The following is a 57,671-nucleotide window of genomic DNA, read 5'->3' as shown; positions in this document are numbered from 1 at the left end:
GACGATCGTCTCCGACCTCGGCGGCGCCGAGCACATGTCGTGGGTGGTGACGTCGTACCTGCTCGCCGAGACGGTGGCGACCGCGCTGGTCGGCAAGTTCGGTGACCTCTTCGGCCGCAAGGTCGTCTTCCAGGTCTCGGCGATCGTCTTCATCACCGGCTCGTTCCTGTGCGGTCTCGCCACCAACATGTCGCTGCTGATCACCTGGCGCGCCATGCAGGGCGTCGGCGCGGGCGGTCTGATGGTGACCTCGATGGCGCTGATCGCCGACGTCATCCCGCTGCGCGAGCGCGGCAAGTACCAGGGCGCGATCGGCGCGGTCTTCGGGGTCGCGACGGTCATCGGCCCGCTGCTCGGCGGGCTGTTCACCGACCATCTGACGTGGCGGTGGGCGTTCTACGTCAACGTGCCGATCGCGATCGTCGTGGTGATCGCCGCCGCCCGCACCATCCCGTCCATCCGGGCGGCCGGCCGTCCGGTGATCGACTACCTCGGCATCGCCCTCGTCGCGGTCGGCGCGAGCTCCGTCATCCTCGCGACCAGCTGGGGCGGCGTCGAGTACGCCTGGACCTCACCCACGATCATCGGCCTGTTCGTCCTCGGCGTCCTCGCCCTCGGCCTGTTCTGCTGGGTGGAGACCAGGGCCGCCGAACCGATGCTGCCGATGCGGCTCTTCCGCAACCCGGTCTTCAGCGTCTGCTCGGTGCTCAGCTTCATCGTCGGCTTCGCCATGCTCGGCGCGATGACCTTCCTGCCGACGTTCCTGCAGTACGTCGACGGCGACTCGGCGACGGTCTCCGGCGTGCGCACCCTGCCGATGGTGTTCGGCCTGCTGGTCGCCTCGATCTTCAGCGGCACCGTCGTCAGCCGCACCGGCCGCTACCGGATCTTCCCCATCGTCGGCTCCGCGGTGATGGCCGTCGGCCTGTTCCTGCTCTCCCTGATGGACGCCGACACCAACCGCTGGCTGCAGTCGCTGTACATGCTCGTGCTGGGCGCCGGCATCGGCCTGTGCATGCAGGTGCTGACCATCGCCGTGCAGAACACCGTCGACTACGCCGACCTGGGCACCGCCACCTCCGGCGTCACGTTCTTCCGGACCCTCGGCAGCTCCTTCGGCACCGCCGTCTTCGGCACCATCTACACGAACTCGATCGGCGACAGGCTCGGCGAGGGCATCGCCACCGCCGTCCGCACCACCGGCGCCGACCCCGCGGTGCTCGCCGCCGCCGCCCGCAACCCGAAGGCCCTCCACGAGCTGCCCGCCGACCAGGCCGCGCCGATCATCGACGCCTACGCGGAGGCCCTGCACACGGTCTTCCTGTGGACGGTGCCGGTGGCCGCGGTCGGCTTCGTCGTCGCGCTCTTCCTCAAGCAGGTCAAGCTCCGCGACTCCGCCCGCGCCACCTCCACCGACATGGGCGAGGGCTTCGCGTCGCCCAACTCCGGGAACTCCGCCCGCGTGCTGGAACTCGCCGTCGCCACGATCATCCGCGGCACCGACCAGGAGGCCGCCCGCGGGATCGTCGCGGCGTCCGGCACCCGGCTCGACATCGCGGGGGCCTGGGCCGTCATGCAGGTCGAGCTGTTCACCCGGACGGTCGGGCACGCCAAGCTGGGTCTCATCGCGGCCCGCCGCCGGCTTCCCCCCGAGGTGCTCGCCCCGGTCTTCGACCGGGCGGCGAACGACGGCTACCTCAGCCGGATCGACGGCTACTACACGCTCACCGGGGCCGGTCGGCAGGAGGCCGACGTGATCGGCCGGGCCTGGGCCGGCTGGCTCAACGACCGCCTGGAGGCCGAGGTCGGCCGCCCGCGCAGCGCCGAGCTGCGGGCCGCGGTCGACGCCATCGCCAAGCGCCTCATCCTGGAGGACCTGGAGGAGGGGCTGCCCTCCCGGGAACTCACCGGCGCCCGCGCCGACTGAGCTGCTACCGTCCCCCGCATGCCTCACCTCGACGGATCGTCGCCTCCGGACCCGGTCACCGCCGACGACGTGGCCGAGGCCGTCCGTCTCGGCACCGCCGCCCTGCGGGGCGCCCTGGACGCCGACTGGTCCGTCCCGGCCGGTCCGCTCACCTGGGACTGCTGGGAGACGGCCGAGCACCTCGCCGACGACCTCTTCGCGTACGCCGCGCAGCTCGGCCCCGGGCAGCCGCCGCGCGACCGCGAGGTGCCGTTCGTGTGGCGCCGCGACCGGCCCGGCGGCCCGGCCAACGTGATCTTCGCCGAGCGCGCCGCCGGCCCGGCCGGGCTCGTGCAGGTGCTGGAGGCCTGCGGGGCGATGCTCGCCGCGGTGGTGCGCACCACCGGGCCGGAGGTCCGCGCGCACCACGGTTTCGGCGCCGCCGACCCGGAGGGCTTCGCCGCGATGGGCGTCGTCGAGACGCTCGTGCACCTCGACGACCTCGCCCGCGGCCTCGGCGTCGCCTGGGAGCCGCCCGCGGAGCTCTGCGCACGGGCGCTGCACCGGCTCTTCCCCGACGCCCCGGCCGACACCGACCGCTGGCCCACGCTCCTCTGGGCGACCGGCCGCGCCGACCTCCCCGGCCGCCCCCGCCCCACCACCTGGCGCTGGTACGGCGAACCGCGCGGGTAGCCCCTGATCAGCCCGCCCGCGGCGAGGCGGCCAGCATCGCCACGTCGTCGTCCGCGGCCGGTGCCAGGCCCGCCAGCACGGCGTCCAGGAGCTGTTCGGCGTTCGCGCCCGGCGGCAGCCGCAGCCGGGTCAGCCGGGCCAGCGAGGCGTCGATGGACTCGTCGCGCCGCTCCACCAGCCCGTCGGTGTACAGCAGCAGGTGGTGCCCGGGCGGGCACAGCGCCGTGGCCTCCGGGAAGCCGCCGAAGCCCGTCGCGAGCGGCGGCCCGGGGTCGACGGGCAGCAGCGTCACCGTGCCGTCCGGCGCCACCAGGGCCGGCGGCAGGTGGCCCGCGCTGGCGTACACGCACGCGCCCGTCGCCGGGTCCACCACCACCGCCAGGCAGGTCGCCGGGCGGCCCGGGTCGAGCGGGGACATCAGCCGGTCCATCCGGTCGAGGATCGGGCCGGGCGACAGGCCCTCCGTCGCGACCATCCGCAGCATCGCCTGGTAGCGGCTCATGTCCACGGCGGCCTCCAGACTGTGGCCCATCACGTCGCCGATCGCCAGCAGGGCGGTGCCGTCGGGCAGCGCCACCGTCTCGTACCAGTCGCCGCCCACGAGTGCGCTCGTACCGGCCGGGCGGTAGCGGAACGCCACGTCCAGGCCCGGTGGAGGCGCACCCGGCTCGGACAGCAGCGCCCGCTGGAGGTCGAGGGCGATGCTGTGCTCGCGGGTGAACCGGCGGGCGTTGTCGAGGGTCACCGCGGCGCGCAGCGCGAGGTCGGCGGCCACCACGGCGTCGTCCTCGGTGAACGGCGGGGACGCGCCCGCCCGCAGCAGCGTCGCCGTGCCCAGCCGACGGCCGCGCGCCACCAGCGGCGCCACCAGCTCCGAGTGCACGCCCGCCGAGCGGTACGCGGCGGCCCTGCCCGGATGCGACACGGCACGCCGGACCCGGTCCGCCCCGGGCAGGTTCTCGATCACCGGGCGGCCGGACTCCAGTGCCCGCCGGGTCGGCGACCCGGGCCGGTAGTCGACGTACTCCCCGGCCGGGCCGATGTCGCGGACCAGCGCCGCCAGGTGCGGGGCGACGACCACGGACGCCCGGCGCAGCCGCAGCAGGCCCGGAGCGGCACCGCGGGCGGCGGACGTGTCGTCCGGCGGCAGGATCTCCACCGTCGCGGCGTCCCCGAGCACCGGGACGAGGAACGCCGCGAGTTCCGCGCAGGTGGTGTCCATGTCCAGGGTGGTGCCGATCCGTGCGGAGGCCCTGTCGAGCATCGCGAGCCGCTCGCGGGCCTGCTCCAGCTCGTGCTGCTGCTGCCGCGAGGCCGTGACCTCCAGCAGGATCCCGGCCAGGCCGACCACCTTCCCGTCGACCTCCAGCCGGTGGTACGCGCCGTGGAAGTACCGCCGGGCGAGCGGTGAGCGCGCGCGGGTGTGCCCGCTGGACGTCGTCTCGCGGGGGACGCCGTCGTCGAGGACGGCCCGGAGCACGTCCACCCGGGCGTCGATGCCCGGCACCATCTCGGTGATCGTCCGGCCGATGTGCGCGTCGGCGGGCGCGCCGTTGATCCGGGCGAGCGCCGGGTTGACGTACAGGTAGCGCAGCTCCGGGTCGAGCACGCCCACCGCGCCCGGAGTGCCCTCCAGCAGCTCGCGGAGCGGTGACGGAAGCCGTTGCCACGCGCCGTCGTCCGGCACGGCGTCACCACCTTCCCGCCCGGGGCCCCGCCCCCATCCTCGCGGCCTCCGCAGGACGCTGCACCCCCACGCCCACCCGCACGCCCACCCCCGTGCCCGCGCCCGGCCGAGTTGCCCCGCCGGGCCGCACTGGGAAGGTGGAGACCTGGCCCGAGCACGAAAGCCCGAGCACGAAAGGAGGGCGCCGTGCAGCGGACCGACCGGGAGAGCACCGACGATGCACTGCTGGAGGCGCTGTTCACCCGCGCCCCGGCCGGCCTGTTCGTCCTGGACACCGAACTGCGGGTGCTGCGCTTCAACACCGCCGCGCGCGGCATGCGCGGCCGGACGGAGGACTCCGTGCTCGGCCGCACGGTGGAGGAGTTCGCCCCCGGGTTCCCCACCGAGCAGGTCACCGCGGTGGCCCGTACCGTGCTGGCCACCGGCAACGCCGTCCGCGGCCAGGTCTTCGACGGCTACGTCCAGGGCGAGCCCGACTTCCGGATGGTCGTCGCCGTGTCGATGTTCCGCCTCCAGGCGCCGGGCGGACGGGTGCTCGGCATCGCCGCCATCGTCGAGGACATCACCGCGCAGCAGGCCGCCGTCGGGCGGCTCGGCCTCGTCCACGACGCCCAGCGGATCATCGGCAGCACCCTCGACGCCACGGTGACCGCCGAGGAGCTCGCCGAGGTCGCGACGGGCCGCTTCGCCGACACCGTCGTCGTCGAACTGCTCGACGACGTCGTCCGCGGGCGACGGCTCCGGCCCGGCCCGCTGCCGCCGCACACGCCGCTGCGCCGCGCCGCCTTCCGGTCCGCCGACGGCCGCACCGGCCCCGGGGGCGCGCTGAGCTCGCTCCCCTTCCCGACGCCGTTCACCCAGAGCCTGCAGGACCGGCGCCCGCGGCTGATCGGCCGCCTCACCCCGGACGAGCCCTGGCTGGCGACCGACCCGGAGAGAGCCCGCCGCCTCACCGACGCGAGGGTGCACTCGCTGATCGTCGCGCCGCTCACCCTGCACGGCATCGCCCTGGGCCTCGCGGTGTTCCTGCGCACCGGCGACTCGCAGCCCTTCGACGCCCAGGACCTCGAACTCGCCTCCGAGCTCGCCGACCGCACGGCCCTGAGCATCGACCGGGCCCGCCAGTACGTCGGCGAGCGGACCGTCGCGACCGCGCTGCAGCGGCGGCTGCTGCCCGTCCGGCCACCCGAACTGCCCGCCGTCGAGACCGCGTTCCTGCACCTGTCGGGCGACGCCGGCGCCGACTGGTTCGACGTGGTGCCGCTCTCCGGGGCGCGGGTCGCACTCGTCTGCGGCACCGTCGCCGGGCGCGGCGTCGAGTCCGCCGCCACCATGGGGCAGCTGCGGACCGTCGTCCAGACGCTGGCCCGCCAGGACCTCGCCCCGGACGAACTGCTCGCCTCCCTCGACGAGACCGTGGAGCGCCTCGCCGCCGAGGCCGTCCTCGAACCGGGCGAGCCGCCCGTCGTCGCGACCTGCCTGTACCTGGTGTACGACCCCGTCGGCGGGCGGCTCACCGCAGCCGCGGCCGGCCACCCGCCGCCCGTCGTCACCGCCGCGGACGGCGAACCGGTGCCCTTCGCCGTCCCCGCCGGCGCCCCGCTCGGCCGCGGCGGCGGCGGCGGGTACGAGGTGGTCGGCGGCGAGCTCGCGCCCGGCACCCTGCTCGCCCTGCACACCCGCGGCCTGGCCGCCGGCAGCGACGCCGACCTGCTCGGCGGCGGCGAACGGCTGCGCCGGGTGCTCGCCCACCCGGACCGCACCCTGCAGGAGCTCTGCGACGACGTGGCGTACGCCGCCGTGCCGCAGCGGCTCGACGAGGACGCCCTGCTGCTGCTCGCCCGGACGCGGGTCTTCGGCGCCGACCGGGTCGCGCTCTGGACACTCCCCGCGGACGCCGCCGTGGTCGCCACCGCCCGCACCCTGGCCGCCCAGCAGCTCACCGCCTGGGGCCTGCCCGACCTCGTCGACGACACCGAGCTGATCGTCAGCGAGCTCGTCACCAACGCCATCCGGTACGGCGAAGGGCCCGTGCGGCTGCGGCTGATCCGCGACCGCGGCCTGGTCTGCGAGGTCACCGACGGCAACTCCGCCTCGCCGCAGATGCGCCTCGCCCGCAGCGGCGACGAGGGCGGCCGCGGACTCTTCCTCGTGATGCACCTCAGCCGCCGCTGGGGCACCCGCTACGGCGGGCGGGGCAAGACGGTCTGGTCCGAGCAGCCCATCCCGGCGACCGGGGGCCCCGAAACCATCGCATGATCCACTCGTTGGATGATCTGCAGTCCGTCCCCGGCTGTTGTCGTCCCGCGAGCCACCGGAGCGTGCGCCCATGGACCGCCCCACCCTGCGCCGGGCCGCGCCCGCTCCCGCCGGCCGCGCCGTGCAGAGCGACGCGGAGGAGGTGCTGGTCGTCAACTACCGCCGCCTCGCCCGGATCGCCTACCTCGTGCTCCCCGCCGGCAGCGACCGGGGCCGGCGCCTGCTGCTCGCCCATGCCGTCACCCAGCGCGCCCTGGCCGGCCGGCCCTGGCACTCCGCCCGGCGCGGCCCCGCCGAGGAGCTGTACGGGCTGCTGCGCGAACGCGTCGTCCGCGGCGCCCTCACGGCCGCCCGCCGCCCGCCCCGCCCGCAGACCCTCCCGCAGGTCTGGGGCCTGCGCCTGACCACCGCCGACGGCGGCGGCGAGGCCCTCGCGCTCGACCGCGCCCTCGACCGGCTCAGCCCCTCCGGCCGGGCCGCGTACGCGCTGCGCGTCGTCGAGGGGCTGCCTGCCGCGGAGGTCTCCTCGCTGCTCGTCCGCGCCGGGGAGAGCCGGCCCGCCCGGGCCCGCCGCGAGGCCGCCGCCGTACCCGCGGACCTCGCCGACGGGTGGGAGGAGGAACGTTTCGACCCCTGCACGGTGCGGGTCCAGCCGGGCGACCTCATCCGCCGCCGCCGCGCCGCCCGCCTCACCGGCGCCGCCGCGCTGCTCGTCTCCCTCCTCGCCGTCGCCGGGGCCGTCACCGGCGAGGTCCAGGCCCCCGCCACCCGGCTGCCCTCCTCCGACAGCGCCGCCCACCGCACCGCCGCCCGCACCGCCGACCCCTCCGTGCTCGTCCGCGTCGACGCAGACGCCTGGACCCGCAGCGCCCGCCTCGACCACGGCGTCTGGCCCGCCCGCGGCGACCGCACCGCGGACACCGCCCTGCTCGGCCGGGCCCTCGGCGCCTGGCGGTCCGGCACCGCCGCCCGCCCGGAGCCGGGCACCCCCGACGGACCCCCCGCCGCACCGCCGCACCTCCTCTACGCCGGCACGGTCGACGGCACACCCGTCGTCCTGCTGTACGACGGCACCCGGATCGCCCACTGGGCCGACGGCGCCGGACTCACCCTCGCCCGCGCCGACGACGCCGACGTGACCACCGCCGCCGCCCTCGCCCTCCACCGCGGCGACGGCACCGTGCGCTACCTCCTCGCCCCCTGGGTCGACACCGCCGAACTGCGCGAGCTGCGGGAGCCGGACCGCCCGGCCCGCGAGGTCGACCGCCGCGACGGCGTCACCGGCCCCGTGCCGCTGCCCTCCGGCGACTGCGGCCGGCAGCCCGTGCTGCAACTCCGCTCCGCGCCCACCGTCGCCGAGAAGCACGCCTTCCTGCTCGCCGACACCGGCGGCCTCGCCCCGGCCCATCTCACCTACCTGCCGCCGCCCTCCGCCGGGATCGCCCGTGTCCCGCGCGAGGCGACCGGCACCGACGCCCTCACCACGTGGGCCCGCAGCGCCTGCACCCTGCCCGCCCCCGCCCCCGGCGTGAAATCCCTCAACGCGTGGGCCTTCGCCGAGCAGCCGCTGCCCGCCCGGGCCGGCACCGCCTCCTGGGTCTGCCTGCGCACCGACCGCTGGAACGGCACCGGCGCCGCCACCACCGCACTCCTGCTGCCCGGCGCCCCCGGGGCCGTCCGCACCGGCGCCGCCGAGGGACGCGCCTGCAGCCGCTTCGACCAGGACGCCGTGGCCTGGAGCCGCTGGCACGCCCCCGACGGACGCGACCTGCTGCTCGTCGCGAGCAGCCGCCGCATCACCCGCCTCACCGTGCACGGCGACGGCGGCCGGGCCGACCGCACCGCCGCCGACCACACCCTCGCGCTCGACCGGCCGCCGACCGGCCGGCCGGACGTCGAGGGCGCGCGCGAGGACGGCACCGTCGTCCGCCCGCTGCCCTGACCCCGCCCCGCCCCGCCCGACCCGGCCCGCCCTGCCTCGCCCGGCCGCCCGCTCACCCGCGCTGCCTCACCCGCTCACCCGGCCGGCCGCTCACCCGCCCGGCCGACCCGGCAGGCCCGGCCGCCCGTGCGCGCATACGGTCGTCGCGACCGGTGGCGTGCGACGGCGGGAGGCACAGGGTGGCGACGACGACCCGGACGGACCCGGCGCCGGAGGCGCCCCCGCCGGTGCCCGAACCGGCCCCGCCACCCCGGACGGCCCTCCGGGCCTCGCTCGCCGGGGCCGCCGTCGCTGCCCTGCTGATCGTGGCGATCGTGCTCGGCAGCCGCGGGCTCCGGGACTTCGACTCCGCCCTCGTGCCCTACGCCGTCGCGACGGTCTTCCTCGCCTTCGGCATCGCCTACCGGTACACCGTCTGGATCTCCGCCCCGGCGGCCCGCCGCCTCTTCCGCCGGGGCTGGGCCTCCGCGCTGTCCTGGCAGAACCTCCGTCGCGCCCCCACCGCACTGCCCCGGCTCGCGCTCACCTACCTCGGCTTCCAGAAGTTCCTCGGCGCCCGCTCGCACGCCCGCTGGGCCGCGCACCAACTCGTCTTCTGGGGCTGCCTGCTGGCCGCGGCCATCACCTTCCCGCTGACCTGGGGCTGGTTCACCTTCACCGCCGTCGGACCCGACGGCCCCGGCTACCGCATGCGCCTGTGGGGCGTCGCCGTCCTCGGCTTCACCTACGACAGCCTCCTCGGCTGGGTGCTCTACCACGGCCTCGACCTCGCCGCCGTGATGGTCGTCGCCGGGAGCGGCTACTTCCTGTGGCGCCGCCTGCACGACCGGCAGGCCACCACCGGCCAGCGCTTCGGCTACGACCTCGTCCCGCTGCTCGCCCTGATCACCGTCTCCGTAACCGGCCTGCTGCTCACCTTCTCCGAGATCCTCCTGCACGGCGGCGGCTACCAGTTCCTCTCGGTGCTGCACATGGCGTCCGTCGTCCTCACCCTGGTCCACCTGCCGTTCGGCAAGTTCTTCCACATCGCCCAACGGCCCGCCGCCGTCGGCATGCAGCTCTTCAAGCTGGTCTCCCGCACCGACGGCGAGCCCTTCCCCTGCCGCAACTGCGGCCGCCCGGTCGACACCGCCGCGTACGTCGCCAACCTCCGCGGCACCATGCGCGACCTGCACCTCGACTTCGACGCCTGGGCCGAGACCTGCCCGCGCTGCAAACGCGTGCTGCGCGGCAGCGCCTACCTCGCCCAGGTGAAGCGGGGGTTCCGGTGAACCGGCCGCCCGCCGCCGACGGCCGCCTCGACCCCGTCCTCGCCCCGCCCGGCGCCCGGCTGTTCCACGACGCCGGAAGCCCGTCCACCGCCGGATGGCGCGCCGGCCTCGGCGAGCAGACGCTCGTCCCCACCCACTGCTGCTTCTGCGGCGTGCAGTGCGGCATGTACCTGCGCGTCGACGCCGGCGGCAAGGTCTTCGGCGTCGAGCCCCGCAACCACGACATCAACCGGATGCGCCTGTGCCCCAAGGGCATCAACGCCTACCAACAGGTCAACCACCCCGACCGGCTCACCGCCCCGCTGCTGCGCCGCACCCGCGACGAGCCGTTCCGCGAGGTCGGCTGGGAGGAGGCGCTCGACCACACCGCCGACCGCATCCGGCAGATCCAGACCGAGTACGGCCGGGACGCCTTCGGCATGCTCGGCGGCGCCAGCCTCTTCACCGAGAAGACCTACCTGGTCGGCAAGTTCGCCCGGGTCGCACTGCGGACCCGGCACGTCGACTACAACGGACGGCTGTGCATGGTCAGCGCCGCCGGCGCCAACAAGCTCGCCTTCGGCATCGACCGGGCCGCCAACCCGTTCGCCGACATCCTGCAGACCGACTGCCTGCTGATCGCCGGTTCCAACGTCGGCGAGTGCTTCCCCGTCATGACCCAGTACGTCTGGGGCGCCCGCGACCGCGGAGCCGTGCTCATCGTCGTCGACCCCCGCGAGACGGCCGTCGCCCGCACCGCCGACGTGCACGTGGCCCTGCGCTCCGGCACCGACGCGGCCTTCTTCAACGCGGTCCTCCACGTCGTCGTCCAGGAAGGCCTCACCGACGAGCCGTTCCTCGCCGGGCACACCACCGGCTGGGAGGAGGTCAAGGCGGAGGTCGCCGCCTGGACCCCCGGACGGGCCGCCGAGATCTGCGGCATCCCGGCCGAACAGATCGTGCAGGTGGCCCGGCTGTTCGCCGGCGCGCCGCGGGCGATGGCCTGGCACGCGCGCGGCATCGAGCACCACACCCAGGGCGTGGAGAACTGCCTCTCCGTGATCAACCTGTGCACCGCCACCGGCAACCTCGGCCGGCCGGGCCGCGGTTACGGCACCATCACCGGCCAGGGCAACGGGCAGGGCGGCCGTGAACACGGCCAGAAGGCCGACCTCCTGCCCGGCGGCCGTTCCATCCTCGACCCCGGCCACCGCCGCCGCATCAGCGAGATCTGGGGCATCGACGAAGCCGAACTCCCCACCGCCGGAACGTCCATGATGGAGATGGTGCACCAGATGAGCGGCCGCGAGATCCGCGGCCTGCTCGGCGTCTGCAACAACCCCTTCGTCTCCCTGCCCAACTACGCGGTGGTCAAGGAGGGTTACGACACCCTCGACTTCCACGCACAGTGCGACTTCTTCCTCTCCGAGACCGCGGCCAACGCGCACGTGGTCTTCCCCGTCACCACCTGGGCCGAGGACGAGGGCGTGATGGCCAACGCCGAGGCCCGCGTCGTCAAGCACAACAAGGCGCAGGAACCGCCGCCCGGCGTCCGCACCGACACCTGGGTGCTCTGCGAACTCGCCCGGCGGCTCGGCGCCGGCGACAAGTTCGACTTCGCCGGCTCCCGCGAGGTCTTCGAGGAACTGCGCCGCGCCTCCGCCGGCACCGTCATCGACTACGCCGGCATCACCTACGAGCGGCTGGAGGAGACCGGCGGCATCGCCTGGCCCTGCCCCACCACGGAACACCCGGGCACACCAAGGCTGTTCGAGGACGGCCGGACGTACCACCCCGACGGCAAGGTGCACCTGCAGGTCGTCGGGTGGCACCCGCCCGCCGACCCGTTCGACGACGACTACCCGATGCGGCTCACCACCGGCCGCACGGTCGCGCACTTCCTCTCCGGCAACCAGACCCGCCGCCTCGACGGCCTCGTCGAGCAGACCCCGCGGCCCTGGGTCGAGGTGCACCCCTCGCACGGCTTCCGCAGCGGCGACCCGGTGCGGGTGGTCACCCGGCGGGGCAGCACCGTGCTGCCCGCCCTGGTCACCGAGGCGATCCGCGCCGACCACGTCTTCGTGCCCTACCACTGGCCCCACCCCGTCGCGGCCAACCAGCTCACCATCGACGCCCTCGACCCGCGCTCCAAGATCCCCGAGTACAAGGTCTGCGCCGTCCGCATCGAGCGTGCGGACGACCCGGACGGCGCGCCCGCCCCGCCCGAACCGCCCGTCCCGCCCGGCCACGACACCCGGCCAGGGGCCCGGACCCCGTCCGCCGACCTGCTGCCGCCGACCGCCCCGCAGGGCCGCGGCACCGCCGAGAGGGGCTGACCGGATGCTCGGCAGGACCATCTTCATCGACCCCGGCCGCTGCATCGGCTGCCAGGCCTGCGTCTCCGCCTGCCGCGAATGCGACTCGCACCGCGGCACCTCGATGATCCACCTCGACTACCCCGACGAGGGGCACTCCGTGGCCTCGTTGCCCACCGTCTGCATGCACTGCGAGGACCCCGTCGCCCCGTGCGCCCAGGTGTGCCCCGCCGACGCCATCCTCGTCACCGCCGACGGCGTCGTGCAGGAGGCCGACCCCACCCGCTGCATCGGCTGCGGCAACTGCGTCAGCGCCTGCCCCTTCGGCGTTCCGAAGATCGACCTGGAGGCGAAGCTCCAGATGAAGTGCAACCTCTGCTACGACCGAACCTCCTACGGGCTCGCGCCGATGTGCGCCACCGTCTGCCCGACCGGCGCGCTCTTCTACGGCACCCTGGAGGAACTCCGGAACGAGCGGCCGGGCGTGGACGTCTCCTCCTACTTCGCCTTCGGCGACACCGTGATCTCCACCGGCGTCGCCATGGTGGTGCCCGCCGAGCACCGTGCCCCCGTGCCCGGCGGCCTCCTGCCGCTCGTCGAGGTGAACGGGCGCGCCGTACCGGGGAACGGGGCCGGCCGATGAGCACGCCCGACCCCCGCCCGGCCGACGGCGCCACCGGCGGCACCCTGCCGTCGGAGCACACGGCCCTGGTCGACCGCATCGCCGCCGACTCCCTCACCACCCGCCGCGACTACCTCCGCATCGTCGCCACCGTCTCCGGGGGTCTCGCCGTCGGCTCCACCGCCGTCGCCGCAGGCGTACTGCCCCGGCACGGCGACGGCGCCGCCACCCCCGTCCGGATCGCCGACCGGATCACCCGCGGCCAGGCCGTCGCCTTCGCCTACCCCGGCGCGGACGACCACGCGGTGGCCGTCCGCCTCGCCGACGGCACCCTCGTCGGCTGGTCGACGATCTGCACCCACCTCGCCTGCGGAGTCGTCCGCCGGCCCGACCACGGACCCGACGGCGACCTGTACTGCCCTTGCCACGAAGGCGAGTTCGACATCCGCACCGGCGAGGTCACGGCCGGGCCGCCCCCGCGGGCGCTGCCCCGGGTGCTGCTCGTGGAAGACGCCCGCGGGGCCGTCTGGGCGGTCGGCACCGCCCGCTCCGGCGAGAGCGACCGCACCGGACTCTGCCGCGGCCTGCGCGAACGCGACCCGGACCTCGCCGACCGGATCGACTGCGGGAGCGGATCATGACCACGCCCGAGGACGGGCCCGCAGAACCGGCCCCCGCGCCCGGCGGCGCCCAGGGGCCGGGCGGCGCCTACCGTCCGGGCAGCGCCGAGCCCGCGCTCAACCGGCCCGTCCACGAGCGGTACCCGCAGATCCGGGCCACCAGCGGCTACGCCGACCCCCGGATCCGCGCGACCGGGCCCGGCCCCGGTGCGGGCGGCGAGCACGAGCCGGAGCGCTCCGCGATGCTCAGCGCCCGGGTCGTGCTCGCGGCCACCGTCGTGATCGGCCAGCTGTGGGCCCTGACCGTCGCCACCGACGCCTTCATGGCCGGGCACACGGCCACCGCCTGGTGGTGCACCGGCTTCTCCGCCCTCTCCTTCCTCGTCGTGCTGGCCGTGTGGCTGGCGGTGCCGCGCCGCGAGCGGTGAGCCCGACCCGGCCGGAGGGTGCCGCCGCCGGGCCGTCCGACGGGTCGGCCGCCGCCCCCGGAAGCCGTCGCGGGGGCGGCCCGGAGACCGCGGACCGGGGCCGCCGGAGGCCCCGGCGGGCCGTGGCGGTGGCGGATGCCGGACAGCCGTACGGGAGGGGGGCGCCGCGGCGGCATGCGCAGGAGGTATAACTGCTGCGTGACCACCGATCTGCCGCCGTCCACCCGACCTGTGACCTTGGAACACGTCGCGAAGGTGGCCGGCGTGTCCCGCGCGACCGTCTCGCGGGTCGTGAACGGCAAGTCCACCGTCGATCCCGAGCTGCGGCGGGTCGTCGAGGAGGCCGTTGCCGCGACCAACTACGTGCCGAACTCCGCCGCCCGCTCGCTCGTGACCCGGCGCACCAACTCGGTGGCCCTGGTGGTCTCCGAGGCGGAGCGCCGCAACCAGCCGCTCGACCCGTTCGTCGGCCGGATGTTCACCGACCCGCACTTCGGGCGGGTGGTGAGCGGTGTCATCCAGGTGCTGCGCCCGCAGGGGATGCAGATGGTGCTGATGCTGGCGGACGACAGCGAGTCGCGCAGCCAGCTCCTCGGCTACCTGCGGCAGGGGCACGTCGACGGCGTGATCCTGGTGTCCTCCAACACCGTGGACCCACTGCCGCAGTGGCTCACCGAGGCACGGATCCCGGCGGTCCTGGCCTCGCGCCCGGCCTCCTCCTGCCCGATCGCCTACGTGGACGTGGACCAGCGCGAGGGCGTCCGGCTGGCGGTGGACCACCTGGTGGGGCTCGGACGCCGGCGGATCGCGACGATCACCGGCCCGCTCGACATGCCCGCCAGCCGGGAGCGGCTCTCGGGCTTCCGTGACGCGCTCGCCGCGCACGGCCACGGCGAACCGGTGCACGTGGAGGGCGACTTCACCCAGGACGGCGGCGGCGCGGCGATGCGCCACCTGCTGGAGCGCTGCCCCGACCTGGACGGGGTGTTCATCGCCTCCGACCTCATGGCCCTCGGGGCGCTGCCCGTGCTCTCGCGCAGCGGACGGCGGGTGCCGGAGGACGTCGCGGTGATCGGCTTCGACGACAGCAGTGCCGCGCTGGCCTGCGACCCGAAGCTGACCACGGTGCGGCAGCCGGTGGAGGACATGGCCTCGGAGATGGCCCGGCTGGTGCTCCGGCAGATCGCGGAACCGGCGAAGACGATGCCGATGGTGGTCTTCCGCCCGACGCTCGTGGTGCGGCAGACCGCGTAGGAGCCCCTTCCCGGCCGCTTGCCCGCCGCTGCTTGGCCCCCCGCCCTGCCCTCGCCCCGCCCCCGCCTCGCGCCCATGCGCGGGGCGGGACCGCCGGGCTGCTGCCGGGGCCGACGGGTGTCGGTCCGCGAGGGTCGGTTCCTGGGTGCCGGGGCCGACGGGTGCCGGTCCTGGGGGTGTCGACCTCGGGGCGGGCCGGCCGGTAGGCGCGCAGGCAGCGCAGGCAGCGCAGGCAGGTCCTTCGGCACGGCAGCTCAGGAGCTCGGAGGAGAGCGCTCTCTTCGAGTGGCGCGGGTGGCCGCGCGGAGATCGCCGCCAATTGCTGCACGCTCATTGACAGGGGCACTGTCGCGGGGGCAGTCTCTGAGCGCCAGTTGAGAGAGCGCTCTCTCATGGTGGCGTACATGCCACCGGACCCGACCCGCACGGAGGGAGTACCCGTGGAGCTGACCGCCCTCGACCGGCACCGGCCGACCCTGGAGGACGTCGCCGAGCTCGCCGGCGTGTCACGGGCCACCGCCTCCCGGGTCGTCAGCGGCTCCCACCCCGTCAGCGAACGGCGCCGCTCGGCCGTGATGCGGGCCGTCGCCGACCTGCAGTACGTGCCCAACCAGGCCGCGCGCTCCCTGGTCACCCACCGCACCGGCTGCTACGCCCTGGTGCTGCCCGAGGGCATGTCACGGGTCTTCTCCGAGGGCTTCTTCCCGACGCTGATCCGCGGTGCCACCGAAGAACTCGAAGCCTCCGACGAGCAGTTGGTGATCCTGTTGGCAGGCTCGGCGGCCGGCCGGCGGCGTATCGAGCAGTACGCGCGCGCCGGGCACGTCGACGGCGTGGTGCTCGCGTCGCTGCACGGCCCCGACCCGCTGCCGGAGTTCCTCGCCCGTACCGGCGTGCCGGTGGTGTGCAGCGAACGCCCGGTGCACGGACCGGAGTTGCCCTACGTGGCGGTGGACAACGCCGGTGGTGCCACCTCCGCCGTGCGCTACCTGCGGGCACTCGGCCGGACGCGGATCGCGACCGTCGCCGGGCCGTCCGACATGCCCGCCGGGATCGAACGGCTCGCCGCGTACCGGCGGGAGGCCGCCCGGGCCCGCTGCCGGCCGCTGGTCGCCGAGGGCGACTTCACCGTGGAGGGCGGCCGGGCCGCGATGGCCCGGCTGCTGAAGGAGGAGCCGCGCATCGACGCGGTGTTCGCCGCCTCCGACCAGATGGCGGTCGGTGCGCTCGACACCCTGCGGCGGGCCGGCCGGCGGGTGCCGGAGGACGTCGCGGTGGTCGGCTTCGACGACGTCGACTGCGCCCGCCAGTGCGACCCCCCGCTCACGACCGTACGGCAGCCGATCGACGAGCTCGGCCGTCAACTCATCCGCAGCGTGCAGCGGTTGGCGGCCGGCGAGCCAGCCGCCCCGGCGCTCGTCCTGCCCACCGGCCTCGTCGTGCGGGGGTCCGCCTGACCGACGGACGACCGGCCACCCGCCGACCAGGTCACCGCCTCACCCCCACCCGAGGACGGCCATGGATCCCGAGTACCGCCGAACGACGGCCCGCGGCCCGCCCCGTGCGATGCCGGACCGTCCGCCGTGCCCCGTGCCCGGCACCCCGATCCGCCCCACTGCCCCACCTGCAGTACCCACCCCGCAGTACCGACTCCGCACCACCCCCACCCAGCTGGAGTTTCCATGACAACGGCACCGACGGGCGCAGCCGTGCGCCCGCAGCGCCACCACCGCCGGGTCCTGACCCGGCTCCTGACGGCGCTCGCCCTGGCCGTCGGCGCGCTGCTCGTCCCGTTCGCCTCGGCCGCCCCCGCGGCGGAGAGCCTGCTCTCGCAGAACAAGCCGGTCGTCGCCACGTCCGCGGAGAACGTCGCGTTCCCCGCCACCGCGGCGGTCGACGGCAACGCGGGCACCCGCTGGTCGAGCACCTTCTCCGACCCGCAGTCGATCCAGGTCGACCTCGGCGCCACCGCCACGGTGAGCCGGGTCGTGCTGCAGTGGGAGGCCGCGTACGCCACCGGCTTCAAGCTGCAGACCTCGCCCGACGGCAACACCTGGACGGACATCTACGCCACCACCACCGGCACCGGCGGCACGCAGAACCTCACCGTGAACGGCACCGGCCGGTACGTGCGGATGTACGGCACCGCGCGGGCCACCCAGTACGGCTACTCGCTCTGGGAGTTCCAGGTCTACGGCACCCCCGGCGGCACCAACCCGGGCGGAGGTGACGTCCAGCTCTCGTACAACAAGCCGGCGTTCGCCTCGACCAGCCAGAACGACGGCGGGTGCGGCAACTGCCTGCCCGGCAAGGCCGTCGACCAGGACCCGGCCACCCGCTGGGCCACCAGCGCGTGGAGCGACCCGGCCTGGATCTACATCGACCTCGGCGCCACCGCGACGATCCACAAGGTGATCCTGCAGTGGGATCCGGCGTACGCCACGGCCTACAAGCTGCAGGTCTCCAACGACGCGGCGAACTGGTCCGACATCTACTCCACCACCACCGGCAAGGGTTTCAAGGAGACCGTCTCCAACCTGAACGGCACCGGCCGGTACGTGCGGATGTACGGCACCACCCGGGTGAGCCAGTACGGCTACTCGCTCTGGGAGTTCCAGGTGTTCGGCACGGGCGGCGCCCCCGTCACGCCGCCGGCACTGCCCGCGAACCCGGCCTTCCCGGCGACGCGCCTGGTGTTCAGCGACGAGTTCAACGGCACCAACGGCACGGCGCCCGACGCCTCGAAGTGGACGACCGACCCCGGGGCCGGCGTCAACAACGAGCTGGAGTACTACACGACCGGCAACAAGAACCTCTACCAGGACGGCACCGGCAACCTCGTCCTGGAGGCCCGCAAGGAGGTCACCCCGGGGTCGTCCTGCCCGCGCGACCCGCTGTCCGGCAGCACGACCTGCCAGTACACCTCGGGCCGGATCAACACCTACGGCCACTTCGACTTCGCGTACGGCCACGCCGAGGCACGGATCAAGGTGACCGGCACGCAGGGCCTGTGGCCGGCGTTCTGGATGCTCGGCTCGAACTTCAAGAACGGCACCGCGTGGCCGTACTCGGGTGAGATCGACATCATGGAGCACGTGGGCAAGGTCGCCGACTCGGTGTACTCCACGCTGCACGCGCCCGCCTACAACGGCGGTGGCGGCTACGGCGCGCCGTACACCCTGGCGGGTCAGGACTTCGCCGGCGCCTTCCACACCTACGCCGTCGACTGGGACTCCACCCACATGACGTTCTACGTGGACGGCAACGCCTTCTTCACCGTGGACCGCAACGTGCTGGAGACCACCCGCGGCCCGTGGGTGTACGACCACCCGTTCTACCTGATCCTCAACAACGCGGTGGGCGGTGACTGGCCGGGCGCGCCGGACGCGAGCACCGTGTTCCCGCAGAAGATGCTCGTGGACTACGTCCGCGTCTACCAGTAGGAAGCGGGCCGGCCGGCCGCACCCGTCAGGGGCGCGGCCGGCCGTGCCGTCTCAGGGCTTGTAGACGCGGCCCGGCTCCGGCCTCGCCGGGGAGAGCAGCTGCGAGACCGTCACGACGGTGTAGCCCTTCTCCTTCAGGTCGGCGAGGATGCCGGGAACGGCGGGGACGGTGCCCGGGTAGATGTCGTGCAGCAGGATGATGCCGTCCCGCTTCACCTGCTCGCGCACGCGCTTGCGGATGAGCTCGGAGTCGTCGGTCGCGTAGTCCTTGGCGGTGACGCTCCACAGCACCTGGGCGACGCCGAGCTCCTTGCAGATCGCCGAGACGTCCTCGTCGGTGCGGCCCTGCGGCGGGCGCATCAGGACGGGCCTGCGGCCGCTGATCCGCTCGACGGCGTCCTCGGTCCGCTCGATCTCGGCGCGGGCCTCCGCCGGCTCCACCTCGGTGAGGATCTTGTGCGTCCAGGTGTGGTTCGCCGGTTCGTTGCCCTCGGCGACCAGGCGCCGGACGGTGTCCGGGTACTTCATGACGTGGTTCTTGCCGAGCATGAAGAAGGTGGCGTGGGCGCCCTGCTGCTTGAGGATGTCGAGCAGCTTCGGGGTGTACCGGCTCGGCCCGGCGTCGAAGGTGAGGGCCACGCAGGAGGCCTTGCGGCAGTCGACGGCCTGCGCGGCCGTGCCGTCCCCGGAGACGCTGCCCGAGGCCGCGGCGCGTGCGCTGCGGGGCGTGGTGGTGTCGTACGAGGCGCAGCCGCCGAGCAGGGCCGCGAGGGCGGTGCTCGCGGCCAGCGCGGATATGGTGCGTCTGCGAACTCCTGGTATGCCGACCGGCATCGAGTCTCCCCCCGTGGCGCCGCCTTCCGTGCGGGAGGCTGGTTCGGGTGCGACTATACCGAGGGGGCATACCAGGTATGCATGCGGGGTGCGGTCCGTGGAGCTGCCGCGGTCAGGCCATCCAGAAGAAGACCGCCGTCATCCGCCGCTCCTCCAGCGAGCCGCCCCAGTAGCCGGTGGCGGTGTGGATGATGTTGGCGCTGTAGAGCAGCAGCCGGTTGAAGCGGTGCGGCACCCGGACGTCCTCGACGAAGGAGTCCGCCGGGACGAACCTCGTGCCGAGGGCGTCCACCAGGTTGTTGTGCGGGGCCGTCACGATGTTGCCGCCGAGCGCGCCGCCCGGCATCCGCTGGCGGTAGAAGCTCGTGCCGCAGTCCTTCGGCGCGTCCGGGCTGAGGTACAGCACCGCGGCGTAGCGGCACACCGCGCGCGAGTCCGTGTGCGGGCGCGGCTCGCACTCGTCGGCGCCGACCACCTGGATGCAGTTGTGGTTGACGGTCGCGCCCCCGGCGGAGGTCTCCGCCCAGATCCGCCGGGCGCCCGTCGCCTCCCTCACGAGGCCTTCCACGTGCGCCAGTTCGTCCGGCTCCAGGCCGGGCATCGTCCGCAGGCCGGGCCAGGTCTCCGGCCGGTGCGGGTAGCCCTGGCTCCAGTCGGCGCGGGCCAGCACCCGGGCCCGGACGGCCGCGGGGTCGGGCAGCACGTCGTCGATCACCCAGAAGTCGCGGCCGCGGGTGGGCTTGCGGTAGGGGAGCACCGGGACCGCCGGGATCGCCGGCGTTCGGGGGAGAGGTGACATGGACCCGACGGTAGTGACGCGCGTTGCGCCGCTTCGCCCGTGAACCGGTCAATTGTGCGTCAAGGCGTGGCCAAGACCGTTCGGACGTGCAGGGGTACCGATCGCGGGCGCAGCGGAACGGGCCGGCAGGTGCCGGGCTTTCGCGCGCCCGCGGGGCGCGAAGGCCGTGCGGTCGCCCGGCTGCGGGCCGGTCGCCCGGAGGCTGCGCGCCTACCGGGCGGCGGGCCGGGGGTGGCGCACCATGAACACGTCGATCGGGTCCTGGTGTTCGAGGGTGAAGCCGTGGCGCTCGTACAACCGCCGTGCCGCGCTGCCCTGCAGGACGGTCAGGCGGACGGTCCGGGCGTCGGCGTCCGTCCGGGCGAGGAGTGTGCGCAGCACGGCCGTGCCGATGCCACTGCCGTGCAACTCCGGTGTCAGGTAGAAGTGTTCGATCCACCAGTCGTCGTCGCCCGGGCGCAGGGTGACCGAGCCGGAGACGGTGCCGCCGACGGTGATCGCCGAGGTGTGCTCCGGCGAGAAGGTGTCGCGCATCCGCTGCCGCACGCGGTGCGGGTCGAACCGGCCCAGGCGCTCCAGGTCCGGGCGCAGCGCCGCGGCCCGTACGTCGGCCATCGTCTCGACGTCGGCGAGCTCGGCGGGGCGGAGGGACCAGGTGGTCGGGGGTGCCGTCATGGCGTCATGATCGCAGGGGCCCGGCCGTGCGGTCGTCGGCGGAGGGATCAGAACTGCCGGAGGAGGGTGCCGGCGCCGATCACCATGAGCCCGCAGGCCGCGAGGAGCATCAGGCCGACGACGATGCAGCCGAGGGTTTCCCGGCCGTTCGCGGCCGGTTCCGCGTCCTCCTCGGCGGCGCCCCAGGCGAGCGGGCGGCCGGCCGCGGCGGAGGCGGCCGTGCGGACCGCCGTCAGCCGCTCGCGGGCGGTGCCGGTGGGCGCGCTCTCCTCCGGGTCGCGCCAGGCGAGGGCGGTCATCCGGGCCCGCGGGTCCGCGTACCGGGCCTCGAAGGCGGCGGTCTCGGCCTCGTCCCGGTCGTCGTCGAGGTACGTCCAGCGGCCGGCCTGGGCGGGCTCGCCGTACAGCCGGTACACCGCGCCGAGCCGGCGCCGCACCGTGAGGTCGGCGGGGTGGCTGCCGACCAGTCCGCGGAGGCGCTGCCGGGCGAGCGGTACGCGCCCGGCCCGGAGGTCGGCCTCGGCCCGGGCCAGGGTCGTTTCGATGGTCACCCCGGCATGGTGCCGGGGCGGACGTGCCCGGTCAAAGCGGTTTCCGGGGAACGGGGAGGCCGGTCGTCGGGGCCGGGCAGGAAGCCGTTCAGCAGCGGGAGGAGCAGGTCGGTGCGCTGTGCGACGCCGAGGTGGCTCGTGCGCGGCAGGACGGCGAGGCGGGCGTCCGGGACGAGCTCGTACATCTCGACGGCGTGTTCGAGCCGGACGAGGTCGTGGTCGCCGACGATGAGCAGGGTGGGTGCGGCGAGCCCCCGCAGGGCGTCGGCCGGCCAGCCCCCGAACGCGTCGACCGCGGCGGACGCCTTGGCGGCGAACTCCTCGAAGTGCTCCGGGTGCGGCGCGGTGGCGAGGTAGGCGTCGCGCATCGCTTCGAACTCGCGGGCGGTGGGCATGCGGGTGGAGCCCGCGTGGAGTTCGGGGCGGCGGATCTCGTCGTGGTAGCCGTCCGGGTGGCAGCCGACGGAGGCGAGGGCGAGGTGGTCGACGCGGTCCGGGTGGTCGAGGGCGAGCTGCAGCGCGACGAGACCGCCGAGGCTGAAGCCGAACAGGTCGGCGCGCGCGATCCGGAGGTGGTCGAGCAGTCCGAGGACGTCCTCGGCCAGGTGCTCCACGCGGAACTCGCGGTCGGTGTCGGCGGTGTGGCCGTGGCCCTGGAGTTCGGCGGCGACGACCCGCCGGGTGGGGGCGAGCGCCGGGATGAGGGCGCCGAAGGAGAGGCCGATGGTCAGCAGGCCGCCGTGCAGGGCGATCAGGGGCCGCCCGGCGCCGTACTGCTCGTAGTAGAGGTCGAGCCCGTTGACGTGCGCGTAGGCGCCTGCGGAGGTCATGGGGATCCCTTCGGCCGCGGTGATGCCCTCCGTCCAGTCTGGACCCGGGGGCGGGGCGTGGGAAATTGCGCATAAGGAAATATTGCTTGGCGCGCACTATTGCGCACCCCGCAGCTTTGTCGGTACCGTCGTCCCATGGACACCCACCGGACGCCGTCCGCCCCCGGCCTGCGCGAGCGCAAGAAGCAGGCCACCCGCCAGGCGCTCAGCTGGGCGGCCATCCGGCTGACCGTCGAACGCGGCCTGGACAACGTCCTGGTGGAGGACATCGCGGCCGAGGCCGGGGTGTCCGCCCGCACCTTCAACAACTACTTCTCCAGCAAGGCCGAGGCGATCGCCGCCCGCCACCTCGACCGCTCCCGGAGGGTCGCCGACGCCCTCCGGGAACGCCCCGCCGCCGAACCCCTCTGGCCGGCCCTCCTCGCCGCCGTCCTCGCCGAGGCCGGGGGCGAGGCGGTGCCGGACCCGCAGTGGGCGGCAGGCGTCCGCCTGATGGTCACCGACCCCGCCCTGCAGGGCGAGATGCTCAAGGCCGGGGCCGAGGCCGCCCGCGAACTCGCCGTCGCGGTCGCGGAACGCACCGGCGCCGACGCCGAACGCGACCTCCACCCGCAGCTCGTGGCGGCCGCCGTCGGCGCCGCCGTCCAGGTCGCCACCGCACAGTGGCTCCGCGAGGACACCGCGACCTCCATGTCCGCACTCCTGCGGGAGGCGCTGGAGCTGCTCGCCGCCGGGCTGCCGGCGCCCTCCGCGCCGTAGCGGTCCGCGCCGGCCCGCGTACCCGTACCTGACCCGCGCACCCGTACCCGCCCGTCGCCCCGTACTCGTACCCGTATCTGTCCTTCCTGGTCCCGCACTGCCCCCGGCCCGGGCGGCGTGCCTGCCGCGCCCGGGCCGTCCCCGGCATGCCCTCATCCCTTCCTCCGGAACCCGTAGGAGCACAGTCATGACCCATGACGTCGTCATCGTCGGAGGCGGGCCCAACGGCCTGCTGACGGCCTGCGAACTCGCCCTCGGCGGCGTGCCGCACCCGGTTGTCCTGGAGGCCGGCCCCGAGCCGTCCACCGAGCCCCGAGCCAACGGCCTGGTCGGCCGGGTCGTCGAGGCACTCGACCGGCGCGGCCTGTACGGGCTCTTCAGCGGCAGCGCCGAACCCCCGTCGCCCGCACCGTACTTCCCCTTCGCCGGGTTGATCCTCGACATGGCGGGCTGGACCGGGAACGCCCTCCACACCCTGCCCCTGCCCCAGGTGCGTATGGTCGAACTCCTCACCGCACGGGCCCTGGACCTCGGTGTCGAGATCCGCCGCGGCCACCGGCTCACCGAACTCCGGCAGGACCCGGAGGCGGTCACCGCCGAGGTCGACTCGCCCGACGGCCCGTACCGGCTCACCGCCCGCCACCTCATCGGTGCGGACGGCGGGCACAGCATCGTCCGCAAGCTCAGCGGCATCGGCTTCCCCGGCACCACCGACCACGGCTTCGTCTCGATCAGCGGCGAGGCCGCCATCCACCCGCCCGTCGCGGTGCCCGGCGGCGGTGACCTCGACATCGGCGGCGACGTCGGACGGCTGCGCCCGGCGTCCTTCACCCGCACCGAGCGGGGCGTCTTCGCGTACGGGATGTTCCGGCCGGGGGTGTACCGGATCTCCGTCCTCGAATGGGGCCGACCCCCGGCGGAGAGCCGTACGGACCTCCCGATCGCCGAACTCCGTGACGCCGTCGGGCGGGTGCTCGGTGTGGACGTGCCGATCAGTGCGCTGCCCGCCGACACCGCGCCCGCCCACGTGCGGGCCGTCACCGGCGTCAACTCCCGTGTCGCCGAACGCTACCGGGACGGCCGCGTGCTGCTCGTCGGCGACGCCGCGCACGTGCAGTCCGGTGTCGGCGGCCCCGGCCTCAACCTCGGTCTGCAGGACGCCCTGAACCTCGGCTGGAAGCTCGCCGCCGTGACCGCCGGCTGGGCGCCGCCCGGCCTGCTCGACACCTACGAGCAGGAGCGACGGCCCGTCGCCGAACGCGTCATCATGCACAGCCGCGCCCAGATGGCCCTGCTCGCGCCAGGCTCCGACGTCACCGCCCTGCGCACGCTCATGGGCGAACTCCTGCAGGACCAGGGCACCGTGCGGCACATCTCCGACCTGATGTCCGGCGCCGACACCGTCTACCGGGCCGACGGCGGCGCGGGCACCCACCCGCTCACCGGCCGCTGGATGCCCGACCTCACCCTCGACATCGGCGGCCGGCCCACCCGGGTCGCCGAACTCGCCCGCTCCGCACGCCCGCTGCTCCTCGACCTGGCCCCCGGGGAGGGCCACGACGAGGCCGGCCTCGCCGCCGTGGCCGGCGCCTGGGCCGACCGGGTGGACCACGTACGCGCCGGTGTCGCCGCCGCGCCCGCCGGGGCCGCGGGGGTCACCGGGGTCACCGGGGGCGCGGGGGCCGCACCCGCCGTCGTCCCGGAGGCGCCCGCCGCCGCGGTGCTCGTCCGGCCCGACGGGTACGTCGCCTGGGCCGCGGACGCCTGCACCCCCGACGCCGTGGACGGCCTGCGGCGGGCGCTCGCCGCGTGGTTCGGCACCCCCGCCGGGTGACGGCCCCGACCTGGTCGGCGCCTGCCCGCACGGCAGGTGCCGGCCCGGTCGGGCGGTGCCCGGCGATGTCAGTGCCGGTCGGGATGATGTTCGACATGAAGGACGCAGCCGCTCCGGCCACCCCCGCCGCCTATGCCGATGCCGTCGCCACCGCCGTCTCGGCGTCCGCGGCCTACTACGCCGACGGCTCCACGCCACTGGGCGACGACGAGTACGACGCGCTGCTGCGCGGCATCGAGGCGTACGAACTCGCCCACCCCGGCGAGGTGCTGCCGCAGTCGCCGACCGGCAAGGTCGCGGGCGGCGCCGCCGTCGGCGACGTGCCGCACTCCGTGCCGATGCTCAGCCTCGACAACGTCTTCTCCGCCGACGAGCTGGAGGCCTGGGCCGCCGGTCTGGAGCGGCGGCTCGGCCGGCCGGTCGACGGCTGGTGCGTCGAGCCGAAGCTCGACGGCCTGGCCGTCGCCGCCCGCTACCGGGCGGGCCGCCTCGAACGCCTCATCACCCGCGGCGACGGGCTCGCCGGCGAGGACATCGGCCACGCCGCGGACGCCGTGCTCGGCCTCCCCGCACGGCTCGCCGAGCCGGTCGACGTGGAGCTGCGCGGCGAAGTGCTGCTGACGCAGAGCCAGTTCGAGCAGGCCAACGCCGTCCGGGTGGAGCACGGCGCCACGCCGTTCGCCAACCCGCGCAACGGCGCGGCCGGCACGCTCCGCGCGAAGGACCGGCCGTACCGCATCGAGCTCACCTTCTTCGCGTACGGCGCCGTCGGCCTGGGCGGCCTCGGGCACGACGCGCTGCTCGGCCGGCTCGCCGAGCTGGGCGCCAACACCGCCGCGAGCACCGCGGCCGCGCCGGTCCGCCGTACGGACGTCGCCGGGGTGCGCGAGCGGATCGCCGAGATCGCCGCCCTGCGGGCGTCCCTGCCGTTCGGCATCGACGGCATCGTGGTCAAGGCGGACTCCGTCGCCGACCAGGAGCAGGCGGGCGCAGGTTCCCGGGCACCCCGCTGGGCGGTCGCGCACAAGCTGCCCGCGGTGCACAAGGTGACCCGCCTGATCGGCGTGGAGTGGAACGTCGGCCGCACCGGCGTCATCGCCCCGCGCGCCGTGCTGGAGCCGGTCGAGGTCGACGGCGTCACCATCACGTACGCCACCCTCCACAACCCCGCCGACATCACCCGGCGCGGACTGCTCCTCGGCGACCAGGTCTTCGTGCACCGCGCCGGCGACGTCATCCCCCGGGTGGAGGCGCCGCTGGTGGATCAGCGCACGGGCGCCGAGCAGCCGATCGAGTTCCCCGCGGTGTGCCCGCGCTGCGGCGACGCCATCGACACCTCGCAGCAGCGCTGGCGCTGCGTGCGGGGCCGCGGCTGCCAGGCCGTCGCCTCGATCCGGTACGCCGTCGGGCGCGACCAGCTCGACGTCGAGGGGCTCGGCGGCACCCGGGCCGTGCAACTCGTCGAGGCGGGGCTGGTCGCGGACGTCGCCGACCTCTTCGCGCTGACCCGGGAGCAGTTGCTCACCCTCGACCGGATGGGCGCCACCAGCGCCGACAACCTGCTGGCGGCCCTCGCCGAGGCCCGCGACCGGCCGCTCAACCGGGTGTTCTGCGCGCTCGGCGTGCGTGGCACCGGCCGGTCGATGTCCCGCCGGATCGCCGCGCACTTCGGCAGCATGGCGGCCGTCCGGGCCGCGGACGCCGAGGCGCTCGCGGAGGTCGACGGCATCGGACCGGAGAAGGCCGCGGTGGTCGTCGCCGAACTGGCCGAGCTGGCACCCGTCCTGGACAAGCTCGCCGCGCACGGTGTCGGCCTCACGGTGACGGAGCCCGTGCGGCCCGCCGCCACCGCGGGCACCGGTACGGACGGCGCGGCGGACACCGCCGCCCCGGCCGGCGGTCCGCTGGCGGGCGAGGCGGTGGTGGTGACGGGCAGCATGACCGGGCGGCTCGCCGAACTGAGCCGCAACCGGATCAACGAGCTCGTCGAACTGGCCGGCGGCAAGGCCTCCTCGTCCGTGTCGAAGCGCACCACGCTGCTGGTGGCGGGCGAGAAGGCCGGCTCCAAGCGGGCCAAGGCGGAGGAGCTGGGCATCCGGATCGTCACGCCGGACGACCTCGCGCTGCTCGTGGGCGACCTGCTGCCCTGAGCCGGCCCCGCCGCAGCCACCCCGCCCCGATCGCCCCGCCCCGCCGCAGCCGCCCCGCCCCGCCCTGCGGCAGCCACCCCGCCCCGCCGTCGTCCGCGTACGTGTCCGAGGGCGGGGACGGGCGCGGCGCGGGGGCGCCGGGGGAGCGGGGGCGGGCGGCTGTGGTTCCATGGCCCCGGACATCCGATGACTGAGGGGCAGGGCGTGGCCGTCACCGACGAGGCAATCGGCAGGATCAAGGCGATGATCGTCTCCGGGGAGCTGCGGCCCGGCGACCGTCTCCCCCGGGAGGCCGACCTGGCGGCCCTGCTCGGCCTCTCCCGCAACTCCCTGCGGGAGGCCGTGAAGGCCCTCTCGCTGCTGAACGTGCTGGACGTCCGCCAGGGCGACGGCACGTACGTCTCCACCCTGGAGCCCACCCGGCTGCTGGAGGCGGTGAGCTTCCTCCTCGACCTGCACCGCGACGACACCGTGCTGGAGGTCTTCCAGGTGCGGGCCATCCTGGAGCCGGCCGCCGTCGCGCTCGCCGCCCGGCGGATCGCCGCCCCGCAGGTCGCGGAGCTGCGGGCCCTGCTGGCGGGGCTCGGCGATCACCCCACCGTGGAGGAACTCGTCGCCGCCGACGTCGAGTTCCACCGGCGCATCGCCGAGGCGGCGGGCAACTCGGTGCTCTGCTCGCTGATCGACTCGCTGTGGGGCCCCACCGCCCGCGCCCGGATCTGGCGCGGCATCACCCAGCGGGGTGCCGTCGAGCGCACCATGGCCGAGCACACGGCGATCCTCGACGCGCTGGCAGCCGGCGACGCCGAGACCGCCCGCGCCTGGGCCACCGTGCACATCGACGGCGTCGCCCAGTGGCTCCGCACCGCGCTCTGACGGCCGCCGGCCCCGGCGGTGGCGGCCTGCCTGACCGTGGTGGCCGACAGCGGACAATCCGGCCAGACCTCCGATGAATGCCTGGTGCCGCCGCCGGGTCCGTGCATAGGGTGCAGCCGAACCGCCGGGCACCAGCCGGCGCCCGTACGCCGGGGAGGCCGCCGCCTCCCGGTCAGGAGTCCACCCCGTGAAACTGCTGCGCGTCGGCCCCGCCCGCGGTGAGCGCCCGGCGGTCCTCGCCGCCGACGGCCGCCTGCTCGACCTCTCCCCGGTCACGGACGACATCGACGGGCGGTTCCTCGCCGGCGGCGGCATCGAGGCGGCCCGCGCCGCCGTCGCGGAGGGCACGCTGCCCGAGCTCGACGCGGACGGCCTGCGCCTCGGCCCGCCGGTCGCCCGCCCCGGCAAGGTCGTCTGCATCGGCCTCAACTACCGCGACCACGCGGAGGAGACCGGCGCCGCGATCCCGCCCCGCCCGGTCGTCTTCCTGAAGGACCCGTCCACCGTCGTCGGCCCGTACGACGACGTGCTGATCCCGCGGCGGTCCGTCAGGACCGACTGGGAGGTGGAGCTCGCCGTCGTCGTCGGCCGCCGCACCCGCTACCTCGACTCGCCGCAGGAGGCGCTCGGCGCCGTCGCCGGGTACGCGATCAGCAACGACGTCTCCGAGCGCGAGTTCCAGCTGGACTTCTCCGGCCAGTGGGACCTCGGCAAGTCCTGCGAGACCTTCAACCCGCTCGGCCCCTGGCTGGTCACCCCCGACGAGGCCGGCGACCCGCAGGCCCTCGGCCTGCGCCTCGACGTCAACGGCCGCCGCCGCCAGGACGGCAACACCAAGAACATGATCTTCGACGTCGCCCACGTCCTCTGGTACCTGAGCCAGTACATGGTGCTGGAGCCCGGCGACGTCATCAACACCGGCACTCCCGCGGGCGTGGCCCTCGGCCTGCCCGACCACCCGTACCTGCGGGCCGGCGACACCGTCGACCTCGCGATCGACGGTCTCGGCAGCCAGCGCCAGACCTTCGTGCAGGCCTGAGGGGGCCGCCGCCGTGGCCGCGCTGATCACCGCCGTCGACACCTACGACATCCGCTTCCCGACCTCGCGCGACCTCGACGGCTCGGACGCGATGAACCCCGACCCCGACTACTCGGCCGCCTACGTCGTGCTCCGCACCGACGAGCCCGGCGGCCCGGCCGGGCACGGCTTCACCTTCACCATCGGCCGCGGCAACGACGTGCAGGTCGCCGCCCTCGACGCACTCCGCCCGTACCTTCTCGGCCGCCCCGTCGACGCGCTCTGCGCCGACCCCGGGAGCCTCAGCCGCGACCTCGTCGGCGACAGCCAACTGCGTTGGCTCGGACCGGAGAAGGGCGTGATGCACATGGCCGTCGGCGCCGTCGTCAACGCCGTCTGGGACCTCGCCGCGAAACGGGCCGGCGTGCCGCTGTGGCAGCTGCTCGCCGACGCCGACCCGGCCTGGCTGGTCTCCCAGGTCGACTTCCGCTACCTCACCGACGCGATCACCCCGGAGGAGGCGCTCGGCCTGCTGCGCGCCGGGCGCGCGGGCCGCGCAGACCGCGAGGCCGACCTGCGCCGCCGCGGCTACCCCGCCTACACCACCTCGCCCGGCTGGCTCGGCTACAGCGACGCCAAACTCACCCGGCTCGCCCGGCAGGCCGTCGCCGACGGCTTCACCCAGATCAAGCTCAAGGTCGGCGCCGACCTCGCGGACGACGTCCGCCGCTGCCGGGCGGCCCGCGCCGCGGTCGGCCCCGGCATCCGGCTGGCCGTCGACGCGAACCAGCGCTGGGACGTCGCCGAAGCCGTCGCCTGGACCACCGCCCTCGCCGAGTTCGACCCGTACTGGATCGAGGAGCCGACCAGCCCCGACGACGTGCTCGGCCACGCGGCCGTCCGCCGGGCGGTCGCCCCGATCCGGGTCGCCACCGGCGAGCACGTCCAGAACCGCATCGTCTTCAAGCAGTTGCTGCAGGCCGGCGCCGTCGACATCGTGCAGATCGACGCGGCCCGGGTCGGCGGCGTCAACGAGAACCTGGCGATCCTGCTGCTCGCCGCGAAGTTCGGCGTGCCGGTCTGCCCGCACGCCGGCGGCGTCGGCCTGTGCGAACTCGTCCAGCACCTCTCGATGTTCGACTACCTCGCGCTCTCCGGCACCACCGAGGACCGCGTCGTCGAGTACGTCGACCACCTGCACGAGCACTTCCTCACGCCGGCGGTCGTCCGCGCCGGCCACTACGTCGCACCCACCGCGCCCGGCTTCTCCGCGGAGATGCACGCCGACTCCATCGCCGCCTACACCTACCCCGGCGGCACCTTCTGGGCCGCCGACCTCGCCGCGCAGGGCACCGAACCCCCTTGCGTCGTACCGGAGGAGACCGCACCATGAGCCAACTGACCGGCCTGGCCGCCGTGGTCACCGGCGGGGCGTCCGGCATCGGGCTGGCCACCGCCCGGCTGCTCGCCGCCGAGGGCGCCCGCGTCGCGGTGCTCGACCTCGACCCCTCGGGTGCCGAGCCCCCGCTCACCGGCATCACCGCGGACGTCGCCGACGACACCTCCGTCCGCGCCGCCGTCGCGCAGGCGGCCGAGGCCCTCGGCGGCCTCGACATCCTCGTCAACAACGCGGGCATCGGCGCCGTCGGCACCGTCGCGGACAACGACGACGCGCAGTGGCACCACGTGCTCGACGTCAACCTGCTCGGCATGGTGCGCACCAGCCGCGCCGCCCTGCCGCACCTGCGCCGCTCCCGGCACGCGGCGATCGTCAACATGTGCTCGATCGCCGCCACCGCCGGGCTCCCGCAGCGGGCCCTCTACTCCGCCAGCAAGGGCGCCGTGCTCTCGCTCACGCTGGCCATGGCCGCCGACCACCTCCGCGAGGGCATTCGCGTCAACTGCGTCAACCCCGGTACCGCGGACACCCCGTGGATCGGCCGGCTGCTCGCCGCCGCCCCCGACCCGGCCGCCGAACGCGCCGCCCTCGGCGCGCGCCAGCCGCACGGCCGGCTCGTCACCGCCGACGAGGTCGCCGCAGCCGTCCTCTACCTGGCCGGCCCCGGCGCGGGCTCCGTCACCGGCACCGCCCTCGCGGTCGACGGCGGCATGGCCGGGCTGCGGCTGCGCCCCGCCGGGACGTGACGCCGTGACGCCCCTGCGCCGCGTGCCGCTCGGCCGGAGCGCTGCCTGGGTCACCCGGCTCTCCTTCGGCGCCGCCCCCCTCGGCAACCTCTTCACGCCCGTCACCGACCAGGACGCCGCCGGGGCCGTCGACGCGGCCTGGGCGGTCGGCATCCGCTCCTTCGACACCGCGCCGCACTACGGCCTCGGCCTCTCCGAACGCCGCCTCGGCGCCGCCCTCGCCGGCCGCCCGCGCGCGGAGTACACCGTCTCCACCAAGGTCGGCCGCCTGCTCGTGCCGCTGCCCGCACCGGCCGGCGACGACCTCGCCCACGGCTTCGCCGTGCCCGCCACCCACCACCGCACCTGGGACTTCAGCGCCGACGGGGTGCGCCGCAGCCTGGAGCAGAGCCTCACCCGGCTCGGCCTCGACCGGGTCGACACCGTCTACCTGCACGACCCCGACGACCACGCCGGACAGGCCCTCGCCGAGGCCTACCCGGCACTCGAACGGCTGCGCGCCGAGGGCGTCGTGCGGGCGATCGGCATCGGCATGAACCGCAGCGCGCTGCCCGCCAGGTTCGTCCGCGACACCGACATCGACGTCGTGCTGCTGGCCGGGCGCCACACGCTGCTCGACCGCTCCGCCCTCGCCGACCTGCTGCCCGAGGCCGAACGCCGCGGCACCTCCGTCGTGGTCGGCGGCGTCTTCAACTCCGGCCTGCTGGCCGACCCCCGGCCCGGCGCAGGCTACGACTACGTGCCCGCCCCGGACGCCCTCCTGCAACGCGCCCTGCAACTGGAGGAGGTCTGCGCACGGTACGGCGTGCCGCTGCGGGCCGCCGCGGCGCGCTTCCCGCTCGGACATCCGGCGGTGGCCGCCGTCCTGCTCGGCCTGCGCGACGCGGGCCAGGTGCACGACGCCGCCGAGCAGTTCGGCCGGCCGCTGCCGACCGCCCTGTGGTCCGCCCTCCGGGCCGCCGGCCTGCTGGAGGCCGACGCGCCCACCCCCGAAGGGAGTCCGACCGGATGGACGTGACCCCGCAGCCACCGGTCGTCGACGCGCACCACCACCTGTGGCAGCTCGCCGTCCGCGACCAGGAGTGGATCACCGGGCCGGAACTCCGGCCGCTACGACGCGACTTCACCCTGGCAGACCTCCGCCCGGCCGCCCGCGCGGCCGGTGTCGTGGCGACCGTCGTCGTGCAGACCGTCACCGTGGCCGCCGAGACCCCCGAGCTGCTCGCCGCCGCGGACGGTGACCCGCTGGTGGCCGGGGTGGTCGGCTGGACGGACCTCACCGCGCCCGGCGTCGCCGACGCTCTGGCAGCTCTCCGCGAACTCCCCGGCGGCCGAAGGCTGGTGGGCATCCGCCACCAGGTGCAGTCCGAACCCGACCCGGAGTGGCTGCTCCGGCCGGACGTGCTGCGCGGCCTCGCCGCCGTCGCCGCCGCGGGCCTCGCCCACGACCTCGTCGTGCGCCCGCACCAGCTCCCGGCCGCGACCGCGGCGGCGGCGAGGCTGCCCGGTCTGACGTTCGTCCTCGACCACCTCGGCAAACCCCCGGTCGCCGCAGGCGCGTTCGAGCCCTGGGCCGGCCGGCTGCGCGCCTTCGCCGCGCTGCCCAACACGGTCGCGAAGCTCTCCGGCCTCGTCACCGAGGCCGACCTGCGGCACTGGACCGTCGCCGACCTGCGGCCGTACGCCGACGCGGCCCTCGACGCGTTCGGCCCCGGCCGCCTCCTCTACGGCTCCGACTGGCCGGTCTGCACCCTCGCCGCCGCGTACGGCGAGGTGCTGGCGGCCGCACGGGCGCTGACCGCGGAGCTGAGCCCGGCGGAGCAGCAGTCGGTGTTCGCCGGGACGGCCCGACGGGTCTACGGGCTCGCCTGACGCGCCGTCATGTCCTGAATCCCACGTGCACGTGGTCGCGGTGGGTCTCGTCGGAGAAGAACTGGTTCGGTGCCTGCCCGCCGGAGAGCCGGCGGGGGCCGCCGACGTTGTACGAGCCGGTGGCCGCGGCCTCCCGCATGAAGTCGTCGACCAGTGCGTGCGGCGTCCCCGGGTCCACCACCGCCCGGCCGTCGATCTGCCAGACGTCGACCGCCCGGCCCGGCGGGTGGTCGCTCGGCCGGGTGGTGCCGAAGACGTCCAGCGGATGGCCCGAGCTCAGCACCGTCACCGCGAAGGTGTGCGAGCGGGCGAGCGTCAGCATCGACTCCAGCACGCTGTCGTGCACGGTGCCCGCCCGGACGTCGGCCACGGCGGCGGGCGGCAGCTGGATCCGCGGCTCCGCCAGCACCCGCTGCGCCGCCGTGGACAGGTCCGCGGCCGGCGGCCCCGGCTCGGCCGGGTGCAGCGAGGTCACGTTCCAGCGCGGCGAGGCCTGCCGCAGCCGCACGTCGACCGTGGTGCCGCCCGCGGTGGTGCCGCCGCCCGGCGCGGCCGTCCACTGCCGGCAGACGACCATCACGCTCGCGGAGTCGAGCAGCAGGCCGCCGTACTGCGCGTTGACGACCTGGAGCGCCGCCTGCGTGCCGGGGCCGAGCAGGGCCGCCGCCTGCTCGGCGAGCGCGGGGTCGAGGCCGAGGGCGGACACCCGGGCGCGCGCGGCCTCGACGCCCTGCTGCCCGGGCGGCCATGCACCGATCGCCTCGACGAGTTCGACCGCCCGCAGTTTGATCTCGGGCCGCACCTCGCCGGGGCCCGGCCGCCACACCGTGGTCGACGGCAGCGCGGCCCCGGACGGAGTTGCGGACGGTGCCGCGGAGCCGGAGGGCCGACCCGATCCGGAGGCCGAGGACGACCCGGGCTCCGAGGACGACCCGGACGGCGGCGCCCCGGTGCACGCGCCCAGCAGCGCCCCGCCGAGCCCGAGCAGCACGGCCCGCCGGGGGAGGGCCCCGCGCGGGCTGCCGGGCGGAGGCGTCGGCGTGGTCACGGCTCCCACGGTAGGACGGCCGCGGGCGATCCCGGCGGACCCCGGCCGGGCCGGTCGCGCCCGCGCCCCCTCCCGGGACGCCGCCCCGGCGCCGGTGGGCTCGCGGCGGGCCGGTCGGGTCACCACCGGACGGCGGGGCTCCGCGGGCTCTCGCGTCCCGCACGGTCGAGCGCGGAGGCGGTGTACCAGGCCCCGGCGGCCGGAACCCGGTGCAGCCCGTCCCCGCCCGCCGGGAGGACGGCCGTCAGCACACCGACGGCCGCGGTGCCAGCTGCATCGCCGGTCGCATTACCGGTCGCGTTGCCTGTCGCGGCGGCGGCGTCGTCGCTGCGCCGGAGCGCGTACGTGAACGGCGCCGGGAGGCCCGCCCCGGCGCCGGCCGTCACCCGCAGCCCGTCGCCGTACGGCCGCAGCACCGGGCGGGCCGGCGCCGGGCCGCCGGCGAGCCGGGGGAGCAGCGGGGCGAGCGCGGGCCGCCGCCAGTGGTCGGCGGTGAGGCGCGAGACCGAACCGAGCCGGTCGGCCCGCAGGTCGCGGGCGCCGAAGAGGATGTCGCCGCCGATCCGGGGGAGGCCGTCGGCCAGCGCCAGGTGCCGTGACAGCTCGGCCGGGTCCTGCCAGGCCGCGGGCTGTCCGGCGGTGCCCGCCTTGTAGGCGGCCTGCCCGATCCACAGCTGGGTGTCGCCGTCCGCGGTCTGCGCGGCCCACCAGCGGGCCAGCACGCCGTAGTCGGCCTGCGGATGTCCGAGGTGCCAGTAGAGCTGCGGGGCGACGTAGTCGAGCAGGCCGTCCCGCACCCAGCCGCGGGTGTCGGCGTACACGCCGTCGTACGACTGGAACGCCTCGGTGTCCGAGCCCGCCGGGTCGGACGACGCGTTGCGCCACACCCCGAACGGGCTCACGCCGAACGCGGCCTGCGGCCTGACGGCCCGTACGAGGTCGCGGAGTTCGCGGATCATCAGGTCGACGTTGTGCCGCCGCCAGTCGCCGCGGCCGCCCGCCGTGCCCGCGTACGCGCCGCCGTACGCGGCGAACGACGCGCCGTCGGGGAAGTCCTCGCCGGCCACCGGGTACGGGTAGAAGTAGTCGTCCAGGTGCACGCCGTCGAGGTCGTAGCGGGCCACCGCGTCGAGCACGGCCCGCTGCACGAACGCCCGTGCCGCCGGCATCCCCGGGTCGTAGTAGAGCCGGCCGCCGTACGCGACCGCCCAGTCGGGGTGCCGCCGCGCCGGGTGCCCGGGCACGAGCGCACCCGGGTCGGCGTGCGTGGCGATGCGGTACGGGTTGAACCAGCCGTGGAAGGCGAGGCCGCGGGCGTGCGCGGCCGCCACCATGAACGCCAGCGGGTCGAAGCCCGGATCCCGGCCCTGCACCCCGGTCAGCCACTGCGACCACGGCTCGAAGGGGGACGGCCAGAAGGCGTCCGCGGTGGGCCGGATCTGCACGAACACGGCGTTGACGCCCGCGGCCCGCGCCGCGTCCAGGTGCTCGGTGAACGTCTCCCGGAGCCGCTCCGGCGACAGGCCCGGTGCGGGCGGCCAGTCCCGGTGCTCGACCGAGGCGATCCACAGGCCGCGCATCCGTCGCACCGCCGCACCCCCGCTGTCCGCCTCGCCGTCCGCCCCGCCGTCCGTCGTGGCGCCGTCCGCCGTGGCCCCGGCTTCCGCCGTGGCCGCCGCGCCCCCGGCGAGGACGGCGCCCAGCGCCCCGCAGCCCGCCAGGAACGCGCGCCGGCTCGGCGGGGCCGGAGGGAACGACACCATGCGGGCTCCTCGGCTCGACGCGACCGCCGCCGCGAACGGACCCCCACTCTCCCCGGGCCTGCCGCCGGGCCGTCACCGACACACCGCCGGAGTGGTCCGTGCGGGGGAATTCCGGGCGGTCGCGGTGCCGACGGACCGTGGTGACGGACCGTCGGCGCGAAGGTGGTGCCTGCCCGGCCCAGCTCCCTGGAGGCAATCACCGTGCTCACCCTTCCGGCCCGGCTGCTGGCCGTGCCGCTCGCCGCCGTCCTCGTCGCGCTGACCCCGGCGGAGGCGGCACCCGGCACGCTGCCCCGGGCCGCCGCGGCAGCCGGCCCGCTCGCCGCCGACCTCGACCGGCTCCTCGGCGACGCCCGGCTGGCGGGCGCCCAGGTGTCCGCGCTCGTCACCGACCCCGCCACCGGCGAGGTGCTGTACGAGCGGGCGTCCGGTGCGCTGATGCTGCCCGCCTCCACGCAGAAGACCGTCACCGCCGCGGCCGCCCTCGACCTGCTCGGGCCCGACCACCGGTTCCGCACCGAGGTGCTCGCCGTGGGCCGCCGCACCGGCGCCGTCGTCGACGGCGACCTCGTCCTGCGCGGCGGCGGCGACCCGACCCTGCTGCCCGCCGACCTCGACGCCCTGGCCGCCCAGGTGGCCGCCGCCGGGGTCACCACCGTCAACGGCGGCCTGCTGGCCGACGCCACCCGCTACGACGACGTGCCGCTCGGCCCGAGCTGGGCGTGGGACGACCAGGCCGCGTACTACAGCCCGCAGATCTCCGCCCTCACCCTGACCACCGACGGCGACTACGACCCGGGCACCGTGCGCCTGACCGTGACGCCCGGCGGGGCGGCCGGCCGCCCCGCCACGGTGCGCGTCACCCCCGAGGAGGCGCCCGTACGCCTCACCGGGCAGGTCGGGACCGGCCCGGCGGGCGGTGCCCGCACCGTCGACGTCGCCCGGCGGCCCGGCGGCAACGACCTGGTGCTGTCCGGCAGCGTGCCCGCCGACGCCGCGCCCGGCGACGAGTGGATCGCCGTGGACGGCCCCGCCCGGATCGCCGCGGCCGTCTTCGCCGCGGCCCTCGCCCGGCACGGCGTCACCGTCCGCGGAGCCGTCGCCGAGGGCCCGGCCCCGGACGGTGCCGCACCGCTCGCGGCCCACGACTCCGCGCCGCTGTCCGCGCTGCTCACGCCCTTCCTCAAGCTCAGCAACAACGGCATCGCGGAGCACCTGGTCAAGGAGATCGGCAAGGTCCGTGGCGGCGAAGGCAGTTGGGCGGCCGGCACCGAACAGGTGCGGGCGTTCCTCCACCGCAGCGGCCTGGAGGCGGGCGAGGCACGGCAGGTCGACGGCTCCGGCCTCTCCCGGCACAACCTGCTCAGCGCCCGCCGGCTCGCCGCACTGCTCGAATTCGCCCGCCGCCAGACCTGGTTCACCACCTGGTACGACGCGCTGCCGGTGGCCGGCGACGCCCGCCGGATGGTCGGCGGCACGCTCACCAACCGGCTGCGCGGCACCGCCGCGGAGGGCAGGGTGCACGCCAAGACCGGCTCCATGACCGGTGTCGACGCCCTCACCGGCTACGTCGACACCCCCGACGGGCACCCGCTGGCGTTCGCCGTCCTGGTCGACAACTTCGCCGGGACGAGTCCGCGGCCCGTCATCGACGCCTTCGCGGTGCGCCTCGCCGGCGGCACGGCGGCCGCGCCCGCCGCGGCGGAGGCGCCCACCACCCGTACCGGCCCGGCCGGTACGGCGGACCGCCACGACTGGGAGAACACCTGCTTCACGGAGGCGCGGTGCTGACCCGCCCGCACCACCGGCGCGCCGCCCCCGCCCTGCTCGCCCTGCTGCTGGCGCTCCTGCCGGGCTGCGCCCGGCGCACCGGCAGCGACGACCTCCCCGACCCGCCGGCCGTGCCCGGCGGCAGCTACACCGTGGCGCTCACCGAGCCCGACCACCTCACCCCCGGCCGCACCACGAGCAGTTACGCCCTGCAGGTCATCCAGGGGCTGTTCGACACACCGGTCAGCCTCGACCCGGCGGACGGCCACGCCGTGCCGCTCGCCGCGGAGTCCGTCACCTCCGACGACCAGCGGGTCTGGACGCTGCGGCTGCGGCCCGGCGGCGTCTTCCACAACGGCGAGCCCGTCACTGCGCGGAGCTTCGCCGCCGCCTGGAACGCCGCGGCGTACGGTCCCAACGGGTGGGAGACCAACGGGTACTTCACACAGATCGACGGCTACGCCGAGCTCAACCCGGCCGACGGCGCGGAGCCGCCCACGAGCGAACTCCGCGGCCTCGACGTCGTCGACGACAGCACGCTGCGGGTCACCCTCGGCGCGCCGTTCAGCCAGTTCCCGATGCTGCTGGCGTTCCCGGCGTTCGCGCCGCTGCCCGCGGTCGCGTTCGCCGACCCGGCCGGCTACGACCGGCACCCGGTGGGCAACGGGCCCTTCGCGATGGACGGCGACTGGCAGCACAACCAGCGGATCGACCTGCGCCGGGCGCCCGGCTATGCCGGGCTGCGGCCGCCGACGGCCGACGGGGTGCACTTCCGCATCTTCACCAGCAAGGACACCGCCTTCACCGAACTCCGCGCCGGGCACGTCGACTTCATGACCAACGTGCCGGCCGCGCGGGCCTACGAGGCGAAGCGCACGTTCGGCCGCCGCTACACCGTGCGGCCCAGCGGCACCATGGACTACCTCGGCCTCCCGCTGTGGGACGCCCGCTACGCCCGGCCCGAGCTCCGGCGCGCGATCTCGATGGCGATCGACCGCAAGGGCATCACCCGGGCGATCTTCAACGAGGTGTTCGCCCCGGCCGACTCCCTGGTCGCCTCGATGATCCCCGGCCACCGGGACGGCGCCTGCGGCGACACCTGCGCCTACCGGCCCGACGAGGCCAGGGCGCTCTTCGACCGGGCCGGCGGCTTCACCGGCACCCTGGAGCTGTACTTCGCCAACTCCGACCCCACGTACGAGCAGTGGATGACGGCCGTGGCCAACGAGCTGAAGCAGAACCTCGGCATCCGCGACATCGCCTTCCGCAAGATGTCCGGTGCCGACCTCGGCCCGATCCTCAACGGCCGCAAGGCCACCGGCCCGTACCGGCAGAACTGGGTGGTCGACTACCCCAGCGTGCAGAACTACCTGGCCGGACTGCTCGGCCGCGACAACCGCACCGGCTGGTCGAACGCGGACTTCGACGACGCCCTCGCCCGCGGCAACGCCGCCGCCACCCCGGCGGAGAGCATCGCCCAGTACCACCGCGCCGAGGACATCGCGCTCGCCGAGCTGCCGCTCATCCCGCTGTGGAACTGGCAGGACCAGACCGCCTGGAGCAGCCGGGTCGGCAACGTCACCGTCGACCCGTACGTCGCCGGGCTGCACCTGGAGAAGGTGACCGTGCGGCACTGAACCGACTGACCGGCCGGCAGGGACGACGGGCCGGACACGACCACTCGAGAACCGGGGGCGCCTTGATGGGCCGCTACATCGCCCGACGCCTGCTGTACGCCATCCCCGTACTGCTGGCCACCACCTTCCTCATCCACACCATGGTCTTCGTGCTGCCCGGCGACCCGATCCAGGGACTCGCCGGCGACCGGCCCGTGCCGCCCGCCGTCCTCGCAGAGCTCCACGAGCGGTACCACCTCGACGACCCGCTGTTCGTCCGGTACTTCGCCTACCTGGGCGGCCTGCTGACCGGCGACCTCGGCAGCACGTTCACCGGCGAGCCGGTCGCGCAGACGCTCGCGGGCCGCTGGCAGGTCACCCTGCGGCTCGGCCTGACCGCCTGGTTCCTGGAGACCGTGCTCGGTGTCGCCCTCGGTGTGTGGGCCGCGCTGCGCAAGGGCCGCTGGGCCGACAACGCCGTCCTCGCCGGCACCACCGTGGTGATCGCCGTGCCGGTGTACATCGTCGGCTATCTCGCGCAGCTGTTCCTGGGCGTGCGCCTCGGCTGGTTCCCCGTCTCCGGGACGGAGGGCGGCTGGCCGACCGCGTACCTGCTGCCCGGCCTGGTGCTCGCCTCGTTCGGCGTCGCGTACGTCGCCCGGCTCACCCGGGCCTCGCTGCTGGAGAACCTGCGCGCCGACTACGTGCGCACCGCCGGGGCGAAGGGCCTGCGCCGCCGCCGGGTCGTGCTGCGGCACACCCTGCGCAACTCGCTGATCCCGGTGGTGACCTTCCTCGGCGTGGAGCTGGGCTCGCTGATGGCGGGCGCGGTCGTCACCGAGTACATCTTCAACCTCCCCGGCATCGGCCAGCAGGTCTTCCAGGCCATCCAGTTGAGGGAGGGCCCGACGGTGGTCGGCATCACCACCCTGCTGGTGCTGGTGTTCTGCCTGGCCAACCTGCTCGTCGACGTCCTGTACGGCCTGCTCGACCCGAGGATCCGCCATGAGTAGCCCCCAGCCGGCCCCCGCCGCTCCCGTCGCGGTGCCCACGGACGACCTGCTGCTCCCGCCGAAGGGCGGCCGGCGCCCCGCGGCGGACCCGCCGGCGTCCGGACCGGCCGGCGAGGACGCGCAGGCCGCACGGCCGTCCGCGAGCGCCTGGCGGGAGCTGCGCGCCCGCCCGCTGGTGATCGCCTGCACCGCCGTCCTGGTGCTGATGGCGCTGATGGCGGCCGTGCCCGACCCGTTCGTCGCGCTGCTCACCCACGACTCGGGCCGCTGCGAACTCGCCGACTCCCGCGTCGGCCCCAGCCTCGACCACCCGTTCGGCTTCGACCTGCAGGGCTGCGACTACCTGGCGCAGGTGGTGCGCGGCAGCCGGCCGTCCCTGGTCATCGGCCTCGCGGTGACCGCCGGGGCGCTCGCCCTGTCCGTGCTGCTCGGCCTGCTCGCCGGCTACCACGGCGGCTGGGTCGACGCCCTGGTCTCCCGGGTGACCGACGTCTTCTTCGGACTGCCGTTCGTGCTCGGCGCCACCGTCGTGCTGGTGGCCTTCCCCGACCACGGGCTCGGCGCGATGACGCTCGTGCTGGTCGCCCTCGGCTGGACGACCATGACCCGCGTCATGCGCGCCCAGGTGATCGGCGTCAAGGACGCCGACTACGTGCAGGCGTCCCGTTCGAGCGGTGCCGGACCGCTCCGGCTGATGCGCCGGCACCTGCTGCCCAACGCGGTCACCCCGGTCGTCGTCGTCGCGATGCTCAACGTCGGCAACGTCATCTCGGGCGAGGCGACCCTCGACTTCCTCGGCGTGGGCCTGCAGTACCCTGCCCTCTCCTGGGGGCTGCAACTCAACGCCGCCCAGGCGTACTTCCTCGACTTCCCGCACCTGCTCGCCTTCCCCGCGCTGTTCCTCTCGGCGACCGTGCTGAGCTTCATCCTGCTCGGCGACGCCGTCCGGGACGCCTACGACCCGAAGCTGAGATGAGGGCCGCCGTGCCGAACCCGTCCCGCACCCCCGCGCCCGGCGCCCGGACGCCCGCACCGGGCACCCGCACCGTGCCGCCCGCGCTGCGCCCCGGCGACCGGGTGGCCGTCGCCGCGCCCGCCGGACCGCCCGACCCCGACCTGCTCGACCGCGGCACCGCGCTGCTGGAGTCCTGGGGCCTGCACGTCACCGTGCTGCCGCACGTCCGCGACCGCCACCTCGGCCACCTGGCCGGCCGTGACCAGGACCGCGCCGCCGACCTCACCGCCGCCTGCACCGACCCGGAGGTACGGGCGGTGTTCTGCGCCCGCGGCGGCTACGGCACGCAGCGCATGGTCGACCTCGTCGACTGGGACGCCCTCGCCGCCGCCCCGCCCGCCCTGCTCGTCGGCTCCAGCGACATCACCGCCCTGCACGAGGCCTTCGCCGCCCGGCTCGGCACCACGACCCTGCACGCCCCGATGCCGGCCACCGGCGCACTCACCGACAACCCCACCAGCGCCGCGCACCTGCGCACCGTGCTCTTCGAGCCCGAGCGGGTCACCGGGCTCCCGCTCACCGGCCCGCAGCTGGTGCCCGGCGCCGCCCGGGGCCTGCTCGCCGGCGGCAACGCCAGCCTGCTCGCCGCCTCCGTCGGCACCCCCACCGCCCTGCCGCCGGACGGCTGCCTGCTGCTCCTGGAGGAGGTCGGCGAGGAGCCGTACCGGCTTGACCGGATCCTCACCCAGCTCCTGCGGGCGGGCGTGCTGGATCGCGCCGCGGGCGTCGTGCTCGGCGACTTCACCGACTGCGGGCCGCCCGACGAGGTCGAGGCGCTCCTCGCCGACCGGCTCGGCGGCCTCGGCGTGCCCGTCGTCTCGGGCCTGCCCGCCGGGCACGGACCGCTCCAGCTGACCGTGCCGCTCGGGGTCATGGCCGAGCTGGCCGCAGGCTCGCTGACCCTGCTGGAACCGCCGCTCGCCCCGCGCTCCGACGCAGCCGCCCGCACCGGGGAGGCCCCCCGCTCCGCCGCCGCCCGCACCGGGGAGGCCCGATGCGCGTCCTGATCTCCGCCGACATGGAGGGCGCCACCGGCACCACCTGGCCGGAGGACGTCGAGCCCGGCGCACCCGCCTGGCAGCGCATGCGCCGGATGCTCACCTCCGACGTCAACGCCTGCATCGCCGGCCTGTACGCGGGCGGCGCCGACGACGTGCTCGTCAACGAGGCCCACGACACCCAGCGCAACGTGCTGCTGGAGGACCTCGACGACCGGGCCCGGCTGCTGACGGGCCGTCACAAACCGCTCGGCATGATGCAGGGGGTCCAGGAGGCCGACGCGGTCGTCTTCCTCGGCTACCACACCGGCACGGGTGTCGCCGGGGTGCTCGCCCACACCTACCTCGGGGCCGGCCTCACCGGGTTCCGCATCGACGGCGAGGACGCGGACGAGGGCCGGATGAACGCCCTGACCGCCGCCGAACACGGCGTGCCCGTCATCCTCGTCACCGGCGACGACCGCACCTGCGAGGCCGCCGCGGCGTGGGCGCCCGAGGCCCGGACGGCCGCGGTCAAGGAGTGCGTGAGCCGGTACGCGGCGGTCTGCCTGCCGCCCGCGCGCAGCGCCGCGCTGATCCGTGCCCGCGCCGAACTCGCCGTCCGCGACCACCTGCTGGTCGGCCGGCCCGAGCCGGTCACCGGGCCGCACCGCTTCGAGATCGACTTCCACGCCACCCACCAGGCCGAGGCGGTCGCGGCCGTCCCGACGGTGGAGCTGATCGGCCCCCGCACGGTCGCGTACACCGCTCCCGGCGCGACCCGGGCCGCCCGGACCTTCAAGATCTGCACCGTGGTGGCCAACGCGGCCGCCGAGAAGCACTACGGCTGACGCCGCCCGGCGCCGTCCGAGGAGAGGAACCCGCGTGACCGTCACCCCGCAGACCGTCGACACCGAGGTGGCCGCACTCTGCCACGACCTGCTGCGCATCGACACCGTCAACCCGGGCGACGGCTCCGGGCCCGGCGAGCGGGCCGCCGCCGAGTACGTCGCCGGGCAGCTCGCCGCCGCGGGGGCCGAGCCGCTGCTGGTGGAGTCGGCGCCGCGGCGGGCGAACGTGCTCGCCCGGATCCCGGGCACGGACGACGCCCTGCCGCCGCTGCTGGTGCACGGCCACCTGGACACCGTGCCGTTCGACGCCGCGGACTGGACCCGGCACCCGCTCTCCGGCGAGTTCCACGACGGCTGCCTGTGGGGCCGGGGCGCCGTCGACATGAAGGGCACCCTGGCCATGACCCTCTGCCTGGTGCGGAGCTGGGCCCGGGCCGGCCGCCGCCCGCGGCGCGGCCTGGTGCTGGCCTTCCTCGCCGACGAGGAGTCGACCGGCGAGCACGGCGCCCGCTTCGTGGCCGCCCGGCACCGCGAGTACCTGGAGGACTGCCGCGAGGCGATCGGCGAGTCCGGCGGATACTCGATGACGGCGGACGGCCACCGGATCTACCCCGTCGCGGTGGGGGAGCGGTGCACCGCCTGGATGCGGCTGACCGCCACCGGCACCGCCGGGCACGGCTCGCGCGGCGGCGCCGACAACGCGGTGGCCACCCTGGTGCACGCCCTCTCCCGGCTCGCCGCGCACCCCTGGCCGGTGGTGCTCACCCCGCCGGTCGAGGCGCTCGTCGCGGAGCTGGAGCGGGTGCTCGGCACGACGGTCGACCGCGGCCGGCTGGAGGCCGAGGCGGTGCGACTCGGCCGGGCGGGCGGGCTGTTCGCCCACACGGTGCGCAACTCCGCGACGCCCACGGTGCTGCAGGCCGGGCAGAAGGTCAACGTGGTGCCCGGCGTCGCCCGCGCCCAGGTGGACGGCCGCTTCCTGCCGGGCACCCGCGAGGAGTACCTGGAGACCGTGGAGCGGCTCCTCGGGCCGGGCGTGACACGGGAGTTCATCAACCTGGAGGAGGCCGTCGCCGCCGACCACACCGGCCCGGCCTTCGCCGCGATGGCGGCCGCGCTGTGCGCCGAGGACGCGGCCGGGCACCCGGTGCCGTACCTGATGTCGGGCGGCACCGACGCGAAGACCTTCAACCGGCTGGGCATCGCCTGCTACGGCTTCGCGCCGCTGCTGCTCGACCCGGAGCTCGACTACCCGGCGATGTTCCACGGGGTCGACGAGAGGGTGCCGGTGGCGGGCCTGGCCTTCGGCGTGCGGGTCCTCGACCGTTTTCTCTCCGCGTACTGACGGCCTGTCAGCCCACCTTCTCGCGGCGGGGACGGGCGGCCCGGGCGCCGGTGGCCGCAGCGGTACGGGCCGGGCCGTCCGGCACGGTGAAGGCGAACAGCGCGGCCGCCACCGCGACCGCGGCGAGGACGAAGTAGCTGAGCTGGTAGGACGCCAGCGGCGGGTGGAGGCGTTCCTCGCCGCTCGCGCCGAGCACGAGCACCGTGGTCACCACGGCGGGCGCGAGGGCGTTGCCGGTCTGCCGGACGACGGTGTTGAGGGTGGCCGCGTGGCCGATGTCCGCCCGGTCGATCGTGCTGAACGAGGCGATGGTGGTGGGGATGAACACCCCGCCCATGGCCAGGCCGAGCAGGAACATGTAGAAGCGGAAGGTCCACAGGCCGGTGCCCGCGTCGGCGGTGGCGAACAGCACCATGACCCCGGCGACGCCGAGCAGGCCGGTGCCGATGATGACGCGGGGGCCGATCCGGTGGTAGACCGCGCCCACCACCTGCATCGTCACGAGCACGCCGAACGCCTCGGTGAAGGTGGTGCTGCCGCTCTCCAGGGCGGTGCCGCCGCGCGCCTCCTGGATGAAGATCGGGCCGAGGAACATCGCGCCCATCATCGGCACGTAGCCGACCAGGCTGATCAGGTTGGTGTCGCGGAAGAGCCGGTCGCGGAAGAGCCGCAGCCGCAGGATCGGTTCGCCGGTGCGCAGTTCGTGGCGGACGGCGACGGCGAGCAGGACGGCGCCGGCGGCGAGCGCCGCGAGCACCTGCGGGCGGCCCCAGCCGAGGTCGGGGCCCGCGCACACGCCGTACATCAGGGTGGCGGTGCCCGCGCCGAGGAGGAGGAGGCCCGGCACGTCGATCCGGCCGGCCGTGTGGTCGCGGTGCTCGGCGAGGAAGAGCAGGCCGAAGAGCACGGCCAGCGTGCCGAACGGCACGTTGACGTAGAACACCCAGCGCCAGGAGAGGCTGGTGATCAGCAGGCCGCCGATCAGCGGGGCGATCGCCGGGGCGATCTGCTGGGGGATGACCATCAGCCGTGACAGCCGGACCTGTTCGGCCTGCGTGAAGGTGCGGAAGAGCAGGGCCTGCGAGGTGGGCATGAGCAGACCTGCGGCCAGGCCCTGCAGGGCGCGGGCCGCCACCAGGGCGGGGAGGTCGGGGGCGGCGCCGCACAGGCCGCTGGCGGCGGTGAACGTCGCGAGCGAGAGCAGCAGCATGCGGCGGCCGCCGTACCGCTCCACCAGCCAGGCGGACGCCGGGATCATCATGCCGAGGCACACCGGATAGACCACGACGACGCCGGTCAGGGCGGCGGGGGTGAGCGCGAACTCCCTGGCGATGCTGGGGAGGGCGACGATGGTGATCGCACCGTCGACGATGCAGATGAAGGTGGTCAGGACGGCCATGATGGGCACGACACGGCGCTGGCCCAGGCGGGTGCTCATAACGCTGAGCATACTCACTATGATGGTGCTCATAAAGTCCGGGGACGCGAAAGGCACGGCATGGCACAGGAAGAGGCGCGCCCGCGCCGGTTCGGCAGCAGCGACGTCCTGGTGGACGAACTCTTCGCCACCACCCAGCGGCTGCGCGCCTTCGTCGACGGCCGCCTGCGCGACCACGGCGCCTCCGTGTCGCGGCTGCGCACCCTCCGGGTGCTCGCCCTCTCCGGCGAGCCGCTGCGCATGCGCGACCTCGCCGACCTCGTCGGCAACGCCCCCCGCACCACCACCACGCTGGTCGACAGCCTCGAACGCGACGGCCTGGTCGAACGCGTGCGTCACCCCGAGGACCGCCGCGCGTTCCTCCTCACCCTCACCGAGGAGGGGGCCCGCCGGCACCGCGAGGCCGAGGAGCTCGACCGCGCCGCCCTCGCCGCCGCCACCGGCACCCTCACCCCGGCGGAGCGCGAGCAGTTGCGCACCCTCCTCGGGCGGATCCGCACCGCGGTCACGGACGAACCCGCGGTCACGGGCGAACCCGCGGTCACGGGCGAACCCGCGGCGTCCGGCGCCCCGGACCGGTCCGGCCACCCGGACGGGTGAACGGCGGCCCCCGGCGGGCAGAACGGCTCCTGACCGCCACCCACGGGTGAAAGACCGCCCGGGAGGTCAGGCCCGCGGACCTTCGTGCCGAAAGGGTTCGTGAGCAGAAGGAGGGGATGCGCCGTGCGCTACGTCCTGTTGGGGCTCGGCCTGGCCTGCCCGGTGGCCGCCCTGGCGGTCTTCCTCGCCGCGGCGCGTGCCGGCAGCCGCAGCGAGGACGACGGCCCGGGCTGAGCGGGGGCGCACAGGGCCGGTCCCGCGCTCGCCCGCGCCCCCTGCGTGCCCTGCGTGCCCTGCGTGCCCCCGTGGTGACCTGCGGCACCGCGCCGTCAGGCGGCCGCGGGGAACAGCGCCTCCGTCAGGTCGTTGCGGAAGACGCCCTTCGGGTCGAGCTCGCCGGCCAGCGCGGCGAAGTCCGCGGCGCGCGGAAAGCGTGCGGCCAGGTCGGCGGGGTCGGCGCAGGTGAGCTTGCCCCAGTGCGGGCGGGCGCCGAGCGGCAGCAGCCGCTCCTCGACCGCCGCGATCAGCGGCAGCACCGCCTGCACGTCGGACGTCCACGTGAAGTGCAGGGCGATGCTGTCGCGTCCGTACGCCGGGCTGAGCCAGAGGTCGTCCGCCGCGACGGTGCGGATCTCCGAGATCTGCAGCGCCCCCGCCATCCGCTCGCCGAGGCCCCGGACGGCCGCCACGGCCTCCGCCGCCGCCTCGAACGGCAGCAGCAGCTCCGACTGCAGCTCGTCGCCGCTGCTGGGGGTGAATTCGGGCCGGAAGTGCGGCAGCCGCTCGTGCCACGGGCCGGGCGTGCCGAGCTGTTCGGTGCAGTACGTGGGCGGCATGCCCGGGATCGGGTGCAGCGGACGGTCGGCGTGCTCCGCCCCGGCGGCCAGCAGGGCCGGGCGGTCGCCGCCCTCCCGGTCGGTGCGGCGCTTCTGCCAGACGGTGGCGGTGCCGCTGCGCCAGTCGGTGAAGGCGCTGACGCTGTACGCGCTGCCGAAGACGGCGGCGGTGTCCGCGGCGATCGCGTCCAGCGGGACGCCGGTCTGCAGCCACTGGGCGATCTCGAAGGCAGGCTCGACGTCGAGGACGACGGCGGTGACGATGCCGAGCGCGCCCAGGGCGACCACGGCGCCGTCGAACCGCCCGGCGGGGTCGTCGCGGGTGAGGCGGAGCGTGCCGCCGTCCGGGGTGAGGAGGTCGAGGGCGGCCACCGAGCCGGCGAGGCCCTGCAGGGCGCTGCCGGATCCGTGGGTGCCGGTCGCGCACGCTCCGGCGACGGAGATGTGCGGGAGCGAGGCGAGGTTCGCGAGGGCCAGGCCCTGGGCGTGCAGGCGGGTGGCGACCTCGGCGTGCCGCAGGCCGGCGGCGACGACGGCGTGCCGGCGTCCGGGGCCGACGGTGACCTCGCCGGGCAGGGCGTCCAGGCGGACGAGGTCGCCGGTGGTGTCGGCGACCCGGTTGAAGGAGTGGCCGGTGCCGAGCGCGCGGACGCGGTCCGAGGAGGCGACGATCTGCCGGAGTTCGTCGAGCGAGGCCGGCCGGCGGACGCGCCGGGCGCGGAAGACGGTGTTGCGGGCCCAGTTGGTGGGGGCGTCCGTGCGGGTCATCGCGTCCTCGCTCCAGCTATTTGTCAGGTCGACTGACAAACTAACCCGAGGGTGGTCCGCATCGGAAGTCCGCACGGGCGCGGAGCAGCCCGGACCGGCCCGGCGCGGCCGCGCGGAGGCGCAGGCGGCGGGCCGTGCAAGGGGTGGGCGGCGCAGGGGTCGGTGCGGTGCGGTGCGGGCGGTGCGGCGGCCGGGGTCCTGGCGCGGTCCGGCCGGGTCCGGCCGTTCAGGCGACGTGGCAGAGCTTGACCACGGACACCCCGTCCGGCTCGATCGCGAGCGGGGCGTGCCGGCGGTGCCGCCGCGCGTCCTCGGACTCGGCCCGGGCGAGAGCCTCGGCGAGCGCGTGGCCGGGTTCGGCGGCGTCGACGATGAAGAGGTGGACGCCGGGTCGGGCGCCGTCCCGGCCGGGCACGGACTCCTCCGGCTGCTCCTGAGCGGTGCAGTGCGGGATTTCCACCCGCCAGCGGAAGAGGTGCGGTGCGGTGGGTCTGGACCTCGTGGACATCGGCTGCGCTTCCTCTCCCGTGCGGACGTGACGGGCGTTGGAGCTCCGCGGCGTGGGCCCGGACGGCCCGTTTCACCGTAGGTGCGGGGATTATGTCCGTCAAGAGGCGAGATGTGGGGCAAATAATCTGTTCGGAGGAAAAAATCACCGCCCGGCCGGTACGGTGCAGCTATGAGCGACCTCCACGAGTCGGCCGCCCTCTCCGCCCGGCGGCAGCGCACCCGCACCGCCCTCCTCGCCGTGCTCGCCGAGTACGGCGCCCTCAGCCGCGCCGACCTGGGGCGGCTCACCGGCCTGTCGCGGTCCGCCGTCGGCAGCGCCGTCGCCGACCTGCGCGAGCAGGGCGCCGTCACGGAGGAGACCGCCCCCCACGCCCACGCGGCCGGCCGCGGCCGTCCCGCCTCGGTGGTCTCGCTCCGCCGGGAGTCCGGCCTCGTGCTCGGCATCGACCTCGGCCACGCCCACATCACGGCCGCGGTCGGCACCGGCGACGGCACGGTCGCCGGCGAGGCCACCGCGGAACTGGACATCGACGACCGGCCCGAGGAGGCCCTCGACACCGCGGCGGCCCTCGCCGCCGACGCCATGCGGCAGGCCGGCTGCGAGCCCGGCGGGATCCTCGCCGCCGCGGCCGGCATCCCCGCCGCGATGGACCTCCGCACCCGGGCGGTCCGGGCCCCCACGGTGCTGGCCCGGTGGATCGGCCTCGACCCGGCCGCGGAGCTGGAACGCCGCATCGGCGTGCCGTTCGAGGTCGCCAACGACGCCGAGATGGGCGCACGCGGCGAACGCGCCCTCGGTGCCGGGCGCGGCCTCAACGACCTCATCTACGTCAAGGCCTCGCACGGCGTGGGCAGCGGCCTGGTGCTCGGCGGCCAGATCTACCGCGGTGCGAGCGGACTCTCCGGCGAGATCGGGCACATCCAGCTGCCCGGGGCGTCGAACTGGTGCCGCTGCGGCAACCGCGGGTGCCTGGAGACGGCCGTGTCGGTCGTCGAGGTGCGGCGGCAGCTCGGCCACGTGCTGGCCGGCGCCGACCGCAGGTCCGTCCCGCGGGAGCTCCCGCCGCTCGCCGAACTCGCCGCCAGGCCCGCGACCGCCCGGGTCGTCACCGACGCCGGCCGCACCCTGGGCCGGGTCCTCGCGGACCTGGTGAACTTCCTCAACCCGGCCGCGGTGATCGTCGGCGGCGAACTCGGCCGGGCCGGTGCGCCGCTCATCGCCGGGGTGCGGGAGTCCATCGACCGCTACGCCCAGCCGGCGGTGGCCGAGGCGGTGGAGGTCGTGGCGGGCGCCCTGGGCGTCCGGGCCGAGCTGCACGGCGCCCTGGTGATGGCCGCCGGGAGGCGCCGGACCCGCACGTGACGGGACGGGCGCCGGGGGGCGTCCGTCCCGTCCCGGGCGTCAGGGACAGTGCTTCCAGGCGAGGTGGTAGACGGTGTCGATGTCGCCGTCGGTCGAGTCCATCGTCATGAAGCTCGTCGTCCGGGCCGGGTCCGAGGTGCCGGCGGCGACCCGGAGTTCGGTGTTGATGTTGAAGTTCCGCAGCTCCCCGCAGGGTGCGTACACGAGCGCGGCGACCTCGACGGTGTCGGTGGCCTGCCAGCCGTCGTCCAGCGGCCCGTCGAAGCGGTGCTCGGCCGCCGCGGTCCGCGGGGATCCCTGGAAGTAGTAGCTCGCCTTCTGCCGTCCGACGGCGCCGCGCTCCAGGTGGGCGAAGCCCCGGTAGTCGGCGGAGGCGATGGCGTAGGTGAAGCCCTGCGGCACGTGGACGTCGAGGTTGAGCTGGCAGTTCTTGCGGAAGTCGGTCGGCTTCGAGCCGACGCCGACCTGCGCGAGGTAGTCGCTGTACGTCACGGTGAAGGCCGTGTTGTCGGGCGAGACCGCGACGGCGGCCGTGCCGGCCGGGCAGCCGGAGCCGTTCACGGTGGCCACGTCGATGACGATCCTGTCCGGCGGCGGCGGGGTGGTCCAGCCCGGGCCGGCGTGCGCGGCGGGCGGGCCGGCCGCCGAGGCGGCGAGGGCGGCGGCGGTGGCGAGCAGACGAACGATCACGGCAGGTCCTTCCGGTCGTGCACGTGTGGCCTCGTCCCGGGATTCCCGGGGGAGTTGTTTGTCGGGTACATGTCACCATGTGGTCCGGGCCGCGTACAGGGGGCGATCCGCGGGGGCGCGTCGCGCGCCGATCCGTCGTGGGCGGAGGCCGCGGTGCCGCGGGGCGGCCGTGCACCCGAGGGGCGGGAGGGGATGGCCGTGCGCCCGAGGGGCGGGAGGGGCGGCCGGGGTGCGTGCGGGGTGGACACGTCGACGCCGTGCGGGCGGAGTCGGTGCGGTGGTCCGCGGGCCGCGGGCCGCGGGCCGCCCGGGTGTCGCGCCGCGTCACCCCCCGGCGCTGCGTCCGGCCGGGGGGGGGTGACGTCCCGTCGGATCCCGTGCGCCGGGTGTCAGGTGTCGGACGGCCGCGGGGCGGGCGGGAGGAGGCGGTGCAGCGTGCGGTTGTGCAGGCGGAGCCAGCCCCGGTAGGCGGGGTTGGCCCGGGCGAGGTCGAGGTAGGCGCGCCGCAGGTCGGCGTGGAGGGCGTCGAGGGCCGGCCGGCCGAGGGCGCCGGTGCGCCAGGTGAAGAGCAGGCGCACGGCGAACGGGTCGCCGTGCAGGGGGCGGACCACGGTGCCCGGCCCCGGTGGCGAGGTCGGCTGGCACGGGCGTACGGCCTCGCCGGAGGCGACCAGTTCGGCGGCGGTCGCGTTGTCGCGCACCTGTACGACGCGCGGGTCGAGCCCGGCCTCGGCGAACACCCGGCGCAGCGCCGCGTACTCGTGGTCGGCCTCGGGGTCGACCATCCAGGTGTCGGCGGCGAGGTCGGCGAGGCGCACCACCGGGTGCCCGGCCGCGGGGTGGCGGGCGGGCAGGGCGACGAACTGCGGTTCCCTGGCGATGAGTACGCGCTGCTCGGCGGCCGCGGGTATGCGCAGCGGGAAGCCCTCGTTCTCGTAGACCAGGGCGATGTCGAGCTGGTCGGCGGCGACCATCCGCACCAGGGCGCTCGGCGAGGTGTCGATGTGGATGGTGGTGTCGGTGTCCGGCAGGCGGTCGTGCACGCGGCGCAGCCAGGCGGGGACGGCTCGGCATCCGACGCTGCCGATGCGCAGCCGCCGGCGGCCGCCGCCCGTGGCCTCCTCGCGGGCGGCGGCCACCAGGGTGTCCAGGCCGGTGATGACGGGGCGTGCCCGGGAGAGGACGGAGTGGCCGAGCGCGGTGGGCCGGCTGCCGGTCTGTTCGCGGGTGAAGAGCCGTCCGCCGACGGCGCGTTCGATCCGGTGGAGCTGGGTGGTGAGGGAGGGCTGGCTCATGCCGAGCTGCCGGGCAGCCTTGCGTACGCTGCCGGTGTCCGCCACCGCGCACAGGACACGGAGGTGTCTGACGTCGAGCTCCACGACGGGAGCATAGCCAGCCGCCGCCTTCCCGCCAAGTGCATGTCAATCATGGGTCGACGGTCCGTCACCATCCTTGCGTCCCGGGACTATCGGCCGGGGCTATCGCCCGCTGGCATCATCCCGGGGCAGCACCGGCGGGCCACGATCGGTGCATCAACCGACACCGTGTCCCGCGGCTCCCCCTGACCGCCGCGGGAAACGCGAATGGAGTCCCCCACATGAACCGCTCCATGACCGTGCTCGCCGCCGCCTTCGGGCTCGCACTCGCCGCGAGCACCGCCGCCGTGCCCGCCACCGCGGCCCCCGCCGCGGTGCAGCAGGGCTACACCCCCGCCGCGTACACCGGCACGGCCGCCGAGGAGGCCGGCAACAAGGCCTTCTACCAGGCCGTCATGAAGTCGGCGCTCGCCAAGCAGGCCGCCCAGCCGTACCTGGCGGCCGTCGTCGTCACCTACGACGCCAGCCGCGCCCCGTCCTTCGCGTCCCAGATATCCCGCAGCGCGCAGATCTGGAACGGCTCGGTCAGCAACGTCCAGCTCCGCTCCGGCACCAACGCCGACTTCCGCTACTACGAGGGCAACGACTCCCGCGGCTCCTACGCCAGCACCGACGGCCACGGCAGCGGCTACATCTTCCTCGACTACGCGCAGAACCGGCAGTACAACTCCGTCCGCGTCACCGCGCACGAGACCGGCCACGTGCTCGGCCTGCCCGACCACTACTCCGGCCCGTGCAGCGAGCTGATGTCCGGCGGCGGCCCCGGCACCTCGTGCACCAACGCCAACCCGAACGCCGCCGAGCGCAGCCGCGTGCAGTCGCTCTGGGCGAACGGCTTCGCCGCGGTGGGCTGACCCCCGCCACAGCCGTCCGGCGGCCCGGTCCCCCCGCGGGGCCGGGCCTCCGGACGTGTCAGTGGCGGCCGCCCAGGGTGAACAGCAGGATCACGAAGCCGGCGAAGAGGTGCGTGCCCGCGATGTAGATCGACGCCCGGATCATCATGGCCCGGCGCTTGGTCCGCTCGTCCCGCACGGCCTCGCTCACGACTGCTCCCTCGTCTCCTGGCCCGCGCGTCCGCGGTGCGGGCCCGCCGTCCATTGTGCACGGGCCGCCCGCACCTCCGGCCGTCACCCGCGTGCGGGCGGGCGGCCCCCGCTCACGGCGCGGAGCCGAAGTCCTGCGTCCACCACGGGCCGCCGGTGCCGAGGTGCACCCCGACACCCAGGTCGGTGAAACCGCAGTTGAGGATGTTCGCCCGGTGGCCGGGACTGTTCATCCAGCTCTTCATGACCGCGGCGGCGTCGGCCTGGCCGCGTGCGATGTTCTCGCCCCAGCTGCTCCACTTGTAGCCCGCCGCGTCGATGCGCGGCTGCGGGCCCTGGCCGTCCGGGTTCGTGTGGTCGAAGAAGTTGCGGGCCGCCATGTCGTCGGAGTGCCGCTGCGCCGCCGTCTCCAGCGCGGCGTCGGCGTCGACCGGAGTGCAACCGGCCTTGCTCCGCTCCTCGTTGACCAGCTTCAGCACCTGCTGCTTGATGCCGAGCGCGGTCGGGCTCGCGCTCCGGGCCCGGGTCGCGGTCGGGGTCGCCGTCCGGGTGGGCTTGGCCGTCGGGCTCGGCGAGCGGGTCGGGCTCGGCGACGGCGAGGCCGAGGCCGAGGCCGAAGGGCTCGGCGAGGCGCTGGGGGAGGGCGTCGCCTGCGCCGTGACGGCCGGGGGCGGGGGCTCGACGGCCGCGGTGCGGCCGGCGGTGTCGGGCAGGCCCACGGCCACGACGGCGGCCGTCACCACGGTGGCCGCGACGGTGCCGCCGACGGCGAGCGGGATCCTCGGCCTCGCCCCCGCCGCGCGGTGCGCACCCCCGCGGGAGCCCGCACGCCTGGCTCCGCCGCGGCGGAGCACGGTCGGCAGCCCGTGCGTGGGCGGGCCGCCCGCGGCCCCGGCCCCCGGGTGTCCGGCCGCGTGCGCGACCGTCCCGGCGAGCGCACCGGCACCGCCCATCGGCACCGGCACCATCGCGAGGCCGGCCAGCAGCCCCTCGGCGGGGAAGAGCCCGCTCCAGTGGCGCGAGCAGATGCTGCACTCGCGGGCGTGGCGGGCGATGCGCTTGCGCCACAGCGCGCTCGGCGCGCCGTCCCAGTGGGTGGTGAGCTCCGCCAGCGGGGCGCAGCGGTCGGCGACGGCCAGGGCCCGGACGACGACCCGGGCGGTCTCCAGCTGGCCCTTCATCCGCTGCACCCGGACGGCCGCGTGCTGCGGCGGCAGCTCCATCGCCGCGGCGAGGTCGGTGCGGGTGAGTTCGCCCGCGGCCTCCAGCCACCACAGCGAGAGCAGTTCGCGGTCGGCCTCGTCGAGCCAGCGCGTCGCCTCGGCGACCTCCCGGCGCTGCCCGGAGAGGCCGAGCCGGACGATGGTGAGGTCGACGAAGTCGGCGCCGGGGTCGGCCACGCCGTACGCGTCACCGAGGTCCGTGCCCGCGGTGGCCTGCATCCGGTCGTGGTGGCGGCGGCGGATCTGGTTCATCGCGATGGCGACGAGCCAGGATCGGAAGCCGGCCGGTTCGCGCAGTCCCGGGAGGCCGTCCATGGCCCGGAGCAGGGTGTCCTGGACGACGTCGTCCGTGTCCGGGTGCCCGGCCAGCGCCCGCCCGACGATGTTGTAGAGCAGCGGCAGGTGCCCGCTGATCAGCTCGTCCGTGGCCCGCTGGTCCCCGGCCCGGGCCTGCACGACCAGCATCGCTGCGCGGTCACTGTCCATCGCGTGGTCCACCTTCTCGGTCGGCCGTCGTCCGGCCCTGTGCTGCTGTCGTACTAGGAGATCGGGCAGCGGGTACCGGATAACGGAAAATCACACCGGGAATCCGTGCGATGGACAGTAGCTGACCCAGGGCCCGGTCCGTCAGCCGCGCGCGCGGCCGGATCCGTGTCCGGGCCGGGGCGCCGGCGCCGAAAATCCGTCGCGCCGGAGCGACCCGTTCCGCCACCCTGGCGCGATGGTCGATTCCCTGGTGAGTACGGCTGCGGCGGGTGCCGCGGCGGGGCTGGGCGTGGCGATGCCCCTCGGTGCGGTCGGCGTGCTGCTCCTGCAGGAGGGCGGCCGGGGCCTGCGCCTGGGCGCGAGTGCCGCGACGGCGGTCGCCCTGGTCGACCTCCTGTACGCGGCGGTGGCGGTGCTGGTCGGCCCGCGGCTCGCCGGACTGCTCGGCGGCGGCGAGGCGTGGGTACGGCTGGGCGCAGGCGTGGTGCTCGCGGCGATCGCCGTCCGCGGCCTGCTGTCGCTGAGCGGCGGCTCGGTGCCGGGCGGTGCGGGGGCTTCCGGCTCGGGGGCTGACGGTGCGGGGGCGGCCGGTCCGGTGGTGGGTGCCGCGGCCGCCGGTCCGGGGTCGGCCCGGCGGTCCTTCCTCCGGTTCGGCGTGCTCACGCTGGTCAACCCCACGACCGCGCTCTACTTCACCGCCCTGACCGCCGCCCGGGGTGCCGCCGCCGCCGGGGCCGCGACCGCAGCGGTGTTCGCCGGGGCGGTGTTCGTGGCCTCGCTCCTCTGGCAGCAGGTGCTGGCCGCGGCCGGGGCCTTCGCGGGCGCCCGGCTGACCGTCCGGACCCGTCGCGTGACGTACGCGCTCGGCTACGGCCTGGTGCTGTGCTTCGCCGTCCGGCTGGCCTGGCCGACCGGCTGACGGGGTCCGTCGTCGGCGGTGGGGGTGTCGGTGTGACGGGGGCCATGTGGGGGGTGGTGGTGCGGGTGTGGTTGGTGGGCGGGGGGTGGGGTGGTGGTGACGGTCTGTCGACGGTGTGGGCGGGGTCACGGGGGTTTTTCGGTGACGGGGGCCACATCGGGTGCGGGTGGGTGGTGGTGGGTGGCTCAACGGTGGGGTCCGGTGGTGTGTCGTACCGGTGGTAACGGTGCTGTGAGCTGCGGCGAAACCGAAATGCTGGATTTGTCCGGGTTGGCCTCGTAGCTTCGGAACCAGTGCGGCGAGCCGGTACGGCCCCGGGGTCGAAGGAGCCGGTTGTGCCGCACCGACGAACGCAAGGCCCATGGACGCAGGGCCCGACCGCAGGGTCGTGGCCCGCCCGGAACCGCCCGGGACACCGAGAGGAACCGCATGATCTTCCGTCGCGAGACCACCACCGCCGGCACCACCACCGCCACCTCGGGCAAGCGCCGGGTGCGGATGGCGGTCATGGGCGGCGCGCTGGCCGTCCTGCCGGTGGCCGGCCTCGTCACGGCGAACACCGCCTCCGCCGCGCCGGTCTCCACCTGGGACAAGGTCGCGCAGTGCGAGGCGACGGGCAACTGGGCGATCAACTCGGGCAACGGATTCTACGGCGGTCTGCAGTTCACCTCGCAGACCTGGGGCGCCTTCGGCGGTCACGCCTACGCCGCCAACGCGCACCAGGCGTCCAAGGCCCAGCAGATCGCCGTCGCCGAGAAGGTCCTGGCCGCGCAGGGCCCCGGCGCCTGGCCGGTCTGCTCCGTCAAGGCCGGCCTCACCCGCTGACCACCCGCAGACCACCCGCAGGCGATCTGCTGGCACCCGGCCGGAACCCGGCCGACCCCGCGCGTACCCCGCGCCACCCGAACGGCCCGCCCCCCGACCCCGGGAGCACGGCCGCCGACGCCCCCTGCACCGCCGCGACCCGGCGAGGCAGGGGGCTCGCCGTTTTCCGGGTCACGGACGGACGGCGGCCACCGGCGGCGGGAACGGCTCCCGCAGGGTGAAGGCCTCCGCGCCCGGCCCCTCCCGGCGGAGCAGGGTGAGCCGCCGCTCCGCCTCGGCCACCGTGGGCCGCTCGCCCTCCGGCACCCACCACAGCACGGCTATCGCCTCCATCGGCCGCTCGAACCACGTACGGCGCTTCGCCATCACGGCCCGGTGGGTGGGGGCGTAGATGTACGCGCTCAGCGCCTCCGGGTCACGCCAGACGGACATGTTGAGGATCAGCCACTCGTCGTCGAAGATCCGGATCCCGGTGGCGTCGCCCGCGTCGTCCTGCAGCCGCCAGCGGTAGCCGTCGGCCTCCTCCGCCGCGAGGTTGACCTCCTCCAGGGCGGCGACGAATTCGGCGAGCTGCGGGCTGTCGATCGGGGCGAGCAGACGGGCGATGTTGGCCTGGGCGAGTTCGTGTCCGTGCGATGAGGTCATGGGCACCCACTCTGTGCGACGCCACCGGGCCCCGGCCAGCGGTACGACGGCCAACCACCCGCGAAAACCGGCCGATCCGCACACCGCGCGGGACGGGCCGGAACGGGCCGGGGCCGCCACCGGCGTACAGGTGGCGGCCCCGGCCCGGCAGCGCCGTCAGGCGTACGCGTTGAACTCGGTGACCGACCACCACGAGGTCGCCGTGCCGGTCTGCACCACCTTCACGTACCGGGCGCTCTGCGCCGGGAAGTCGACCGTCACCAGCGCCCCCGAACCACTGCCGGACGCCACCGCCGACCCCCACGACACCCCGTCCGACGACAGGAACACCTGATAACCCCGCGCGTAGTCGTTCGCACTGCCACCCGAGTCCATCGAGATCCGCGCCAACGACCGCACCGCGCCCGTGTCCACCGTGATGCTCTGACCCGACACCATCGGCGCACCCGACGACCAGCGCGTCCCCGCGACACCGTCCAGCATGTTCGCCGCCACGTCACCGCCCCCGGTCGAGGACGCCGACGCCGACCACCCCGTCCGCGGCAGGACGGTCGGCGAACCGCCGGTGCCGCCGCCGGTGGTGTACGCGTTGAACTCGGTGACCGACCACCACGAGGTCGCCGTGCCGGTCTGCACCACCTTCACGTACCGGGCGCTCTGCGCCGGGAAGTCGACCGTCACCAGCGCCCCCGAACCACTGCCGGACGCCACCGCCGACCCCCACGACACCCCGTCCGACGACAGGAACACCTGATAACCCCGCGCGTAGTCGTTCGCACTGCCACCCGA

General features: G+C 75.3%; 50 protein-coding genes (1 of these 50 running past the window's edge). 33 read left to right on the top strand and 17 right to left on the bottom strand.

Going from position 1 to position 57,671, the window contains the following annotated elements:
• Positions 1-1,927: the 3' portion of an MDR family MFS transporter gene (locus tag SNE206_RS30955; RefSeq protein ID WP_407916847.1), read on the top strand. 149 nt of this gene lie to the left of the window's left edge; 1,927 of the gene's 2,076 nt are visible here — the last part of the coding sequence; its start codon lies beyond the left edge, outside the window; it ends in the stop codon at positions 1,925-1,927.
• A gap of 18 nt (positions 1,928-1,945) precedes the next feature.
• The gene (locus SNE206_RS30950; RefSeq protein WP_407916846.1) at positions 1,946-2,599 is read left to right on the top strand and encodes a hypothetical protein; all 654 of its coding nucleotides are present in this window, start codon (positions 1,946-1,948) and stop codon (positions 2,597-2,599) included.
• 7 nt (positions 2,600-2,606) lie between these two features.
• Here the strand turns inward: SNE206_RS30950 and SNE206_RS30945 are convergent, their stop codons facing one another.
• Entirely contained in the window at positions 2,607-4,286 is a 1,680-nt protein-coding gene (locus tag SNE206_RS30945) for a SpoIIE family protein phosphatase (protein WP_407916845.1), read from the bottom strand.
• Between the two features lie 186 nt (positions 4,287-4,472).
• On the opposite strand from SNE206_RS30945, the gene SNE206_RS30940 reads away from it, so the two are divergent.
• The 10 genes from SNE206_RS30940 to SNE206_RS30895 all read left to right on the top strand — a co-directional run bounded on the left by SNE206_RS30940 (position 4,473) and on the right by SNE206_RS30895 (position 18,419).
• Positions 4,473-6,545 carry a SpoIIE family protein phosphatase gene (locus tag SNE206_RS30940; protein ID WP_407916844.1) on the top strand — a complete coding sequence of 691 codons (2,073 nt, stop codon included), beginning with the start codon at positions 4,473-4,475 and terminating at the stop codon, positions 6,543-6,545.
• A 70-nt stretch (positions 6,546-6,615) separates the two neighbouring features.
• The gene (locus tag SNE206_RS30935; RefSeq protein WP_407916843.1) at positions 6,616-8,487 is read left to right on the top strand and encodes a hypothetical protein; all 1,872 of its coding nucleotides are present in this window, start codon (positions 6,616-6,618) and stop codon (positions 8,485-8,487) included.
• 179 nt (positions 8,488-8,666) lie between these two features.
• Positions 8,667-9,758, top strand: coding sequence for an MFS transporter (locus SNE206_RS30930; RefSeq protein ID WP_407916842.1), 1,092 nt, complete (start codon positions 8,667-8,669; stop codon positions 9,756-9,758).
• Positions 9,755-12,073 (top strand): molybdopterin oxidoreductase family protein, encoded by a 2,319-nt coding sequence (locus SNE206_RS30925; protein WP_407916841.1) that lies wholly within the window; start codon positions 9,755-9,757, stop codon positions 12,071-12,073. Before SNE206_RS30930 ends, SNE206_RS30925 begins: the two co-directional genes overlap by 4 nt.
• A gap of 4 nt (positions 12,074-12,077) precedes the next feature.
• Positions 12,078-12,695: a 4Fe-4S dicluster domain-containing protein gene (locus SNE206_RS30920; protein ID WP_407916840.1), complete on the top strand. Its 618-nt coding sequence runs from the start codon at positions 12,078-12,080 to the stop codon at positions 12,693-12,695.
• A complete protein-coding gene (locus tag SNE206_RS30915) occupies positions 12,692-13,315 on the top strand; it encodes a Rieske (2Fe-2S) protein (RefSeq protein ID WP_407916839.1) in 624 nt (207 codons plus the stop codon). Before SNE206_RS30920 ends, SNE206_RS30915 begins: the two co-directional genes overlap by 4 nt.
• Complete coding sequence (locus tag SNE206_RS30910; protein ID WP_407916838.1) at positions 13,312-13,722, top strand: hypothetical protein; 411 nt, start codon at positions 13,312-13,314, stop codon at positions 13,720-13,722. The genes SNE206_RS30915 and SNE206_RS30910 overlap by 4 nt, the downstream gene beginning before the upstream one ends.
• A gap of 198 nt (positions 13,723-13,920) precedes the next feature.
• Entirely contained in the window at positions 13,921-14,976 is a 1,056-nt protein-coding gene (locus SNE206_RS30905) for a LacI family DNA-binding transcriptional regulator (RefSeq protein ID WP_407916837.1), read from the top strand.
• 440 nt (positions 14,977-15,416) lie between these two features.
• Positions 15,417-16,433 (top strand): LacI family DNA-binding transcriptional regulator, encoded by a 1,017-nt coding sequence (locus SNE206_RS30900; RefSeq protein ID WP_407916836.1) that lies wholly within the window; start codon positions 15,417-15,419, stop codon positions 16,431-16,433.
• Positions 16,434-16,658: 225 nt separating this feature from the next.
• The gene (locus tag SNE206_RS30895) at positions 16,659-18,419 is read left to right on the top strand and encodes a discoidin domain-containing protein (RefSeq protein WP_407916835.1); all 1,761 of its coding nucleotides are present in this window, start codon (positions 16,659-16,661) and stop codon (positions 18,417-18,419) included.
• 51 nt (positions 18,420-18,470) lie between these two features.
• Here SNE206_RS30895 and SNE206_RS30890 read toward each other — a convergent pair whose 3' ends face one another.
• The 5 genes from SNE206_RS30890 to SNE206_RS30870 form a co-directional block, all read right to left on the bottom strand.
• The gene (locus SNE206_RS30890; RefSeq protein WP_407916834.1) at positions 18,471-19,253 is read right to left on the bottom strand and encodes a polysaccharide deacetylase family protein; all 783 of its coding nucleotides are present in this window, start codon (positions 19,251-19,253) and stop codon (positions 18,471-18,473) included.
• A 112-nt stretch (positions 19,254-19,365) separates the two neighbouring features.
• On the bottom strand, positions 19,366-20,052 hold the full coding sequence (locus SNE206_RS30885) for a DUF6445 family protein (RefSeq protein ID WP_407916833.1): 687 nt from the start codon (positions 20,050-20,052) through the stop codon (positions 19,366-19,368).
• Positions 20,053-20,262: 210 nt separating this feature from the next.
• Positions 20,263-20,727 carry an N-acetyltransferase family protein gene (locus SNE206_RS30880; RefSeq protein ID WP_407916832.1) on the bottom strand — a complete coding sequence of 155 codons (465 nt, stop codon included), beginning with the start codon at positions 20,725-20,727 and terminating at the stop codon, positions 20,263-20,265.
• Between the two features lie 47 nt (positions 20,728-20,774).
• Entirely contained in the window at positions 20,775-21,278 is a 504-nt protein-coding gene (locus SNE206_RS30875; RefSeq protein WP_407916831.1) for a DUF6584 family protein, read from the bottom strand.
• A complete protein-coding gene (locus SNE206_RS30870; protein ID WP_407916830.1) occupies positions 21,275-22,108 on the bottom strand; it encodes an alpha/beta fold hydrolase in 834 nt (277 codons plus the stop codon). The genes SNE206_RS30875 and SNE206_RS30870 overlap by 4 nt, the downstream gene beginning before the upstream one ends.
• A gap of 135 nt (positions 22,109-22,243) precedes the next feature.
• On the opposite strand from SNE206_RS30870, the gene SNE206_RS30865 reads away from it, so the two are divergent.
• The 9 genes from SNE206_RS30865 to SNE206_RS30825 all read left to right on the top strand — a co-directional run bounded on the left by SNE206_RS30865 (position 22,244) and on the right by SNE206_RS30825 (position 32,762).
• Positions 22,244-22,867, top strand: coding sequence for a TetR/AcrR family transcriptional regulator (locus SNE206_RS30865; RefSeq protein ID WP_407916829.1), 624 nt, complete (start codon positions 22,244-22,246; stop codon positions 22,865-22,867).
• Between the two features lie 187 nt (positions 22,868-23,054).
• Positions 23,055-24,701 (top strand): FAD-dependent monooxygenase, encoded by a 1,647-nt coding sequence (locus SNE206_RS30860; RefSeq protein ID WP_407916828.1) that lies wholly within the window; start codon positions 23,055-23,057, stop codon positions 24,699-24,701.
• 86 nt (positions 24,702-24,787) lie between these two features.
• The gene (gene ligA, locus SNE206_RS30855) at positions 24,788-26,851 is read left to right on the top strand and encodes an NAD-dependent DNA ligase LigA (RefSeq protein WP_407916862.1); all 2,064 of its coding nucleotides are present in this window, start codon (positions 24,788-24,790) and stop codon (positions 26,849-26,851) included.
• 204 nt (positions 26,852-27,055) lie between these two features.
• Positions 27,056-27,727: a FadR/GntR family transcriptional regulator gene (locus SNE206_RS30850; protein WP_407916861.1), complete on the top strand. Its 672-nt coding sequence runs from the start codon at positions 27,056-27,058 to the stop codon at positions 27,725-27,727.
• Positions 27,728-27,914: 187 nt separating this feature from the next.
• On the top strand, positions 27,915-28,766 hold the full coding sequence (locus SNE206_RS30845) for a fumarylacetoacetate hydrolase family protein (RefSeq protein ID WP_407916827.1): 852 nt from the start codon (positions 27,915-27,917) through the stop codon (positions 28,764-28,766).
• 13 nt (positions 28,767-28,779) lie between these two features.
• Complete coding sequence (locus tag SNE206_RS30840) at positions 28,780-30,138, top strand: enolase C-terminal domain-like protein (RefSeq protein WP_407916826.1); 1,359 nt, start codon at positions 28,780-28,782, stop codon at positions 30,136-30,138.
• Positions 30,135-30,890, top strand: a complete 756-nt coding sequence (locus SNE206_RS30835) for an SDR family NAD(P)-dependent oxidoreductase (protein ID WP_407916825.1) — start codon at positions 30,135-30,137, stop codon at positions 30,888-30,890. The genes SNE206_RS30840 and SNE206_RS30835 overlap by 4 nt, the downstream gene beginning before the upstream one ends.
• Positions 30,891-30,903: 13 nt before the next feature.
• Positions 30,904-31,908, top strand: coding sequence for an aldo/keto reductase (locus tag SNE206_RS30830; protein ID WP_407916860.1), 1,005 nt, complete (start codon positions 30,904-30,906; stop codon positions 31,906-31,908).
• The gene (locus tag SNE206_RS30825) at positions 31,899-32,762 is read left to right on the top strand and encodes an amidohydrolase family protein (RefSeq protein ID WP_407916824.1); all 864 of its coding nucleotides are present in this window, start codon (positions 31,899-31,901) and stop codon (positions 32,760-32,762) included. Before SNE206_RS30830 ends, SNE206_RS30825 begins: the two co-directional genes overlap by 10 nt.
• A gap of 7 nt (positions 32,763-32,769) precedes the next feature.
• Here SNE206_RS30825 and SNE206_RS30820 read toward each other — a convergent pair whose 3' ends face one another.
• Entirely contained in the window at positions 32,770-33,810 is a 1,041-nt protein-coding gene (locus SNE206_RS30820) for a hypothetical protein (RefSeq protein WP_407916823.1), read from the bottom strand.
• A gap of 119 nt (positions 33,811-33,929) precedes the next feature.
• Entirely contained in the window at positions 33,930-35,573 is a 1,644-nt protein-coding gene (locus SNE206_RS30815; protein WP_407916822.1) for a glycoside hydrolase family 10 protein, read from the bottom strand.
• Between the two features lie 201 nt (positions 35,574-35,774).
• On the opposite strand from SNE206_RS30815, the gene dacB reads away from it, so the two are divergent.
• The 7 genes from dacB (at position 35,775) to SNE206_RS30780 (ending at position 44,160) form a co-directional block, all read left to right on the top strand.
• Positions 35,775-37,364 carry a D-alanyl-D-alanine carboxypeptidase/D-alanyl-D-alanine-endopeptidase gene (dacB, locus tag SNE206_RS30810; protein ID WP_407916821.1) on the top strand — a complete coding sequence of 530 codons (1,590 nt, stop codon included), beginning with the start codon at positions 35,775-35,777 and terminating at the stop codon, positions 37,362-37,364.
• Positions 37,358-38,980: an ABC transporter substrate-binding protein gene (locus SNE206_RS30805; protein WP_407916820.1), complete on the top strand. Its 1,623-nt coding sequence runs from the start codon at positions 37,358-37,360 to the stop codon at positions 38,978-38,980. Before dacB ends, SNE206_RS30805 begins: the two co-directional genes overlap by 7 nt.
• 65 nt (positions 38,981-39,045) lie before the next feature.
• Positions 39,046-39,972, top strand: coding sequence for an ABC transporter permease (locus tag SNE206_RS30800; RefSeq protein ID WP_407916819.1), 927 nt, complete (start codon positions 39,046-39,048; stop codon positions 39,970-39,972).
• Positions 39,965-40,948 (top strand): ABC transporter permease, encoded by a 984-nt coding sequence (locus tag SNE206_RS30795; RefSeq protein WP_407916818.1) that lies wholly within the window; start codon positions 39,965-39,967, stop codon positions 40,946-40,948. Before SNE206_RS30800 ends, SNE206_RS30795 begins: the two co-directional genes overlap by 8 nt.
• Positions 40,945-41,994, top strand: coding sequence for an LD-carboxypeptidase (locus tag SNE206_RS30790; RefSeq protein ID WP_407916817.1), 1,050 nt, complete (start codon positions 40,945-40,947; stop codon positions 41,992-41,994). The genes SNE206_RS30795 and SNE206_RS30790 overlap by 4 nt, the downstream gene beginning before the upstream one ends.
• Positions 41,982-42,815 (top strand): M55 family metallopeptidase, encoded by an 834-nt coding sequence (locus SNE206_RS30785; protein WP_405014500.1) that lies wholly within the window; start codon positions 41,982-41,984, stop codon positions 42,813-42,815. Before SNE206_RS30790 ends, SNE206_RS30785 begins: the two co-directional genes overlap by 13 nt.
• Before the next feature lie 34 nt (positions 42,816-42,849).
• Positions 42,850-44,160 carry a M20/M25/M40 family metallo-hydrolase gene (locus SNE206_RS30780; protein WP_407916816.1) on the top strand — a complete coding sequence of 437 codons (1,311 nt, stop codon included), beginning with the start codon at positions 42,850-42,852 and terminating at the stop codon, positions 44,158-44,160.
• A gap of 7 nt (positions 44,161-44,167) precedes the next feature.
• Here the strand turns inward: SNE206_RS30780 and SNE206_RS30775 are convergent, their stop codons facing one another.
• Positions 44,168-45,598 (bottom strand): DHA2 family efflux MFS transporter permease subunit, encoded by a 1,431-nt coding sequence (locus tag SNE206_RS30775; protein WP_407916815.1) that lies wholly within the window; start codon positions 45,596-45,598, stop codon positions 44,168-44,170.
• A gap of 60 nt (positions 45,599-45,658) precedes the next feature.
• On the opposite strand from SNE206_RS30775, the gene SNE206_RS30770 reads away from it, so the two are divergent.
• The gene (locus SNE206_RS30770) at positions 45,659-46,198 is read left to right on the top strand and encodes a MarR family winged helix-turn-helix transcriptional regulator (protein ID WP_407916814.1); all 540 of its coding nucleotides are present in this window, start codon (positions 45,659-45,661) and stop codon (positions 46,196-46,198) included.
• 329 nt (positions 46,199-46,527) lie between these two features.
• Here SNE206_RS30770 and SNE206_RS30765 read toward each other — a convergent pair whose 3' ends face one another.
• Together SNE206_RS30765 and SNE206_RS30760 are read right to left on the bottom strand one after the other, a co-directional pair.
• Positions 46,528-47,841 carry a D-arabinono-1,4-lactone oxidase gene (locus SNE206_RS30765; protein WP_407916813.1) on the bottom strand — a complete coding sequence of 438 codons (1,314 nt, stop codon included), beginning with the start codon at positions 47,839-47,841 and terminating at the stop codon, positions 46,528-46,530.
• 187 nt (positions 47,842-48,028) lie between these two features.
• Positions 48,029-48,310 carry a hypothetical protein gene (locus SNE206_RS30760; protein ID WP_407916812.1) on the bottom strand — a complete coding sequence of 94 codons (282 nt, stop codon included), beginning with the start codon at positions 48,308-48,310 and terminating at the stop codon, positions 48,029-48,031.
• A 171-nt stretch (positions 48,311-48,481) separates the two neighbouring features.
• On the opposite strand from SNE206_RS30760, the gene SNE206_RS30755 reads away from it, so the two are divergent.
• Positions 48,482-49,675: an ROK family transcriptional regulator gene (locus SNE206_RS30755; RefSeq protein WP_407916811.1), complete on the top strand. Its 1,194-nt coding sequence runs from the start codon at positions 48,482-48,484 to the stop codon at positions 49,673-49,675.
• A gap of 39 nt (positions 49,676-49,714) precedes the next feature.
• Here the strand turns inward: SNE206_RS30755 and SNE206_RS30750 are convergent, their stop codons facing one another.
• Positions 49,715-50,362: a DUF4360 domain-containing protein gene (locus SNE206_RS30750; RefSeq protein WP_407916859.1), complete on the bottom strand. Its 648-nt coding sequence runs from the start codon at positions 50,360-50,362 to the stop codon at positions 49,715-49,717.
• Positions 50,363-50,754: 392 nt separating this feature from the next.
• Positions 50,755-51,744 carry a LysR family transcriptional regulator gene (locus SNE206_RS30745; protein ID WP_407916810.1) on the bottom strand — a complete coding sequence of 330 codons (990 nt, stop codon included), beginning with the start codon at positions 51,742-51,744 and terminating at the stop codon, positions 50,755-50,757.
• Positions 51,745-51,962: 218 nt separating this feature from the next.
• Here SNE206_RS30745 and snpA point away from each other — a divergent pair, with 218 nt between their 5' ends.
• Entirely contained in the window at positions 51,963-52,595 is a 633-nt protein-coding gene (gene snpA / locus SNE206_RS30740) for a snapalysin (RefSeq protein WP_407916809.1), read from the top strand.
• A gap of 58 nt (positions 52,596-52,653) precedes the next feature.
• Here snpA and SNE206_RS30735 read toward each other — a convergent pair whose 3' ends face one another.
• Positions 52,654-52,785 carry a DUF6126 family protein gene (locus SNE206_RS30735; RefSeq protein WP_407916808.1) on the bottom strand — a complete coding sequence of 44 codons (132 nt, stop codon included), beginning with the start codon at positions 52,783-52,785 and terminating at the stop codon, positions 52,654-52,656.
• A gap of 112 nt (positions 52,786-52,897) precedes the next feature.
• Positions 52,898-54,493, bottom strand: coding sequence for a sigma-70 family RNA polymerase sigma factor (locus SNE206_RS30730; protein ID WP_407916807.1), 1,596 nt, complete (start codon positions 54,491-54,493; stop codon positions 52,898-52,900).
• Positions 54,494-54,728: 235 nt separating this feature from the next.
• Between SNE206_RS30730 and SNE206_RS30725 the strand changes: the two genes are divergently transcribed.
• The gene (locus SNE206_RS30725; protein WP_407916806.1) at positions 54,729-55,412 is read left to right on the top strand and encodes a lysine transporter LysE; all 684 of its coding nucleotides are present in this window, start codon (positions 54,729-54,731) and stop codon (positions 55,410-55,412) included.
• A 429-nt stretch (positions 55,413-55,841) separates the two neighbouring features.
• Positions 55,842-56,237, top strand: a complete 396-nt coding sequence (locus SNE206_RS30720; protein ID WP_407916805.1) for a transglycosylase family protein — start codon at positions 55,842-55,844, stop codon at positions 56,235-56,237.
• 171 nt (positions 56,238-56,408) lie between these two features.
• Here SNE206_RS30720 and SNE206_RS30715 read toward each other — a convergent pair whose 3' ends face one another.
• A complete protein-coding gene (locus SNE206_RS30715; RefSeq protein WP_407916804.1) occupies positions 56,409-56,882 on the bottom strand; it encodes a DUF3291 domain-containing protein in 474 nt (157 codons plus the stop codon).
• A 156-nt stretch (positions 56,883-57,038) separates the two neighbouring features.
• Positions 57,039-57,671, bottom strand: a 633-nt coding sequence (locus tag SNE206_RS30710; RefSeq protein WP_407916803.1) for a discoidin domain-containing protein, incomplete at its 5' end; no start/stop codon positions are given.

The sequence above is a fragment of the Kitasatospora sp. NE20-6 genome, assembly GCF_045862635.1.
This window is presented reverse-complemented; position numbering and strand designations above follow the sequence as displayed.

What these genes read in the sequence shown, in the direction of transcription:
- SNE206_RS30950 (WP_407916846.1), top strand. Translation starts at nt 1,946, where the DNA reads ATGCCTCACCTCGACGGATCGTCGCCTCCGGACCCGGTCACCGCCGAC.
- SNE206_RS30935 (WP_407916843.1), top strand. Translation starts at nt 6,616, where the DNA reads ATGGACCGCCCCACCCTGCGCCGGGCCGCGCCCGCTCCCGCCGGCCGC.
- SNE206_RS30920 (WP_407916840.1), top strand. Translation starts at nt 12,078, where the DNA reads ATGCTCGGCAGGACCATCTTCATCGACCCCGGCCGCTGCATCGGCTGC.
- SNE206_RS30915 (WP_407916839.1), top strand. Translation starts at nt 12,692, where the DNA reads ATGAGCACGCCCGACCCCCGCCCGGCCGACGGCGCCACCGGCGGCACC.
- SNE206_RS30910 (WP_407916838.1), top strand. Translation starts at nt 13,312, where the DNA reads ATGACCACGCCCGAGGACGGGCCCGCAGAACCGGCCCCCGCGCCCGGC.
- SNE206_RS30895 (WP_407916835.1), top strand. Translation starts at nt 16,659, where the DNA reads ATGACAACGGCACCGACGGGCGCAGCCGTGCGCCCGCAGCGCCACCAC.
- SNE206_RS30890 (WP_407916834.1), bottom strand. Translation starts at nt 19,253, where the DNA reads ATGCCGGTCGGCATACCAGGAGTTCGCAGACGCACCATATCCGCGCTG.
- SNE206_RS30885 (WP_407916833.1), bottom strand. Translation starts at nt 20,052, where the DNA reads ATGTCACCTCTCCCCCGAACGCCGGCGATCCCGGCGGTCCCGGTGCTC.
- SNE206_RS30880 (WP_407916832.1), bottom strand. Translation starts at nt 20,727, where the DNA reads ATGACGGCACCCCCGACCACCTGGTCCCTCCGCCCCGCCGAGCTCGCC.
- SNE206_RS30870 (WP_407916830.1), bottom strand. Translation starts at nt 22,108, where the DNA reads ATGACCTCCGCAGGCGCCTACGCGCACGTCAACGGGCTCGACCTCTAC.
- SNE206_RS30865 (WP_407916829.1), top strand. Translation starts at nt 22,244, where the DNA reads ATGGACACCCACCGGACGCCGTCCGCCCCCGGCCTGCGCGAGCGCAAG.
- SNE206_RS30860 (WP_407916828.1), top strand. Translation starts at nt 23,055, where the DNA reads ATGACCCATGACGTCGTCATCGTCGGAGGCGGGCCCAACGGCCTGCTG.
- ligA (WP_407916862.1), top strand. Translation starts at nt 24,788, where the DNA reads ATGTTCGACATGAAGGACGCAGCCGCTCCGGCCACCCCCGCCGCCTAT.
- SNE206_RS30835 (WP_407916825.1), top strand. Translation starts at nt 30,135, where the DNA reads ATGAGCCAACTGACCGGCCTGGCCGCCGTGGTCACCGGCGGGGCGTCC.
- SNE206_RS30825 (WP_407916824.1), top strand. Translation starts at nt 31,899, where the DNA reads ATGGACGTGACCCCGCAGCCACCGGTCGTCGACGCGCACCACCACCTG.
- SNE206_RS30815 (WP_407916822.1), bottom strand. Translation starts at nt 35,573, where the DNA reads ATGGTGTCGTTCCCTCCGGCCCCGCCGAGCCGGCGCGCGTTCCTGGCG.
- SNE206_RS30800 (WP_407916819.1), top strand. Translation starts at nt 39,046, where the DNA reads ATGGGCCGCTACATCGCCCGACGCCTGCTGTACGCCATCCCCGTACTG.
- SNE206_RS30795 (WP_407916818.1), top strand. Translation starts at nt 39,965, where the DNA reads ATGAGTAGCCCCCAGCCGGCCCCCGCCGCTCCCGTCGCGGTGCCCACG.
- SNE206_RS30790 (WP_407916817.1), top strand. Translation starts at nt 40,945, where the DNA reads ATGAGGGCCGCCGTGCCGAACCCGTCCCGCACCCCCGCGCCCGGCGCC.
- SNE206_RS30785 (WP_405014500.1), top strand. Translation starts at nt 41,982, where the DNA reads ATGCGCGTCCTGATCTCCGCCGACATGGAGGGCGCCACCGGCACCACC.
- SNE206_RS30775 (WP_407916815.1), bottom strand. Translation starts at nt 45,598, where the DNA reads ATGAGCACCCGCCTGGGCCAGCGCCGTGTCGTGCCCATCATGGCCGTC.
- SNE206_RS30770 (WP_407916814.1), top strand. Translation starts at nt 45,659, where the DNA reads ATGGCACAGGAAGAGGCGCGCCCGCGCCGGTTCGGCAGCAGCGACGTC.
- SNE206_RS30760 (WP_407916812.1), bottom strand. Translation starts at nt 48,310, where the DNA reads ATGTCCACGAGGTCCAGACCCACCGCACCGCACCTCTTCCGCTGGCGG.
- SNE206_RS30755 (WP_407916811.1), top strand. Translation starts at nt 48,482, where the DNA reads ATGAGCGACCTCCACGAGTCGGCCGCCCTCTCCGCCCGGCGGCAGCGC.
- snpA (WP_407916809.1), top strand. Translation starts at nt 51,963, where the DNA reads ATGAACCGCTCCATGACCGTGCTCGCCGCCGCCTTCGGGCTCGCACTC.
- SNE206_RS30730 (WP_407916807.1), bottom strand. Translation starts at nt 54,493, where the DNA reads ATGGACAGTGACCGCGCAGCGATGCTGGTCGTGCAGGCCCGGGCCGGG.
- SNE206_RS30725 (WP_407916806.1), top strand. Translation starts at nt 54,729, where the DNA reads ATGGTCGATTCCCTGGTGAGTACGGCTGCGGCGGGTGCCGCGGCGGGG.
- SNE206_RS30720 (WP_407916805.1), top strand. Translation starts at nt 55,842, where the DNA reads ATGATCTTCCGTCGCGAGACCACCACCGCCGGCACCACCACCGCCACC.
- SNE206_RS30715 (WP_407916804.1), bottom strand. Translation starts at nt 56,882, where the DNA reads ATGACCTCATCGCACGGACACGAACTCGCCCAGGCCAACATCGCCCGT.